Source organism: Pseudomonas putida, from assembly GCF_002906855.1.
Classification (GTDB): Bacteria; Pseudomonadota; Gammaproteobacteria; order Pseudomonadales; family Pseudomonadaceae; genus Aquipseudomonas; species Aquipseudomonas putida_N.
Map to the genome: position 1 here is coordinate 620,503 of NZ_MINI01000028.1, position 56,901 is coordinate 677,403.

Genomic DNA, 56,901 nt, shown 5'->3' on the forward strand with positions numbered 1-56,901 from the left:
ACGTTGCCATACAGCTGGGCGAAATAGGCCCGCAAGGCCGTGAGCCCACTGATGTGATGGAGCGGGTCGCGAAAGGTGACATCCTCGCTGTACAAGTCGCCAAGCATCTGCAGGTTGTCTGAACCCAGCGCGGCAAAGCGTTCGGAGAAATGTTTCAGGTAGTTGGACATGCACAATACCTGTACAGAATGAAATCACTGTACAAGATATAGTGCAGGTGTCTGGAAAAATCTATACAGAAGAATATTTTTGTACAATTTTATCGCGCACATGTGCGCGGCCTTCAGCCATACGGTGGCGCTGGCAGTTCGGCCAGGAGCCGTTTCAGGCCATCGCTCCACTGCCGGCGAATCTGCTGGTAATAGGCGTCGTCGCTGGTGATGCGTTGGCGCGAGTGGGTTTCCAGGCTGTCCTTGCGGTACACCAGCAGGTCCAGCGGCAGGCCCACCGACAGGTTGCTGCGTATGGTCGAGTCGAACGAGATCAGGCCGCAGCGTAACGCTTCGTCAAGGGGGGTGTGAAAGCTCAGGTTGCGGTCGAGAATCGGCCGGCCGTACTTGCTTTCGCCCAGTTGCAGGAACGGCGTGTCTGCGGTGGCCTGGAAGAAGTTGCCCTGCGCGTAGACGTTGTAGATGGCCATCGGCGCGCCGGCAATCTGGCCGCCAACGATGAACGAACTGCTCAGGTCGATGCCGGCGGTCAGCTTGCTGCGGTCGCGGCTGACTACCTCGCGCAGGGTGTCGGCGACCAGCACTGTGGCGTCGTAGAGCGTGGCCACGTTCAGCAGGTGCGGGCCGCTGCCCTGGGTACGTTGCCTGAGCAGGTTCACCACCGACTGCGAGGTGGCCAGGTTGCCGGCGGTCTGCAGCACGATCAGGCGCTCGCCCGGTACGCTGAACACGAACAATTTGCCAAAGGTCGAGATCTGGTCGATGCCGGCATTGGTGCGTGAGTCGCTGATGAAGACGAGGCCGTCCGCCAGGTGCATGGCGACACAGTAGGTCATGCGTTTTCCCTTGTTTTTCTAGAAGCGGGTGCAGCGCCAGTCACTGGCGGTGCACATGGACGCTGGCCTGCATCGATTCGGCGCCGCCACCCCGGCGCACGCCCCTGACCGGGCAGGCGTCGAGGTAGTCCAGGCCCACTGCAAGCTTCAGGTGACGCTCCGGCCGGGTCAGGCGGTTGGTGATGTCGAAGCTGTACCAGGCGTCATCGACCCAGGCTTCGGCCCAGGCGTGGCTGGCCAGGTGCTGCTCGTCCTCGGTACACAGGTAACCGGAGACGTAGCGCGCCGGGATACCCAGGCTGCGTGCGCAGGCGAGGAAGGCGTGCGTGTGGTCCTGGCAGACGCCGGCAGCGCCGCTGAACGCCTCGATGGCGGTGGTGCCGACGGAGGTGGCGCCCGGGCAGTACGGCATGTGCTCGGCCAGGCCGTGCATCAACCCGATCAGCGCCGCCCGCTCGCGGTGTTCGCCGCAGTGCTGGCGGGCGAAGGCCCTGAGGGTGTCGTCGGCCTGGGTCAGGTGGCTGCCACGCAGGAAGGGCAGGGGTGACTGGCTTTCGCGCTCCAGCTCGCGGTCCGGGTCGATCTCCACCTGGCCGCTGGCGGTCAGCACCAGGTGACCATGGGGTTTGTCCAGGGTCAGTACGTGCAGGATGTTGCCATAGGGGTCGATCTGGCCTTTTACCTTGCAGGGCAGGTCCAGCTGCCATTCATCGATGCGCTGGCGCTCGCTGCTGCGGGGCGTCAGGCGCAGGAACTGGATGCTGTTGCAGACGTCGCTGGCGTAGCTGTAGGTGGTGTCGTGGCGAATGGACAGTTTCATACGACCTCCAGGTAGGAGTGATGGACCGCCTGGCCCAATTGGTTGATGCGCCCGATGAAGTCGGTCAGCCACGGGTGCAGGCCCGCTTCGAGGATTTCGTCGATCGCGGTGTAGCGCAGGCGCGCATTGAGTTCGGCGGCCATGCGCTGGGCGGCGCGCCCGGTGCTGCCCGGCAGGCTGGCGAGGATCTGGTCAAGTTCCTCGATGCAGGCATGCAGCGAGCGCGGCACGTCCACCCGCAGCAACAGCAGCTCGGACACCGGCCGGGCGCTGGGCGCGGCGCGATAGAGCTCGTTGAAGGCCTCGTACGAGGTCAGTGCACGCAGCAGGGCGCTCCACTGGTAATAGCCGCGGGCAGAGTCGTCGCTGACCTCTTCAGAGGCCTCGCCAAACATTTCGTAGCGCGCATCGAGCAGGCGCAGGGTGTTGTCCGCCCGCTCCAGGAAGGTCCCCAGGCGAATGAAGCTGTAGGCGTCGTTACGCATGATGGTGCCCGAAGTCGCCCCGCGGAACAGGTGCGAGCGCTCCTTGACCCAGTCGCAGAACTGACTGATGCCATAGCGCCCCAGGCCGTTGCTGGCGATGTTGCGCATCTCCAGCCAGGCCGCGTTGATGTTTTCCCACATATCGGCGGTGATGCGGCCACGCACTGCATGGGCATTGGTCCTGGCCGCCTGCAAGCAGCAATAGATGCTGCTGGGGTTGGTCGCGTCGAGGGCGAAGAAGTGCAGCATGCGCTCGCTGTCGAGCTCGCTGTGCCGGCGGCGGAAGTCGTCCAGCATGCCGGCGGCCAGCAGCGACATGGCCAGCTCGGCATGGCCGTCGCCGCGCCCGGCCTGGGGCATCAGTGACAACGAATAACTGACTTCGAGCATGCGCGCGAGGTTCTCTGCGCGCTCCAGGTAACGGGACATCCAGTACAGGTCGGAAGCGGTTCTCGAAAGCATGGTTCAGTCCTCCACCACCCAGGTGTCCTTGGTACCGCCGCCCTGCGACGAGTTGACCACCAGCGAACCCTCCTGCAGCGCCACGCGGGTCAGGCCACCGGGCACCAGGCGGGTTTCACTGCCCGACAGCACGAACGGGCGCAGGTCGATGTGGCGCGGGGCGATGCCGCTGTCGACGAAGGTCGGGCAGGTGGACAGGCACAGCGTGGGTTGGGCGATGTAGGCGTGCGGGCGGGCCTTGATGCGGGCGCGGAAGTCCTCGATCTGGGCACTGGTCGACGCCGGGCCGACCAACATGCCGTAGCCTCCGGAGCCTTGGGTTTCCTTGACCACCAGCTCGGGCAGGTGGGCCAGGACATGGGACAGGTCCGCAGGCCGGCGGCATTGCCAGGTGGGAACGTTGTTGAGGATCGGCTCTTCGCTCAGGTAGAAGCGGATCATGTCGTCGACGTAGGGGTAGATCGACTTGTCGTCGGCCACGCCGGTGCCCACCGCGTTGGCCAGTACCACGTTGCCGGCGCGGTACACCGAGGTCAGCCCCGGCACGCCCAGCATCGAGTCCGGGTTGAACGTCAGCGGGTCGAGGTAGTCGTCGTCCAGGCGGCGGTAGATCACGTCCACCTGTTGCGGGCCGGCGGTGGTGCGCATGTAGACATGCTCGTCACGGATGAACAGGTCGGCACCCTCGACCAGTTCGATGCCCATTTCCCGCGCCAGGAAGGCATGCTCGAAGTAGGCGCTGTTGAAGCGGCCCGGGGTGAGCAGCACGGCGGTGGGGTTGTCCAGCGGGCTGGCGCTCTTGAGCGTGTCCAGCAGCAGGTTGGGGTAGTGGTCGATGGGGGCGATACGCTGGGCGGCGAACAGTTCGGGGAACAGCCGCATCATCATTTTGCGGTCTTCGAGCATGTAACTGACCCCACTGGGGGTGCGCAGGTTGTCTTCCAGCACGAAGTAGCTGCCATCACCATCGCGCACCAGATCGACGCCGGCGATATGGGCATACAGCCCACGGTGCAGGTTCAGGCCCTGCATGGCAATCTGGTAGCCTTCGTTGGCCAGCACCTGCTCCGGCGGGATGATGCCGGCCTTGAGGATGCGCTGGTCGTGGTAGATGTCCTGAAGGAACAGGTTCAACGCCTGCACCCGCTGGATACAACCGCGCTCGACCATGCGCCATTCGCTGGCGCGGATGCTGCGCGGGATGATGTCGAACGGGATCAGGCGCTCGGTATCCTGCTTGTCGCCGTACAGGGTGAAGGTGATGCCGGCGCGATGAAACAGCAGGTCGGCTTCGCGCCGGCGTTGTTCCAGCAGCTCCAGCGGGGTGTTGGCCAACCAGCGGGCAAACTCCTGGTAATGCGGGCGGCAACTGCCGTTCGCTTCGTACATTTCATTGAAAAAAGCCCGGGACATAGCCACTCCTTGCTACCGTTGCTGGCAGTGCGTTTTGCGCGCAAAAGGCCATTGCAATGAAGGTGCCGAAAGTACGGCGCAGCGTTCGAGTGAGCGTGAGTGAGCGCTAAGGCATTGAAAAGATGGGGTTTTGTTGCGCAATCAAAGGGCGGCGTGGGGCGCAGTGGTGACTGGCTGACACCGGGGCTGCCGCCCGGCGTGCATCAAAAGGGCGCGTCCTGCATCGCGCTGCAGGTTTTGCCCCGAGTTGGTGCTTGCGCTGTGATTGGCTTACTCCTGATAGATCTTGGTCAGCAACCGTAGCAACTGCCCCCGTTCCTCATCATCCAGCGCTGACGTGGCGTCGCGGTCGCTGTCGCTGGCGATCTGCTTCAGTTCCTTGAGCAGCGCTTCCCCCGCCTTGCTCAGGTAGATGCCGTACGAACGCTTGTCCGGCTTGCAGCGCACCCGCACCGCCAGCGCCCGCTCTTCCAGCTTGTTCAGCATGGGCACCACCTGCGGCGGCTCGATTGCCAGCGCCCGCGCCAGGTCGGCCTGCATCAGCCCCGGGTTCTGCTCGATGATCGCCAATGCCGAGAACTGCGCTGGGCGCAGGTCGTAGGCCGAGAGCCGACCAATCAGGTTCTGAAACAGCTTCAGTTGCGCACGGCGCAACGCGTAACCGATCAAGTCCTCAAGTACCACTTCCCCGGCAGCGGGGAGCAGGGGGGCGGTGTCGGCAGTTCGGGCAGACCTGGCCATCAGGGGCATGTTCCTCGGTTATTGATAAGAAAGTTACCCAGTTTGCCTGCCCCCGCACGATCAGGCTAGGGGCGCGCCAGTAAAAAAGCTGCTCGATACCAACGAACAGAAAGATAACTTTCATAATGATTAATTGACATAACTATTTTGCTCGATTAGCGTAAGCCCATCACCTCGAACAACAAGAGTGCAGAACCATGAGCAAATACGAAGGCCGCTGGACCACCGTCAAGGTCGAACTGGAGTCGGGCATCGCCTGGGTCACCCTCAACCGGCCGGAAAAGCGCAACGCCATGAGCCCGACCCTGAACCGGGAGATGGTCGACGTGCTGGAAACCCTCGAACAGGACACCGACGCCGGTGTGCTGGTGCTGACGGGAGCTGGCGAATCCTGGACGGCAGGCATGGACCTGAAGGAATACTTCCGCGAGGTGGACGCCGGCCCGGAAATCCTCCAGGAGAAAATCCGCCGCGAAGCCTCGCAATGGCAATGGAAGCTGCTGCGCCTGTACGCCAAACCGACCATCGCCATGGTCAACGGCTGGTGCTTCGGCGGCGGCTTCAGCCCGCTGGTGGCGTGCGACCTGGCCATTTGCGCCAACGAGGCCACCTTTGGCCTGTCGGAAATCAATTGGGGTATCCCACCAGGCAACCTGGTCAGCAAGGCCATGGCAGATACCGTTGGCCATCGTCAGTCGCTGTACTACATCATGACCGGCAAGACCTTCGACGGCCGCAAGGCTGCCGAAATGGGCCTGGTCAACGACAGCGTGCCACTGGCCGAACTGCGTGAAACCACCCGTGAGCTGGCGCTGAACCTGTTGGAAAAGAACCCGGTGGTACTGCGCGCCGCGAAAAACGGCTTCAAGCGTTGCCGCGAGCTGACCTGGGAGCAGAACGAAGACTACCTCTACGCCAAGCTCGACCAGTCGCGCCTGCTGGACACCACGGGTGGGCGCGAGCAGGGCATGAAGCAGTTCCTCGACGACAAGAGCATCAAGCCCGGTCTGCAAGCCTACAAGCGCTGAATCCAGCGGCGGGCACTGGCCTCATCCGCCACTGCCCGTGGGTATTTCTCTATAACGACAACAAGAGGAATGAGCATGTTGCAGGTGCCTTTGCTGATTGGTGGGCAGTCACGTCCTGCCAGTGATGGACGAACCTTCGAACGCCGCAATCCGGTGACGGGCGAGGTGATGTCGCAAGTCGCCGCCGCCACGCTGGCCGATGCCGATGCGGCGGTAGCTGCGGCGCACGCGGCATTCCCGGCCTGGGCGGCGCTGGCCCCCGGTGAGCGCCGCAGCCGCCTGCTCGCCGGGGCCGACCTGCTGCAGGCGCGGGCTGCCGAGTTCATTGCCGCCGCCGGTGAAACCGGGGCCATGGCCAACTGGTACGGCTTCAACGTGAAGCTGGCCGCCAACATGTTGCGTGAAGCCGCCGCCATGACCACGCAGATCACCGGCGAGGTGATCCCCTCGGATGTACCCGGCAGTTTCGCCATGGCCCTGCGTGCGCCCTGTGGCGTGGTGCTGGGCATCGCGCCGTGGAACGCCCCGGTGATCCTCGCCACCCGCGCCATCGCCATGCCGCTGGCCTGTGGCAATACCGTGGTACTCAAGGCTTCGGAACTGAGCCCGGCGGTGCACCGGTTGATCGGCCAGATACTGCATGACGCCGGCCTTGGCGAAGGGGTGGTCAACGTCATCAGCAATGCCCCGGAGGATGCCCCGGCCATCGTCGAGCGCCTGATCGCCAACCCTGCAGTGCGCCGCGTCAATTTCACCGGCTCTACCCATGTCGGGCGCATCGTCGGCGAGTTGGCCGCTCGCCATCTCAAGCCTGCCCTGCTTGAGCTGGGTGGCAAGGCGCCGCTGCTGGTTCTCGATGATGCCGACCTGGACGCCACGGTCGAAGCTGCGGCCTTTGGCGCCTACTTCAACCAGGGGCAGATCTGCATGTCCACTGAACGCCTGGTTGTGGACAGCCGCATTGCCGACGCCTTCGTCGACAAGCTGGCGGTGAAGGTCGCCGGGCTGCGCGCGGGTGATCCGCAAGCCAGCACCTCGGTGCTCGGTTCGCTGGTCAGTGCCGAGGCCGGCGAGCGCATCAAGGCGCTGATCGACGACGCCGTGGGCAAGGGCGCGCGCCTGGTGTGCGGAGGCCAGCTGGACGGCAGCATCCTGCAACCGACCTTGCTCGATAACGTCGATGCCAGCATGCGCCTGTACCGCGAGGAGTCCTTCGGGCCGGTGGCGGTGGTGCTGCGCGCCGAGGGCGACGAGGCCCTGCTGGCGCTGGCCAATGACTCGGAGTTCGGTTTGGCGTCGGCGATCTTCAGCCGTGACACCAGCCGCGCCCTGGCTCTGGCACAACGGGTTGAGTCGGGTATCTGCCATATCAACGGCCCGACCGTGCACGACGAAGCGCAGATGCCGTTCGGTGGGGTCAAGTCCAGCGGCTACGGCAGCTTCGGCAGCCGCACCGCCATCGACCAGTTCACCCAGCTGCGGTGGGTCACCTTGCAGCAGGGCCCGCGGCATTATCCGATCTAGCTTTTGAAACCCTCTTTGCAACCCCAGCCAACGCGCAACAAGACCGCCGCCTGAAGCGTCAGGCGGCGGCAGGATGTACAACAAGAACAAGGAGCAACCTGCGTGAATACCGAAGCCCGCTCACGGTCGATCGACCCTGGCCAACGTCCGCGCTACCGGCAGGTGGCCATCGGGCATCCCCAGGTGCAGGTCAGCCACGTCGATGGCGTGCTGCGTATGCAGCCTGTCGAGCCTTTGGCACCGCTGCCGGCACGCCTGCTCGACCGGCTGCTGCACTGGGCCAGCGCGCGCCCCGACACCACTTTCATTGCGGCGCGGCAGGCGGACGGTGCCTGGCGTGCGATCAGCTACGCGCAGATGCTTGCCGATGTGCGTACCATCGCCAGCCACCTTCTGGGCTTTGGCCTCAGCGCCGAGCGGCCGTTGGCACTGTTTTCCGGCAATGATATCGAGCACCTGCAGATCGCCCTGGGCGCCATGTATGCCGGCATTCCCTATTGCCCGGTGTCCCCGGCCTACGCGCTGCTTTCGCAGGACTTCGCCAAGCTGCGCCATGTGTGCGAGGTACTGACCCCGGGGCTGGTCTTTACCAGCGACGCCCAGCCGTTCCAGCGCGCCTTCGACGCGGTGCTTGACGACTCGGTCGCTGTGATCAGCGTGCGCGGCAGGGCTGCGGGCCGTCGCCACCTGGGCTTCGACAGCCTGCTGCAACCTGGCGATCTGGCTGCGGCCGACGCGGCGTTCGCCGCCACCGGGCCGGACACTATCGCCAAGTTCCTCTTCACCTCGGGCTCGACCAAGCTGCCCAAGGCGGTGATCACCACCCAGCGCATGCTGTGCGCCAACCAGCAGATGCTGTTGCAGACTTTCCCGGCGTTCGCTGAGGAGCCACCGGTGCTGGTGGACTGGCTGCCGTGGAATCACACCTTTGGTGGCAGCCACAACCTCGGCATCGTGCTGTACAACGGCGGCAGCTTTTATCTGGACACCGGCAAGCCGACCCCGCAAGGCTTCGCCGAGACCCTGCGCAACCTGCGCGAGATTTCCCCCACGGCTTACCTCACCGTGCCCAAGGGCTGGGAAGAGCTGGTCAAGGCACTGGAACAGGACGCCACGCTGCGCGAGGTGTTCTTCGCCCGCATCAAGCTGTTTTTCTTCGCCGCTGCGGGCCTGTCGCAGAGTGTCTGGGACCGCCTCGACCGGATTGCCGAGCAGCATTGTGGCGAGCGCATCCGCATGATGGCCGGCCTGGGCATGACCGAAGCCGCACCGTCGTGCACCTTCACCACCGGGCCATTGTCGATGGCCGGCTACGTCGGGCTACCGGCGCCGGGCTGCGAAGTGAAGCTGGTGCCGCACGCCGGCAAACTAGAGGCGCGCTTCCGTGGCCCGCACATCATGCCTGGCTACTGGCGTTCGCCGCAGCAGACGGCAGAGGCGTTTGACGAAGAGGGCTTCTACTGCTCAGGTGATGCCCTGAAACTGGCCGTTCCCGAGCAGCCCGAACATGGCCTGATGTTCGATGGCCGCATCGCCGAGGACTTCAAGCTGTCTTCGGGGGTGTTCGTCAGTGTCGGCCCGTTGCGCAACCGTGCGGTACTGGAAGGGTCGCCCTATGTGCAGGATATTGTGGTGACCGCGCCTGACCGGGATTGCCTGGGCCTGTTGGTGTTTGCGCGTGTGCCCGAGTGCCGCCAGCTGGCCGGGTTGCCAGCGCACGCCAGTGATGCCGAGGTCTTGGCCAACGATGCCGTGCGCCACTGGTTCGGCGGCTGGCTGGAGCGCTTGAACCGCGATGCCCAGGGCAACGCCAGCCGCGTCGAATGGATCTCGCTGCTCACCGAGCCGCCGTCGATCGATGCTGGCGAGATCACCGACAAGGGCTCGATCAACCAGCGCGCGGTACTGCAACGGCGTGCTGCGCAGGTCGAGGCGCTGTACCGCGGCGAAGACCCGGGCGCGCTGCGCGCCCAGGTGCTGCCATGAGCCACGCCGGGCTGTGCACGGCATTCGAGGATGCTGCCATCGTCGAGATGGTGCGCACGCCCTGGGTCGACCTGGGCGGTGCGTTGGCCGGGGTTTCGCCCATCGACCTGGGTATCCTGGCCGGGCGGGCGGTGCTGGCGCGGGCCGGCATCGCACCGGGGGCGGTGGACAGCGTGCTCGCCGGCAGCATGGCCCAGGCCAGTTTCGATGCCTACATGCTGCCGCGCCACATCGGCCTGTACTGCGGCGTAGCGCAAGGCGTTCCGGCGCTGGCGGTGCAGCGCATCTGCGGCACCGGGCTGGAGTTGCTGCGCCAGGCCGGTGAGCAGTTGCGAAGTGGCGCGCAGTACGTGCTGTGCGTAGGCGCCGAGTCGATGTCGCGCAACCCGATCGCCGCCTACGAACACCGGGGCGGCTTCCGCTTGGGCGCGCCGGTCGGGTTCAAGGACTTTCTGTGGGAGGCGTTGTACGACCCGGCTGCCGGGGTGGACATGATCGGCACTGCCGAGCTCCTGGCCTGCGAGTATGGCCTGGGCCGGGAAGCGGTGGATGCCTGGGCACTGCGCAGCCACCAGCGCGCCTTGCACGCTCAGGCGCAAGGCTGGTTCGACGAAGAGATCGTCTCTGTCACGGCGCAGACGTTCAGCGCAGAAGGCTGCCTGCCACGCGCCATCGCCTTGCCGCGAGGGGTGGCCGAGGTCAGCCGTGACAGCCACCCACGGCCTACCGATGCGGCTTCGCTGGCTCGCTTGCGTGCGGTGCATGACGGTGGCGTACAAACCGCCGGTAACAGCTGTGCCGTGGCCGATGGCGCGGCGGCAGCGGTGGTCACGCGCTTCTCGGACAGCACCCAGCCACCGCTGGCACGGTTGCTGATGGCCACGGCCGTTGGCGTGCCGCCGAGAACCATGGGCATCGGGCCTGTGCCAGCCATCGCGCTGCTGCTCGAACGCAGCGGCCTGCATCTGGAGCAGATCGACCGCTTCGAGATCAACGAGGCACAAGCCGCCCAGCTGCTGGCAGTCGCCCAGGCGCTGGAGCTCGATGTGGACAAGCTCAACGTCCACGGCAGTTCCATTGCCCTAGGCCACCCCCTGGCCGCCACCGGCCTGCGCCTGGTGCACACCCTGGCCCGGCAGCTGCGCCATGGCAACCTGCGCTATGGCATCGCAGCGGCCTGCATCGGCGGTGGCCAGGGCATGGCGCTGCTGATCGAAAACCCTCATTTCTCTGACTGATGCCGAGGTAAACCATGGCCTGGAAAGCGCCGCTGCGTGACATGCAATTCGTCCTGCAACACTGGCTGCAGGTCGATCAGGCCTGGCCGCAGCTATCCGCTTATGCCGACGTTGACCTCGACCTGGCCGTTCAGGTGCTGGAGGAAGCGGCCCGTTTCAGCGAACAGGTGCTGGCGCCACTGAATGCGTCTGGTGACCGCCAGGGCTGTCGGGTAGAGCATGGGGAGGTGTACACGCCGGAGGGTTTCCCGGCGGCCTACCGCGCTTTCGTCGAAGGGGGCTGGCCGGCCCTGGCGTGCGACCCTGGGCTCGGCGGCCAGGGGCTGCCCCTGGTGCTGGAGGCGGCCCTGCAGGAAATGCTCTTCGGCAGCAACCACGGCTGGGCCATGTACACCGGTATCGCCCATGGCGCCTACCTGTGCCTGAAAACCCACGGGTCCCTCACGTTGCAGGCACGCTATCTGCCGGGCATCGTCAGCGGCCAGACCCTGCCCACCATGTGCCTGACCGAACCTCAAGCCGGCAGCGACCTCAGCTTGCTGCGCAGTCGTGCCGAGCCACTGGGCGATGGCAGTTACGCGGTGACCGGGAACAAGCTGTTCATCTCTGGCGGCGAGCACGACCTGACCCGCGACATCCTCCACCTGGTGCTGGCGCGGCTTCCGGATGCGCCGGCCGGCAGCCGTGGGTTGTCACTGCTGCTGGTGCCGAAATGGCACGAGGATGGTCGGCGCAATGGCGTGCACTGCGACGGCCTGGAGCACAAGCTAGGCATTCGTGGCAGCGCCACTTGCGCACTGCGCTTCGAAGGTGCCCGGGGTTGGCTGGTCGGGCAGGCCCACGGTGGCCTGGCGGCGATGTTCGTGATGATGAACTCGGCTCGGCTGCATGTCGGGCTGCAAGGGCTGGGGCATGCCGAGGCTGCCTGGCAGCAGGCCCGCGACTATGCCCTGGAGCGACGTCAGATGAACGCGCCGGGGCGGGCCAAGGGTGCCCAGGGGGCCGACCCGATCCATCTGCATCCGGCCATGCGCCGGGTCCTGCTGGAATTGCGGGTGCGTAGCGAGTGCATGCGTGCCTTGGGCTATTGGGCGGCGCACTGGCTGGATATCGCCGTGGCCGCTGCCGAGCCTGAGCAACGGGCCAAGGCCGCGACACTGGCGGCGCTGTTGACACCCATTATCAAGGCGGCCTTCACCGAGCAAGGTTTCAGCCTGGCCAGCAAGGCGCTGCAGGTGTTCGGCGGCTATGGCTACACCCAGGAATTCGCCATCGAGCAGACTGTGCGCGACAGCCGTGTTGCGATGATCTACGAAGGCACCAACGAGATTCAGGCCAACGACTTGTTGTTGCGCAAGGTGTTGGGTGATGGCGGTGAAGGCATTGCGTTGCTGCTGGCTGAGTTGCGTGCCGAGGCACTGCTGTCGGCTGGCAGACCCGGGATTGCACTGTGCAGAGTCTGCGACACGTTGGAAGCGGTAGTGGCCAGGGTGCGATTGAGGGCGTCGGACGATCCCGAATATCCGTATCGCGCCGCTGGCGACTTCCTGCAACTCTGCGCCACGGCCTTGCAGGCGTTCGCCTGGGCCCGTACCGCTCGCTGCCTCAAGGCGCTGCCGGTGGGGGCGCCACAGCGTCGGGAGAAACAGGAAAGCACCGACTTCTTCTTCGACTACCTGCTACCCGACTTCGATCAGCAGGTGGCAGCCGTCGACGCGGCCGCTGCACCGTTGCCCTTCATTGCCGAATCGTTCTGAAGCCGACGTGTGAAGTTGCCATGAATACCGGCTGCGGCTGACGTGCCGAGGGCCGGTAGCGCATGCAGCGGTCCGCCGAGCACAGGTGCGAGCCACCCTTGATCACTGCCACCGGCACGCCCGGATCGGCGGGATCGTAACTGTCAGCCAGTGCCGGGCCCGGCGGGTCGAGTGCGGCGTCACGGTGGGCGTCGTGGCCCGGCTGGTAGCCGCTGCGGGTCAGCTCCCAGACATTGCCGCCAGCATCGAACAGGCCGAAGCCATTGGCCGGGAAGCAGCCTACCGGCGAGGTCCCGGTAAAGCCGTCGGCCGCCGCGTTGTGGTAGGGGAACGGGCCCTGCCAGGTATTGGCCATAAGCTTGCCTTTGGGCAGCTCGCTGGCGCCCCAACTGAAGTCCGCATCCGCCAAACCGGCGCGCATGGCGTACTCGAGCTGCGCCTCGCTGGGCAGTGCGCGGCCGGCCCAGCGGGCGTAGGCCTGGGCATCTTCCAGGGCGACCTGCACCACCGGATGGTTATCCAGCCCGTCCAGGTTGCTCGCCGGCCCTTGCGGATGCTGCCAGCTGGCACCCGGCATGAACTGCCAGCCGGGGCTGAGCACATCTGGCCCCTGCTGGAACACCATCGCACCGGGCACACGCAGGTCTTCGGGCAGGGAGGGATCGTCGTCAAGACTGATGCCGCGCTCGGCATGGGTGAGGTACCCGGTGGCTGTCACGAAGCGGGCGAACTGGGCGTTGGTGACCGGATGCACGTCGATCCAGAAGCCCGACACCTTGGCGGAGTGGGGCGGACCTTCCTCGTCGTAGAACCGGCTCGAGCCAAAGCTGAACTCGCCGCCAGGCACGTGCACCATGCCATCCCGCCACGGGCCCTGGCGCTGCGCGGGCAGGCCGCTGTAGCCCGCGCACAGCAGCACTGGCGCCGGGGCTTGTGGCCAGGCGCCGTAGAGGGTGACGAGCAGGCCGGCGGCGAGCGCTGCGCCGCCGGCTACTCGGGCGATCATGGCTGCTTGGCCAAGGCTGGCCTTGCCGGACTGGCCGGGCGGCCATCGGCATCGATCGCGATGTTGCTGCGCTGGGCATAGGCTTTCCAGTCGCGCAGCATCTGCGCCACCTGCGCGGAATGTTCGGGGGCGATGTCGCGGTGCTCGCCGGGGTCTTTGCGCAAGTCGTACAGGTGCCAGCCTGGTTTGCCATCAGTGGCATCCCACAGCAGTTTCATCGGCCCCTTGCGCAGCGAGGCGCTGCCGTTGATTTCCCAGCCCAGGGCTTCGTCACTGGCGTGGATCTGGCTGTCCTTGCCTTGCAGGTAATCCAGCGCCGAGGTGCCTTGCGGCGGCACGATATCGCGGTCGCGGTACTTGATGCCGGGCAGTGGCGCACCGGCCAGTTGCAGCAGCGTCGGCATGATGTCGCGCACGCTGGCCAGCTCTTCGCTGCGGCCGGCCTTGATGGTAGCGGGGTAGTAGACGAAGGCCGGTACGCGGATGCCGCCCTGGTAGGTGGTCATCTTGTAGCGACGGCTGGGCAGGGCGCTGACCTGGGCCCAGGCCGAACCGATCATCAGGAACGAGTTGCGGCGGCCGTAGTTGTCCAGGCGGTTGTCGAAGTTCGTCTTGATCCAGTCGGGGTCGACGCGGGTGGCGTTCTCCGGCCCATTGTCGGACATGAACAGGATCAGCGTGTTGTCCAGCTCGCCGGTGCTGCGCAGATGCTCCACCAGGCGCCCGACCTGGGCATCCAGGGCCGTGACCATGGCGGCGTACACCTCCATGGTGCGTGCCGACTGGCGCTGTTGCTCCTCGCTCAGCGACGCCCAGCTCGGCACGCCTTCCAGTTGTGCCTCCAGGGGGAAGTCGGCCGGTACCAGGCCGGCCTTGCGCTGGCGCTCCAGGCGTTCGTGGGCGATGGCCTCGTAACCCTGGTCGTAGCGGCCACGGTATTGCGCCAGGTAACGGTCCGGCGCCTGCAGCGGCCAGTGCGGCGCCGTGTAGGCGGCGAACGCGAAGAACGGTTTGTGGCTGGCCTTGCCCTGGTCGATGACATCGATCAGGCGGTCAGTGAACCAGGTGGTGGAGTAGAAATCGTCGGGCAGTTCGATGGGCTCGCCATTGTGCCGGAAGCTCGCGCTGTAGTTCGATTGCAGGTCCATGTTGGCCTGCTTGAAGTGAGCGGCGCCGCCTTCGAGCAGCACGTAGGCCTGATCGAAGCCGCGGTTCTGTGGCTGCTGCGCCGGCTGCATGCCCAGGTGCCATTTGCCGGAGATGTAGGTGCGGTAACCGGCGTCGTGCAGCAGCTCGGCCAGGGTGGCAACGTTGCCAGCGAGCACGCCTTCGTAGCCGGCACGTACCTCGGCACCGGGCGGCAGGCGCTTACGCGCTTCCGACATCATGCCCAGCCCGGCCAGGTGCGGGTCGTTACCGGACATCAGCATGGCGCGGGTTGGCGAGCAGCTGGGCGCTGCGTGGAAGTCGAGCATCAGGCGCCCGTCAGCCAGCAGTCTGTCGAGGTTCGGCGTCTGAATCTCACTGCCCAGGGCGGACAGGTCGGAGAAGCCGAGGTCGTCGGCGACCAGCAGCAGAATGTTTGGTTGTTTAACGGTTGGTGCAGCCAGGGCCTGGCTGGCACTGAGCATGAGCACGCCGAGGGCGGTGAGGGTACGCAGAGGATTCATGGAAGTGCTCTTGTTGTTTTTATGAATGAGTTTTTTGCACGACCGCACGCTAGAGGCCGCGCCATGGAAATTCTAGCGGCCGAATGTAGCCTTCCGCAGTCGCCGGGTGCAGAAGTGTGCGATCAGCGAACGCTTGATGGTGGTCGCCGCTTGCCGTTGCGGTTATCCCTATTGACGGCTTAATAGTTAACAAAAATAATCGTTAATAGAGTTATCCAGTTTCAAGAACAACTATAAGAACAAGCGAAGGGAAATTCTGATGATCAGGCCGTTGAATGGGGCGTGGGTGCCCCTTGTACTGCTTTCGCTCTGCCAGTCCGTGCATGCGGCCAACCCGCTTGAGGAGAGCCGGCCAGGGCGGCCCGGCGCCCCTCGCTGGATCGAGGACTATCGCTTTCTCGACGACCCTGGCAAAGCCACCGACCCTTTCGATGGCTTGCGCTACCACCGGCTGTCCGAGTCGGCCTGGCTGCAACTCGGTGCCGAGGCCCGCTACCGGGCCGATGCGCTGGACAAGCCTTTCTTCGGCCTGCGCGGGGTGAAAGACGATTCCTACCTGCTGCAACGGCTACAGGCCCACGCCGACCTGCACCTGTTCGACGATGCCATGCGCACCTTTGTCCAGGTGGAAAACACCCGCGCCTTCGGCAAGGACCTGTACTCGCCCAACGATGAAGGCCGCAATGAAGTGCGCCAGGCGTTCGTCGATTTGAATCACGACTTTGCCGGCGGGCGCTTTACCACCCGTGTAGGTCGTCAGGAGATGGCCTTTGGCGACCAGGTGTTCGTCACTTACCGCGATGTACCGAACATCCGCTTGAGTTTCGATGGCGTGCGCGCCGGTCTCAATCTCAAGGACGGGCGCAAGCTCGATGCCTTTGCGGTGCGCCCGCTGAAAACCGGCGAGGACAGCTGGGACGACGGTAGCAACAACAGCGTCAAGTTCTATGGCCTCTACGGCACCTTGCCGCTGTCGTCTGCCTGGAACGCGGACCTGTTCGCCTTCGGCCTGGAAACCGACGACCGCAGCCTGGCTGGCGAAACCGGTGACGAGCAGCGCTACACCTTCGGCACGCGTCTGTTCGGTCGCCAGCAGGCACTGGACTGGAGCTGGAACCTGGCCGGGCAGACCGGCCACCTGGGCAATGCTTCTATCCGCGCCTGGGCGGTTTCGAGCGACAGCGGCTACACCTTCGCCCATCCCTGGCAGCCACGCCTGGGCATGCGCATCGATGCCGCCAGCGGCGACAGCGACCCGGGCGATGGCAAGGTCGGCACCTTCGACCCGCTGTACCCGCGCAACGGCGTCTACGGTGAGGCCAGCTTGACCACCCTGAGCAACATCATCGTGGTCGGGCCTACGTTCGGGTTTTCGCCCTGGCGCACGGTGCGCTTCGAACCCGGTGTTTTCGGAGTCTGGAAGCAGCGCGAGGAAGACGGCGTATACATGCCCGGCATGAGCCTGCTGGCCAACACCCGCGGCACTGGCCGGACCGTGGGCACCATCTACCGCGCCAATACCCGCTGGCTGGCCACGCCCAACCTCACCCTGGATCTCGACCTCAAATACTACGACGTCGGCGCGGCCATCAAGGGGGCGGGCGGCGAGGATTCGTCGTTCATCTCGGTGCGTGCCACGTTCCGCCTTTGACTACCCGACCAATAACAACAAGAGGGGCCACACATGCGTCATTCATCCGCAACTTCCAACAAGGCAGTACTCACGATCGGCTTGTGCTTTCTCGTCGCCTTGCTCGAAGGCCTGGACCTGCAGGCGACCGGCATCGCCGCACCGCACATGGCCAAGGAGTTCGCCCTGTCGCCGGGCATGCTCGGCTGGGTATTCAGCGCTGGGTTGCTGGGGTTGTTGCCCGGGGCGTTCGTTGGTGGCTGGCTGGCCGACCGGCTTGGGCGCAAGTCGATCCTGATCGTGGCGGTGCTGCTGTTCGGCGGCTTTTCGCTGGGAACCGCCCATGCCGAAAGCTACACCTCGCTGCTGATCGCACGCTTGATGACCGGCCTAGGGCTGGGCGCAGCGTTGCCGATCCTGATCGCGCTGGCCAGCGAGGCGGCGCCCGATCACCTGCGCAGCACGGCGGTGAGCCTGACGTACTGCGGCGTTCCGTTGGGTGGGGCGTTGGCTTCGGTGATCGGCATGAGCGGGGTGGGCGAAGGTTGGCGTGCGGTGTTCTACGTCGGCGGCATCGCCCCGATCGCGATTGCCTTGGTGCTGATGCTCTGGTTGAAGGAGTCTCAGGCGTTTCGGACCCAGGGCGGTGCCCACACCGGTGCTGACGGCATGCTCACTCAGCTGTTCGGGCCCGGGCAGGTCAGCCGTACGCTGTTGCTGTGGGTGGCGTGCTTCTTCACCCTGACGGTGCTGTACATGCTGCTCAACTGGCTGCCTTCGCTGCTGATCGGCCAAGGTTTCAGCCGGCCCCAGGCTGGCGCCGTACAGATCCTGTTCAACCTTGGCGGTGCAGCGGGTTCGTTTCTCACCGGGCGCATGATGGACCGCGGTGTTGCCGGACGGGCGGTGTTCATCGCCTACGCCGGCATGCTGGCGTCGTTGGCGGGGCTGGGTTTGTCGAGCAGTTTTGGCCTGATGTTGCTGGCTGGCTTCACGGCGGGTTACTGCGCCATCGGTGGGCAGCTGGTGCTTTACGCACTGGCGCCAACCCTGTATCCGACCCAGGTGCGCGCCACGGGTGTAGGGGCATCGGTGGCAATCGGGCGACTGGGTTCGATGGCCGGTCCGTTGGCGGCAGGGCAGATTCTGGCAGCGGGGGCGGGGGTCAGTGGCCTGCTGCTGGCCGCTTCGCCTGGCCTGGTGGTCGCGGCAGTAGCGGCAAGTGCCTTGCTTGGGCAGCGTAGAGGCCGGAGTGCCGATACCACGTCAGACGGTATTGCCTGACTCACCTGTGAACCAGGCTGCCACACAGCACAGCAATCTCGAACAGCAGCCTCATCGGCACGGCGAGCAGGGTCTGGGAGATGCGTCAATCTGACTCTGCGACCGAATGGCCCATTCCTTGCTTTCGTAGGGCGCATGCAATCGAGGTAACAGTCACGCCATGCACGCCCAACGCCACCGCTTCAACGACGTCAACACCCATGCCAGCGCGATCCTCGGCTGGCAGCAGACCTACGACCAGATCAGCGCCGGCAGTGCACACACCGAGCTCACGCACCTCACTGCTGAGCGCTTCCAGATATTTCGTGAATGCCTGGACAAGCGTGTAGTCCAGCACGGTGCGGCGCCGGCGCGGCGCTTTTGTCTGGCGCTACCCGCCGGGAGCGCGGGTACCGGGGTGTTTCAGGGCAGCAGCGTCGGTAGCGCGGATGTCACGCTTCTTCACAGTGGTCAGGAGTTTTTTGTCCATGCCCCCGAGGGCATGGACCTGCTGGCGGTGAGTGTCGATGCCGATCGTCTGGAACAATTGGCCGAGCGCGAGTTCAGCGCGCAGGAACTGCGGGCATTGAACAGGGCCACTCGGCTGAACGTCAGCCCGGCCTTTCTCGGCGCGATACGCTCGCAGCTGCAGGGGCTGATCGATGCGGCGTTGCGGGGCGAAGCGCTGCTGGAGGCGCAGCTCGAAGACTTGCTGCTGGAGTGCATGCTGGTGCTGCTGGACCAGGTCAGCCAAGGTGGCGCGGGGCGAGGGGGGAATGTTGCGGTTAGCGCCTATCTGGTCCGCCAGGCGCACCAGATGGCCCTGGATTGCCTGGACGAGCCGTTGTCGGTGCTGCAGATCTGCGAGCGCCTGGATGTCAGCCGCAGCACCTTGCAGCGCAGTTTCCTCGGGGTCACCGGCCTGAGCCCGGTCGAGTACCTGCGTGCGGTGCGCCTGAATGCCGTACGGCAACGGCTGCAGTGCACCGCCGCCGAGCAGTTCACCGTTGCCCGCGTGGCCAGCGACCTGGGCTTTACCCACCTTGGGCATTTCTCCGGCGCCTACCGCGCGCTGTTCGGTGAACTGCCTTCACACACCGCTCGCCAGGACAGCGTCGTTCAGGCGAAGCGATCCAGGCGATAGGGGGACGGGTCGACCAGCGGGTGACTGCCATCGATCAGGTCTGCCGCCAGTTGCCCGGCCGCGGGCGAAGTACCGAAGCCGTGGCCGGAGAAACCGGTCGCCAGCACCATCCCCGGCAGTTGCTGAACCGGCCCGATCACCGGCAGTGAGTCAGGTGTCACGTCGATGGTGCCGGCCCACGCCTGCTCGATGCGCGCCTGCTTGAACACCGGCCAGGCGGCCCTGAGGTTGTCCAGCGCCTCCTGGTTCAAGGCTGGGTTGGCGGCAGGGTCCTGGGTGCGGATGCGCTCGAACGGGGACACCGAAGCGGGCGACCAGCGCCGTGCCAGCGCCAGGTCCTTGAAAAAGGGCTTGCCGAACGACACCCGCAACAACCCCCGTTGAGCGCGGAACTGCGGCAGGTAGCGTCGCCCGAGCAAGGCATGATCGAGGGTCAGGTGGGCATCGAGGGCACCTCGTTGCGTGATGATGAAACCACCGTCCATATGCTTGCGGAACGAGAAATCCGGGCCACCTACGGCGATGTCGGTCGGGCCTTCCATAGCGGCCGTGCGCAGCACCGAGCAGTTCAGCGGCAAGGTCGGCAAGGCGACCCCGTGGTTGCCCAGCAGGCGCCGCGACCACAAGCCGCCGGCCAGCAGCACCTGCTCGCAGCGGATCTCGCCGTGCTCGGTCACTACGCCGTCGATGCGCCCGGCGGCGGTGGTCACGCTGCGCACGGCGCAATGCTCGACAATCACCGCGCCACGGGCCATGGCCGCCTGGGCGATGGCACTGCTGGCCAGGGTCGGCTCGGCACGGCCGTCGCTTTCGGTGAAGATGCCACCGGCCCAGATGGCTTGCCCACCTGGCACGCGCTGGGCGATTTCGGCGTTGCTCAGCAGGCGCGAACCGACCGGCAGGCCGTCTACCGACTTCAGCCAGGCCTCGTGCATCGCCATTTGCCCGGGCTCCCGGGCGGCGAACAGGATGCCCGCCTGCCGGTAGCCGACCTCGCGCCCGACCCGGGCGGGCATTTGCGCCCACAACCGGTCCGCAGCCAGGGCCAGGGGCAGGTCCTCGCGGTGGCGGCTGGTCTTGCGCACCCAGCCGAGATTGCGCGATGACTGCTCGCCGGCGATGCGGCCTTTCTCCAGCACCACCACCGGGATGTTGCGCTCGGCGAGGGTCAGGGCAGCGGTCAGGCCGACAATACCGCCGCCGATGATGACCACGGTGGTGGCGCTGGGTGGCGTGTTTGCGCAGTGCACCGGCGCGATGACAGGGGACATGGACGGTTCTCCTCTAAGGCGGGCTAGCGCGACAGGTCGAGCAGCTGGGTGGTGGCGCGCGATGCTCCGCGGTAGGCGGTCACCTCCAGTTCCACCCGGTAGACCGTTGCGCCCAGGGGCGGGCAGGTGACCGTGCTGGCCGGGTCGATGCCGCGAAACACTTCGCCGACGATGGTCATCACGCTGGCGACATCCTCAGGCTTCTGGATGAACACCCGCGAGCAGACCACGTCGGCCAGGGACGCATCCACGGCATGGAGCGCCGCTTCGATGTTGGCGAACACCTGGCGGGTCTGGGCCTCGAGGTCCTCGGGGATTTCGCCGGTCGCCGGGTTGCGCCCGGCGGTGTTGGAAACGAAGATCCAGTCGTCCACGGCCACCAGGCGCGAATAGCTGCCCAGGGTCTCGTACTTCGATCCGGTCTTGAGTTTGGTGATCTGCAGCATGGTATTGTCCTTGGGGTTGGAGGGGTGAATCAGCTCAGGGCCGGGCTTTCCCACAGGTTGAGGCGTACGCCGACTCCGCGCTCCAGCGCCTGGCGGTACACCACCGTGCCCCAGGCCACGTCCTCGACCGGCATGCCGCCCACCGACATGATGATGATCTCCTCGTCGTTGCAACGGCCGGGGGCAACGCCTGCGACGATCTTGCCGATGTCTTCCAGTTGTTCGGCCGGCAGGCTGCCTTCGGCGATCATGTCCATGAAGCGCACGCCCACCAGCGGCACATGGTTGTGCGCAGGCTTGGGCAGCTCCTCGAACCAGGCCTCGTACAGGCCAGTGTTGTCGACCACTTTGCGTACGTCGGCCTGCTCCATGCCGGCGTCGATGCTGCAGCCGGCGGGCATGGCGAGAAACGCGCCGGGCTTGACCCATTCACGCAAGACCCGCGGGTAGGTGGACGGGTCACCGGTTTCGCCAGAGGTGCAGTAGGTCACCAGGTCCGAACCGCGTACCACCTCTTCGATGCTGTCGACCACTTCGATGGTGGTGATCTGCGGGTAGGTGTCGCCTACCCAGCTGATGAAGTCGTCCAGGCTCTTCTGGCCGCGACCCTTGAGCTTGAGCGTGTCGACTTGCGGGCACACGGCCATGAATGCGGCCACGGTGGTCTTGCCCATGACGCCGGGGCCCAGCAGGCCGATCACCCGCGAGTCGCGGCGGGCCAGGTGGCGTGCGCCGACACCCGGGATGGCGCCGGTACGGTAGGCCGACAGCAGGTTGGCCGACATGTGCGCCAACGGGGCGCCGGTGTCCGGGTCATTGAGGGTGAACATCAGGATCGAGCGCGGCAGGCCCTTTTCGCGGTTGGCGATGTTGGAGCCGTACCACTTGACCCCGGCGGTGCAGAAGTCGCCGCCCAGGTAGGCAGGCATCGCCATCATGCGGCGGTCGGCCGTGGGCTTGGGCATGTTGGGGAAGGGCGAGTCCTTGGGAAAGGTGATCATCGCACCGTGGGAGTCGCTGTTCGGCCCGGCCATGCGGTAGTCGCCGTGGTGGAGCAGGACGAACATCTGCTCCATGGTGTTCACGCAGGCCAGCATGTCGGTGACACCGGCGCGGATCATGTCCTGCTCGGACAGGTAGAGAAAGTCGATTTTTGTAGTTGTAGTCATGGCTCATCTCGGGGCGGAGGAAGAGGGCCGGCAGCGAAACTGCTGCCGACGGCGCCGATGTTAGGAACCCGCCCGGGCGCACGGCTATCCCGAATTGGTCAGGAATGGCGGGGCATCTGCAGCCCTGCCTGGCCACGCTGTCTAGCACACGGTTTTGCGCGATTTCAGCGTATTTCTTGCTGTCCTCATGTTGGCAGCCATGACCAAAAGCCCGGCAATGCGGTACATGCCGCCTGTCTTGGTACGTTGCAAACTGTGGCGGTCATAAGGCACCTGGCCAGGCCCTGGAGGACGTCGATAAAGCACGCTGCTGGCGACACGGATGGTCGCGCCATATCGCTGCAACCCAGCACCTTCAATTCAGGATCAATCCATGAGAACAACAACATCCAATCCGATTGACAAAACCTCCGTGTACATCTGCGCCGGCCTGGTTTCCGCCGGCGGGGCGCTGCTGCTCAATGTGCTGCCGGTGCTGTTCGGCGCCCTGGCCGAGCAGTTCGGCTATGGCGAACAGCAACTGGGCAGCCTGGCCATGGCCATGAACCTCGGTTTCGGGGTGCTCGGCCTAGCCTCGCTGCTGTGGATCCAGCGCCTGAGCTGGCGGGTGATTTCCACCTTGTCCTCGCTGCTGGTGGTGGCCGCCCTGGCGGGCATGCTCGGCAACCCCACGTACGAGACACTGATGCTGCTCATGGCCTTGGCCGGGGCCGGCACCGGTGCGCTGTATGCCCTGGCAATGACCATTTTCGGTGACAGCGCGCAACCTGAGCGGGCCTTCGGCTTCAAGCTGGGCATGGAGACCGTGCCTGGCGCGTTGCTGCTGATCGTGCTGCCGGTCGCGGTGGCGCCCCTGTGGGGCTTCCAGGGCATGCTGGTGACGCTGGTCATCAGCATGCTGCTGATGGGCGTGGTCCCGTTGCCATGGGTGCCGAGCCGCAGCGCACGGCAACTGGAGGCGCGTGCTGGCGGGGCACCGGTGGTGTGCCGCCATAGCCGTACCATCGCCTGGCTGAGCCTGCTCGCCAGCCTGGTGTTCCTGACCGGCATCATGTCGGTGTGGGCGTTCCTTGAACTGATGGGCAAGAAGAGCGGCCTGTCTTCGGACACCATCGGCTCGGTGTTGGCGCTGGGCTTCATCATCAATGCGGGCGGCGGCTTCATTGCCTCGTCGGTCGGCCTGAAGGCCGGGCGCTTTCTGCCGGTGGCGGTGATCATCGCGGCCGAGGTGGCGGGCCTGGTGCTGCTGGCACAGTTCGACTCGCTGACCACCTACGTGGCCGGGGTGATGTGCTTCCTGTTCTCGATCAGCTTCGTGCTGGCCTACACCTTCGGCGTGATGGCCGAGTTCGACCTGTCGGGCCGCTTGGTGGCCCTGGGGGCACTGTGCCTGTCGGTCGGCGCGGCGGTGGGGCCGGCGGTCGGTGGCCTGCTGATCGAAGCCTATGGCTACACGGCGGTGCTGCTGTTCTCCGGTGCCTGCTCGATCAGCGTGCTGGCGATCTACGGTGCTGCCGTGTTGCGTTCGCAGCAAGCGGGCAAACGCGAGCCGATGGGCGACGCGGTGACATTGCCGAAGCTCTGATGGCAGCCGCATATCCAGATGAGGCTCGCCGGGGATGACCCGGCGAGCTTTTTTCATGGCGCAGACAACAAGGACGAAACCCAACATGAAGATTGCCGTGATCGGGGCAGGGGCAATGGGCAGCCTGTTTGCCGCCCGGTTGATCGACGCCGGTGCCGAGGTGACCCTGGTGGATGTCGATGAGCGCTTGCTCGACGCCCTGCGTAGCCATGGCCTGCGCCTGGAGGACGAGCAGGGCGTGCGCGTGTACTGGCCTCGGGTGGCACGCGCCGAACAGTTGCAGGGCGAGGTCGATGCCTTGCTGATGTTGACCAAGAGTCATCACACCCGTCAGGCCATCCAGGCGTGCCGGCACCTGCTTGGCCAGAAGACCCTGGTGTTGACGTTGCAGAACGGCTTGGACAGCGTGCCGGCACTGCGCGAGTACGTGACTGACCCTTGCCTGGCAATCGGCATGACCCTCTACCCGGCCGATGTGCTGGCACCCGGCAGCGTACGCAGTTGCGGCGGTGGCGAGGTGCGCTTGCGCGGGCTGTTGCCTGGGCCGGATTACGCCGGGCCGTTGCGGGCACTGATGGATGGCTTGCGCCGGGGGGGCATGTGCTGCATCGAAGACCCGGATATCGAGGTGAGCATCTGGGAAAAGGTCGCCTTCAATACGGCCCTGAACTCGCTGTGTGCCCTCACTGGGGTGAGCGTGGGTGAGCTAGGCTGTTGCGCGCGTGGCCGCGAGGTGGCCTTGGCATTGGTTGCCGAGGCGGCCGAAATTGCTGTGTCGGTGGGCGTGGTGCTGGATCAACAGCGGGTTGTGCAGGCGGTGGAGGAGGCGTTTGTCGTGCACGCCGGGCACAAGCCCTCCATGCTCCAGGACCTGGAGCACGGCAGGCGCATGGAGATCGACGCGCTGTCCGGCGCGTTGCTTGCCCATGCACGGCGCCAGGGCGTACAAGCTCCGGCCATGGCTGCCATCGACCGGTTGTTGCGCCGGGCGGAGCGTCAGCGCAGCGGTGAGAAGGCCGCTGGCAGATAGACCACCGAGTTCATCTTTTGCAGTTGCGGGGCAGAATTCTCCGGTGGCCATACTCCGTCGCCGACGGCGCGGGTGCGCACATCAAGGCGTTGCTCCAGGCTGGCGTAGGGCCAGATGTGCAGGTAGCGTGGCACCCGGCCGTTGGTGGCGTAGAACGCGGCATACACCGGCGAATACTGCTCCCTAGTGCGCGGCCCGACTGCCTTGCGCCAGCCGGCCAGGGTAGGCGCCAGGCCCGAGGTGACCAGGTCGTACTCGCGCAGCTCGTAGAACGGCCCATGCTTGCCCGGTGCCAGCGGCTCGAGGAAGGGGAACAGGCGATAGTCGTCCATGTGCTGCTCAAGCACGAACTCACCAATGCCGAAGGCGTCGCTGGCCAACAGCACGCGCTCGCGTTCGGCCGCCTGGACCTCGACGCTGGCGAAGCGGCGCAGCACGGCAACGGTGTTCTGCGGGCCGATCTCGGACACCCAGCAGCCGATCAGCTCGACCCCTTCGATGGCAGCCTGCAAGGCATCCTGCAGGCGCGGCAGGGCCTGGCCGGGTGTACGCACGCGCAAGGTGAAACGCAGCAGTTCGTAGTGGTTGGACATCAAGCGTACCTCCTGGATAAAAGACGAGGCAAAAACGGTAGGGAACGCTAAAGGGCAGCGGGCCAAGCGCTCAATGACCGGGTGGATCAATGTTGTTGCGTTACACGCAACGAAATCTCGGCCGAAGACCACCAAAGGCAATGTGGCGCGGTATGTGCTTGCGCTTCGTTCACCTGTCCTTTTGTTACCCAAAATCACGTGAATATTGCACTAATATGGCGCGTGCTCCCGATTGAGGTGGTTCATGAACGGTCAAGCGATGTCTGTCTGGAACGAGCGTGTCCACGCGGTATGCGGGCGCTTCGAAACCCGCTACGACCAGTGCCAGAGCCTTTTCATCGGCGATTTGCGTCCCTCGCTGCTGGGCACCACGCAGGTCGCCCACATCCGCAGCAATGCCCATGCGATCGCCCGTTCGGGGCGCGAGGCGGGGCGTGATGGCGACTCACATTGTTTCCTTGTGTTACAGCAGCAAGGGGAAATGTCCATCGAGCTGGGCGACCGAGTGATGGAACTGCGCGAAGGTGACATGGCACTGCTGGATTCGGCGCAGGCCATGAAGATGATCCCCCGCGGGCTGTTCTCCCACGTGTCCATCCACCTGCCCCGTGAGCGCTTGAAGAATCTCGATTCCAGCCGTTTCGGCAAGCTGTCCACCGCTGGCGCCTGCGGGCAGCTGCTGGCGACGATGGTACGGCAGGTGGCCGAAGGCGAACTCGAACAGTGGGCCTGCGCGGAAGACGGTGACGGCCTGCAGGCCGCGCTGGTGGGGCTGCTCGGCTCGGTGCTGGAATACCGGGCGCGTGACAGTTCGCCCGGGCTGCACCTGCACGAAGTGCAGTCGCTGATCCAGCAGCGCCTGGACTCGCCGCGCCTGACGCCGGTCGCCCTGGCCGACGAGCTGGGTATTTCCAGCCGCCAGCTGTATCGCCTGTTCGAAGCCAGTGGCGACAGCGTTTGCCGCTACATCCTGCGCGAGCGGCTGATCAAGGCCGCCCAGGACTTGCGCAACCCTGCCTATGGGCATCGCTCGATCACCGACATCGGCACCCGCTGGGGCTTCGCCGATTCCGCGCATTTCTCCAAGACCTTCAAGAAGCAGCTGGGCATGACGCCGCGTAGCTATCGCAGCCGGCCATGAAAAGCTGCTTCGCAGCGTAATCTGAACAGTCTACGTCGTGTGGGCGAGTGTTTCGATCAGCCAGTCGCTGAACGCCTTGACGATGGGGCGCTGCGCCTTGGCCGGGTGGCAGACCAGAAAATACGAACGGTTTGCCCGCGTGCTGATGTCGAACGGGCTCACCAGCAGGCCACGCCTCAGTGCGTCGCTGCTCAGCAGGTTGTCGCCCATCGCAATGCCTTGGCCTGCCAGGCAGGCGGCCAGTGCACAAGGGGCGTCGGAGAACAGGACGCCGGATGACGCGTCGACTTTGTTGCGGCCCGCTGCCCCCAGCCATATTCGCCAATCCGTGTAGTCGTTCATGTGCAGCAAGGTGAAGTTGGACAGGTCATCGATATGCCGGAGGCCGCCGTTGGCATAGAGCAGCTGAGGGCTCAATACCGGAAAATAATGCAAATCCGTCAGCGGCATTACTTGCAGATTCGGCCAGTCGCCTGTGCCGTAGGCAATGAAGATATCCGCTTCGCTCGCGCTGGTATCGGCCGGTGTGCGTGGCGAGATCAGGTGGAATTGGACCTGAGGATGGAGCGTCATGAAGGCGTTGATGTGCTGGCATAACCAGGCGCTGGCAAAACCGGTGTTGCAACTGACGCACAGGCGCCCCGCGATCTGTTGCCCCTGTTCACCTGCTGCGGCCAGTTGAACGCGCTCAAGGATCTGCTGCACCTCCCGGGCGTATTGCTCGCCTCGAAACGTCAGCCGGATGCCACGGCCAATGCGCTCGGTCAGGGCGAACCCCAGCTGCTCCTCAAGCGTGCCGATGCGGTGACTGACCGCACTCCGTGTGAGGCTGAGTTCGTCAGCTGCACTGGAGATGCTTCCGAGTCGTGCCACGGCATCCAGGGCGCGAAGCGCCGTCATTGATGGGAAGTGCATAGGCCCTGCATCGAGAGTAAGTGAGCAATTGGTGAAACTAACACTACATTATCTGCAAAATTAATTCGATTGTTGCTTGCTTCAATTCACCGATACTGAGTTCCCACCCGTATTGGAGCGAACGACATGACCCCAACCGAGCAAACGCTGCGCGAGGAATTGGCAGCCTGCTACCGGCTAGTCGCGCATTTCCGCATGACCGACTTGATCTTTACCCACATCTCGGTGCGCATACCGGGCCCGGAGCAGCATTTCCTGATCAATCCATACGGGCTGATGTTTGACGAAATCACGGCCTCCAGCCTGGTCAAGATCGACCTGGACGGGGCGCCAGTTGGCGATACGCCTTACGCCGTCAACCCGGCCGGTTTTGTCATCCACAGTGCCATTCACCGTGCACGCCACGATCTTCAATGCGTCCTGCATACTCACACGCGCGCTGGCTGTGCGGTTGCTGCTCTGGAGTGCGGCCTACTCCCCGTGAACCAGATTTCCATGGAGTTCTACGGCAAGGTGGCCTATCACGATTATGAAGGGATTGCCTTGGACCTCGATGAGCAACAACGCCTGGTCGCAGACCTGCAAGACAAGAACGTGATGATCTTGCGCAACCACGGCCTGCTGACTGGCGGGCGCAGTGTGGCCGAAGCGTTCCTCAGGATGTACTACCTGGAAAAAGCCTGTGAGATACAGCTCGCGGCCCAGCAGGCGGGTCCGTTGCTGCTGCCGAACCATGAAATTTGCGCCCATACGGAGCGGCAGTTCAATGAGCCGCTGCGCGAGCTGAAAGAGGGTGAGTTGACAGATCCTGATGCGACTAACCTGGCCTGGAAGGCCCTGCTGCGCATGCTGGACCGTGTTGCGCCCGACTACCGCAACTGAACCGCGATCCTTATGGTTGTGCGTCATTCGGCTCAAGCATCATGCTCACGCATTCAGCGACATTGGGGATGAGATCAACGTTGATCCCCGTGCCGTCGGCCAGTCCATTAGCCAATGAAGTCTGACCCGCAATCAACTCGGTAAGAGACGCTGCGCGCAGCAGGCATCGACGACCCCGATTCCGCTGTCGGCACCTGTGATGAGCGCAATCTTGCCGGCCAGTCGATTATGGCCGGTATACGACTGCTCCCCGCAGTCTGGATAAGGCTCCATCCTGCGTTGTGAGCCTGAAACGTCTTGAGACTGCGAAGGGGGGAGCAGTGAACGCTCAGCCAGCCAGCGCTTTGATCAGTTGTTCATTGAAGGCCGGGATATCGTCCGGCGTGCGGCTGGTAATCAGGTTGCCGTCCACCACCACTTCTTCATCCACCCAATTGCCACCCGCGTTGCGAATGTCGTCCTGCAATGTCTTGTAGCTGGTCATCCGCTTGCCCTTGGCCAGGCCAGTCGACACCAGCAACCAAGCACCGTGGCAGATCACCGCCAGCGACTTGCTTGCAGAGTCATGGCTTTTCACCAGCTTCTGGGCGCCGGGTATCAGCCGAATGGTGTCGGCGTTCTGTACGCCGCCGGGCAGCACGAGGGCGTCGTAGAGATCGAGGTGGGCGCTGTCGAACGTTGCATCCACAGCAAATTCGTCAGCGGGCTTGTCGTGATTCCAGCCACGCACAGTGCCTTCCTTGTCAGCCAGGATGTCGACTACGGCGCCGTACTTTTCCAATGCTTCACGCGGGCCGGTCAATTCGACCTGTTCAAAGCCATCGGTGACCAGGATGGCCACGCGCTTGCCGTTCAGTTTCGCATTCATCGTTGAGTCCCCGTTTTCGATAGACCAAATAGGGAAGGCTGTTGCCCAAGCGCGAAGTTCAAAAGCAATGCTTCAGCGGCGCCTTCGTTGCGCGTGGGTGATGACGAAACCGGCCAGAAAACCGATGACTGCCGCACTTAGCAATAACGGGATCTTGTCCTTGCGGGTCAAACCGCTGTATTCGATCCCTCGCCGCGCAGTCGGCGGCAGGAGATTTTCGTCAGGTTTCAGCTCACTCTGGTCACGGCTTAGCGCCGTGTCGGCACGCACCCGATCAGCCGTCTGCGCGTCGTTACGCACAGCGCTGACTTCCACCCTGGAAAGCTTCAGCGCTGTGCCATCCACCAAAGTCAGCGTCAGGTTCTCTATGTCTCCCGCTGCGCGATCAGGAAAAACCGGTTCGCCTGAAGCGTCCAAGTTGTCGTAAATGAAGCGCTTGCCCTCCAGCCAGCCTACGGCGGTCAGTAATTCGGGACCGAGGTAGTACTTGCCATCGAGAAAGAAGCCTGGAAACTGATGAGCGCGTTCGACGTTCTCCACGCAGTAACGTTCTCCCGCCTTCATGCCTGTTGTTGGATCAATCATGACCACGACCTCCCTATGCCGGTATAGTCATGGAGACTCTTGGGAGCGGCCCTGTTCCAAGGGGCTGACCAGCGGATGGTCCTGGGGTAGAAGCACAGCGGGCGCTCTCTGACGGTCCAGTGTGTAGCCCCGCGCATGATGGAGTTCGACAACTGATAGGGTTGCTTCAATGGCTCAAGTAACCTTTGACGTATTGCACTGTCTTTTCCAAGGTTCGCGCCATGTCGGGATGTGCCAGCTGATACTTCAGTTCCAATTGCCTGCTAAGACTCATATCGAAGCGTTGCGTCTGGATAAAGTTCAATGACTCGGTGCTGATCGCGAATCGGGCCGCCAGTCCGGGAATCGTCAACAGCCATTTCAGTAATCTTATCGCTACATGGCGGCGGGGTGCCTTGATATTCAGCGTTTTCGCTATCTGTTCAAGCATCCCCTGCAAGTTCGGTGTGTGCTCGTAGAGCGCCAGGATCTGCTGGTTGGCCATCGAGGGGTCGAACGCCGCACAAGTCATCATTGTCACCAGGTAATCGACACTGACTAATGGCAACCAGTGCCTGGTGGAACCGGGGATAGCCTTGAACCGGCCTTGTGCCAGATTTCGAATGAGCTCGGTCAGGGGTTGTCCTTCCAGGATGTGCCCACTCTCGCTGTGGCCACACACCGTAGCAGGATGAACGATCGTGTAATCCGCGCCCGCGTCCTGCATGTAACGGATGACCGCAAAATGGGACTCGAGCTTGCTGCCTTCGTAGCCACCTGCATGGCCGTAGACCGTGGGCCAATTGGTGTTTTCAGGGCACTCATGATCAACCCCGATGCTGGCGAGGTGGCCAAGGTTTTGCAGCATGAAGCCGCCCACCATCAGCAACCGGATGCGCTGGCTCGCGGCAAGCCTGGCGACTCTCAACGCCCCTTGCACATTGACCTCGCGGGCGCGCTCCATTGTCAGCCCCCAGGAAAACTCCGCCGCGAGATGGAAGGCCACAGAGGCCGAAGAAACGCGCTGCTGGTCTGCCTCGCTGAGGCCAAGCCCCTCTCTGCTGATATCCCCCTCAACGGCATGGATACATGCAGGGTTGCCGCCCAATCGGCCTACCTGCTCTCTGAGTCGCTGAATGTTTGCAGGGGTGCGCATCAGCACCCAGGTCTTGTGCCCAGTCGCGCTAAGACGGGCCAGTAAATGTTGACCTACAAACCCACTGCCGCCTGTGACGAAGCATTCCACGCTCATGCCTGATTCCTTGTTTGGATGATGGGCACAGGCTAAGGTGTAGAGCCTGCTCTACAGTCAAGGAATTTTTAGTGTGAACATTGGAGAGTTGGAGCGCCGCAGTGGAATTGGCCGCCATGCATTGCGCTATTACGAACAACTCGGGCTTATCGTGGCCCATCGACAGGCCAACAACTATCGCAGCTACAGTGATCAGACCGTTGTTGATCTGGCCTTCATTCAGAGCGCCCAGGGTGTGGGTTTTTCACTCGCCGAGATTGGCGACATCCTTGCAGCCAAGCGGGGTAACACGATCAATTGCGCGCAAGGCGCGGCCTTGGTCGCCAGCAAGATGGCCGAAATCCAGACGAAGATCTCCACCTTGCAAGCCACCTATGTCTTTCTGGAAGCAGAGCGTGCGAAGCTTGAAGCCAGTGCTATAGCCCTTGGACAGACTCTTCCTTACCTTCCTGTACCCTGATCGCTTCCAGCAGTCCTGCGATGCCGAAGATGCTGATCATTGGTTTGAGGTTGCAGGCGAGCAGATGAAGGCTCATCGCGGTACTTACCCGCGGCAGAGTTTCTGGCAGATGGCGATGGCCAGCATCACGCACCTGGCCCTGTACGGTTTGATGATCGTTACATCGCTGATGGCCCGGCTTTGACCTCCGTGCTGATGTCAAAGGGCCGCCTTACTGGAACGCCTTTGGTTGTCAGCGGTCTGATAGAATTGGTGGCCATTTACCAGCAGTTGTTAAAGCAGGTATCAGTCCAGAACGAAACACAACGCAAGAAGGTGTGTAATGGACACGAAAGGCACTCACGCAACTGAGCGAGAGAGTGGCGATGAACCTCAAATACTACCGGTGGATGCTTGCGAACGTCTTCAGCTGGCGCTGGAAGCAGGGGCTATCGTGGGCACATGGGTGTGGGACATTTCAAAGAACTGTGTGACGGCTGACGAGCGCTTTGCCCGTACGTTCGACTTGTCACCGGCACGATGCGCGCGCGGTATCCCCATTGAAGAGGCATTCACTTCGATCCATCCAGAGGATCGTGTCCACTTGGCTGAGGCCATTGACGATGCCATGGTTCGCGGGGGCGCGTTCCGGTGCGAATACCGAGTCAAGCGGCCTGATGAAGGCTACTGCTGGATCGAGGCCAATGGCCGTGCCCAGCACGATGATAATGGGATCGCAGTCAGATTCCCGGGAGTGCTGATTGATATTGAATCGCGCAAGGCGGCGGAAGCTGAGCGCGATCGCGCATCGGCGTTGCTCCGCGCATTCACCACCGCTGTTCCTGGAGTGGTGTATGCCAAAGACCGTGATGGCAGGCTGCTGATCGCCAATGATGGTGCCACACGGTTGATCGGTAAGTCACCGGAGTTCTATCTGGGCAAGACCGACTTGGAAATACTCGAGGACAAGGCGCAGGCGCTCAAGGTGATGGAGACAGACCGACGCATAATGCACAGCGCCATGGCGGAGCAGATCGAGGAGCGAGTGGACATGCCGGATGGCTCGGAAGCGATCTGGCTATCCGTAAAGGCCCCGATGTTCAATGCTGCAGGCGAGGTGATTGGGCTGATTGGCTCATCTATTGATGTGACGGCAAGGAAGAATGCCGAGGCCGCATTGTTGGAACTGAACCAGAACCTGGAGGCGAAGGTCGCAGAGGCCATTGCCGAACGGGAGGCTGCACAGGCGGCCCTTTACCAGTTGCAGAAGATGGAAGTGGTGGGGCAATTGACCGGAGGAATTGCTCATGACTTCAACAACTTGCTTGCAGGGATCGTCGGGAGTCTGGACCTGATCAAGGTCCGCTTGAGTAAAGGCCGCACGACCGATCTTGAACGATATCTCTCGGTGGCCTATGGCGCAGCCCAACGGGCCGCGGCACTCACTCATCGTTTGCTTGCCTTCTCACGTCGCCAGACGCTGTTGCCTCAAGTCACCCATGTGAACAGGCTGATTGGGGGCATGGAAGAACTGATCTGCCGCACTGTCGGGCCTTTGATACGTCTGCAAGTGGATCTCTCTGCAACGAGTGATTTGTGCTTGGTCGACCCAGGCCAGATGGAAAATGCTTTGTTGAATTTGTGCGTCAATGCAAGGGATGCCTTACCCGCGGGCGGAACCATCGCTATTGAGACGTCGAATGTGACGCTGGTGGAAGGGAGCGGGCTGGATCCGGACTTAAAGCCCGGAACTTTCCTGAGCATCCGTGTGGTCGACGATGGCATCGGGATGAGCGAGGAAACTCTGGCCAAGGCATGTGAGCCGTTTTTTACCACCAAGCCAACAGGTGCATGCACGGGCCTCGGGCTTTCGATGATCTATGGGTTTGCCAAGCAATCCAATGGACAGATGAAAATTGAATCGGCGTTGGGCAAAGGAACAAGGGTGTACCTACAGCTGCCAAACTGTGCCGAGCCGATGAAGGCGCCACCGGCCAACGCAATCACGAGTGCGGTGCCGCACGTTTGTGAGGGAGAAACGGTTCTGGTCGTCGATGATGAACCGTCCGTTCGAATGTTCGTCAGTGAAGTCCTTGGCAGCCTTGGCTATGTTGTTGTCGAAGCTGCCGACTCCCAGGTAGGTCTCCAGTTGCTGTGCTCGGACACGCGTGTGGATCTGCTCGTCACCGATATCGGCCTGCCGGGAGGGCTCGATGGCCGGGAGATGGCCGAAAAGGCCCGTCTGAGGAGGCCCGGATTACCTGTCCTGTTCATGACGGGGTACGTGGAACCGCAGATTCTGAAAGAATATCCACCTGGGCCAGCGATGGCTGTGATTACCAAACCTTTCAGTCTGGATACGTTCAGGGTGAGTCTATACGCGATCTTGCAGGAGGCTCTGACGATGGCGAAAGCGCCATGATTACCCAAGGAGCTCCTGAGCAAGGTCAGGGTTGGTCACCGACATCGCGGTATCTCAACCTTGAGTACAGAATGCTGAAGCGAGCTGATTCACACCCTCAGCGCCAGTAGCGCAGCCGCCAGGGCGGGAGGCATTACCAGCAGGCCCAGGCGCAAGAATTGCCAGGCACTGACATGCTCGCCTTCGCGACGGATTGCCACCAGCCAGAGCAGGGTCGCCAGTGATCCGGTGATCGACAGGTTCGGCCCCAGGTCTACGCCGATCAGCAGCGCAGCGGTCGCTTGTTGCGGCAGTTGCACCAGCGAGCCCATGGACCCGGCTATCAGCCCGGTCGGCAAGTTGTTCATCAGGTTACTGGCTACTGCGACACCCACACCCGCAGCCCAGCTGGAGCTGCTCGGCGAGTCCTCGGCCAGTGTTGCCAGCGCTTGGGCAAGACGCACGATCACGCCGGTTTGAGCGACCGCTTCGACCAGAACGAACAAACCCGCCACCAGTGGCAGGACGGCCCAGGCGACATGGCGCAACACTGGCACCGGGCTGCGCCGCTGGCGCAGGTGAACCAGTGCCGTGGTCGCCACGCCAGCGCAGAAGGTGGGCGGGCCCAGCGCCTGGTCCAGTGCCGATGCGCCCAACAACAAGGCTGCGGTAAAACCGATGCCCACTGCGCTCAGGCGTGCGCCAGCGGTCAGTGGCTGGGTATCTACGGTCAAGGCCAGCGGCTGGCTGATCTGCCGGCGCTGGGCCAGGCGCAGTGCCAGGTAGGTGAGGGCGATTGCCGCCAACGCCGGCACGCTGAACTGCCTCAGCCAGTCCAGCAGCGGTGGCATCTGGCTGCCGAACACCACCAGGTTGGCCGGGTTGGAGATCGGCAACACGAAACTGGCGGCGTTGGCGATGAAGGCACAGATGAACAGGTACGGTAACGGTTCGGCCCGGGCGGCCTTGCACGCGGCATACACCGCCGGGGTCAACACCACTGCCGTGGCGTCGTTGGACAGGAACACGGTAACCAGCGTGCCCACCAGGAACACCAGGTCGAACAGTCGTTGCCCGGAGCCCCGCGCATGGTGCACCGCATAACGGGCCAGCCAGTCGAACAGGCCTTCCTGGCGAGCCAGCTCGGCCAGCACCATCATGCCGATCAGAAACAGGTAGACGTCACTGCCTTTGGCTACGGCGGCCAGCGCGTTGCCAGGGGTGATCAGCCCCATACCGGCCAACAGCAACGCGCCGCCCATGGCCCAGACGTATTCGGGGATGCGCCAGGGGCGCAGGATGACGCCGCAGGTGGCCAAGGCGGCCACCGTCCAGATGATCGATGCGTTGTCGCTCAAAGGCATGCTGGGTCAGTTTCCGGAAGGTGCAGAGGAGGGCGAAGGCGAGGTGCCCGGATTGGTTTCGGGCAGCGCCTGGGCCGAAAACTGCCGTCAACGCGCCAAGGCTGACATTGAAGCGGCCGCTGCCTTCGGTCAAGTCCTTGCCCAAAATCGGGAACAGCTCGCCGAAGAGGCCTGCGCCGATGCCGTCGAGCAGTTGCACCGCGACCAACCAGAACGGGTTGTCGGAGACCACGTAAAGCCGCGTTACGATCTGGCGGTTCACTTTCAGCCAGCCAAACATGCGCTACCACCTCCGGGCATCACGCCAGCCAATAAAGTTATGGCCCACATCTGAATCTTGTATTTCATCTGCACGCGCACAGCTGATTAGCATCGTCGATGTCTTCCTGTCGACGAGAACAATAACGTGAACCTTGGAACGATCATTACCCGAAGTGCCCGCTACTGGCCGGACCACATCGCCGTGGCGGACAGCCAGACACGCCTCACATACACCCAGCTGGAACGCCGCAGCAACCGCCTGGCCTCTGCGCTGGGGACCCTGGGCGTGGGCGTCGGCGAGCATGTGGCGATTCTCGCCGCCAACCGCGTGGAGCTGGTCGAAGCGGAAGTGGCGCTGTACAAGGCGGCGATGGTCAAGGTGCCGATCAATGCGCGGCTGTCAGTGGATGAAGTGGTGCAGGTGCTGGAAGACTCCTGCAGCGTTGCACTGATCACCGACGCCAGTTTTGCCCAGGCGCTGGCAACGCGACGTACGGAGTTGCCGCTGCTGCGTCAGCTGATCGTGCTGGAAGACGAGGGCGGTGACCTGAGTTATGCCGCGCTGCTCCAGCGCGGCAGTGAGGCACCGCTGGCCCTGGACCCGGCCGACGATGCGCTGGCCGTGCTGCATTACACCTCCGGCAGCTCCGGCGTGCTCAAGGCTGCGATGCTGTCGTTCGGCAACCGCAAGGCGCTGGTGCGCAAGAGCATTGCCAGCCCCACACGGCGCTCCGGGCCGGGCGACGTCATGGCCCACGTAGGGCCCATCACCCATGCCAGCGGCATGCAGATCATGCCGCTGCTGGCGGTGGGCGCATGCAACCTGCTGCTCAACCGTTATGACGACCGTCTGTTGCTGGAGACCATCCAGCGCGAACGGGTGACGCGGCTGTTTCTGGTGCCGGCGATGATCAACCGTCTGGTCAATTACCCCGGCGTCGAACGCTTCGACCTGTCCAGCCTGAAGCTGGTCATGTACGGCGCCGCGCCCATGGCGCCGGCCTTGGTGAAAAAGGCCATCGAACTGTTTGGGCCGATTCTCGCGCAAGGCTATGGCGCCGGTGAAACCTGTTCGCTGGTTACCGTGCTGACTGAGCAGGACCACTTGGTGGAAGACGGCGATTATCAGCGCCTGGCCTCCTGCGGGCGCTGCTACTTCGAGACCGACCTGCGGGTGGTCAACGAGGCGTTCGAGGATGTGGCCCCGGGTGAAGTCGGCGAGATCGTGGTCAAGGGCCCGGACGTGATGCAGGGCTACTGGCGCGCCCCGGCGCTCACCGCCGAAGTGATGCGTGACGGCTACTACCTCACCGGCGACCTGGCGACGGTCGATGCCCAGGGTTACGTGTTCATCGTCGATCGCAAGAAAGAAATGATCATCTCCGGCGGGTTCAACGTGTACCCCAGCGAAGTGGAACAGGTGATCTACGGCTTCCCCGAAGTATTCGAGGCGGCGGTGGTCGGCGTGCCCGACGCGCAGTGGGGCGAAGCGGTGCACGCGGTGGTAGTGCTCAAGCCGGGGGCGCAACTGGAGGCCGCCGAGCTGATCGAGCGCTGCGGCCTTGCGCTGGCCGGTTTCAAGAAGCCGCGCGGCGTCGACTTTGTCAGCGAACTGCCGAAAAACCCCAATGGCAAGGTGGTGCGCCGCCTGGTCCGGGACACCTACTGGCAACACAGCGAACGTCGTATCTGACCAGGGAGCATCACCATGTATCAACCCAGTGCAAAGGCTGCGCAGATTATCGAAGCGATCGAGGGTTTCGTCCGCGATCAGGTACGCCCGCTGGAGGAGCAGGCACAGCTGGACTGGGCGCGCCCGCATCCCCAGTCGGTGTTGCGGCAGGTATGGAAACTTTCCAGTGAGCAGGGCCTGTACACCGTCATGCTGCCCGAAAGCATGGGCGGGGCCGGCCTGAACGTGGCCGACCTGTGCGCGGTCAAGGAGGCCACGGTGCTGACAGGCTCCATGCTCGCGTCGCACGTGTTGGGCGAGCTGTCGGGGCCGCCGCGGGTCGGCCACCTGTTCAAGGTGGCCAGCCCCTACCAGGTCGAGACCTTTCTCAAGCCAGTGTGCCGTGCTGAAAAGGCCGTGTGCTTTGCCCTGACCGAAGCCGAGGCCGGCTCCGATGCCACCGCCATTACCACCCAGGCGCGCCGCGACGGCGACCATTATGTGCTCAGTGGCAGCAAGCGTTACATCTCCGGTGCCACCTACGCCGACCTCGCGGTGCTGCTGGCGGTGACCGGGCCGGGGAAGGGCGCCCAGGGTATTTCGGCGTTCTTCGTCGACCTCAACGCCCCGGGTGTGCGAGTCGACAGCGATTACTCGGTGATGTCCGGTGGCGGTGCCCATGGCGACATCGTGCTAGACCAGGTGCGCGTGCCGGCGGCCAACCTGATCGGTGAAGAGGGGCAGGGGTTCAAACTGGCCATGGGGCGCATCACCCTGAACCGCTTGCTGCATTGCCCGACGCTGCTGGGGATGGCCGGCCTGGCGCTGAACCTGTCGATCGAGCATGCGCGCAGCCGCAAGCAGTTCGGCCAGCCGATCGCCATGTTCCAGGCGGTCAACCACATGATCGCCGACATGGCCACCGAGCTGCACGCTGCGCGCAGCATGGTCTACGCCACAGCCCAGGTGAACGACGCCGGGGGCGATATCCGCACCCAGGCGCCGATGTGCAAGCTGTTCGTCTCCGAGGCTGCCTTCCGCATCGCCGACAAGGCGGTGCAGGTGCACGGCGGCGCCGGGCTGATGCAGGGCAATCCGGTGGAGTGGATTTTCCGCGCCACGCGGATGATGCGTATCCTCACCGGCACCAGCGAGATCCAGCGCAACACCATCGCCAAAGGCGTGCTGATGCCTGCCTGAGTGACGGGCCGCCCTTGCGGCGGCCTTTTTGCTACACCCCACAACAATAACAAGAGTACTCGCCATGACTGCGGATTCTTCTCTGCCTGACTCCCGTACCGCCTGGCTGGTGGCGGCGCTGCTGGCCCTGCTGATGCTGGTCAACTTTCTCGACAAGGTGGTGATCGGGCTGGTAGCGGTACCGATGAGCGCCGAACTGGGCCTGACGGCCACCGAGTTCGGCCTGATCGGCGGCGCCCTGCACTGGTTCTTCGCCATCTCCGCCGTGGTCGGTGGCTTCATGGCCAACCGGCGCCCCACCCGCACCTTGCTGCTGGGCATGGGCTTGTTCTGGGCGCTGATCCAGCTGCCAATGCTGTTTGCCACCTCACTGTGGGCCATCGTCGCCTGCCGGGTGCTGCTGGGCATCGGTGAGGGGCCGGCATCGCCGGTGGCCACCCATGCACTTTACAAGTGGTTCCCTAACGACCGGCGCAACCTGCCAGTGGCCCTGCTGCATGCCGGCAGTGCCATGGGCCTGCTGGTGGCGGGGGCGATGATTCCCTGGGTCAGCCTGCATTACGGCTGGCGCACCAATTTCATCATCCTTGCCCTGATCGGCCTGGTCTGGTGCCTGTTGTGGTGGCGGCTGGGCCAGGAGGGCAGCCTCGAGCGCCTGCGCGCCAGCCAGCTCAAGGCCGATGAATCGGCTATCCCCTATCGCAGGCTGCTGGGCGACCCCAGCGTGCTTGGCAACTACCTGTGCCACTTTGCCGCCAACTGGTCGCTGGCCCTGACCCTGACCTGGGTACCCAGTTACCTGCAGGTGGGCCTGGGTATCGACCCGCTGCTGACCGGGCGCATCTTCATCATGTTCGTGGTCGTGACCACGCCGCTGAGCTTGCTGCTGGCCTGGTTCTCCCAGCGCCTGATGCGTCGCGGCGTGCCGTCACGGGCGGCACGCGGCGTGTTCGTTTCGGTGTGCTTGATACTGGGCGGGCTGTTGTCGGCGTCGCTGATGCTGCCTGGCCTGAGCACGGCCGCAAGGGTCGCCGCACTGACTCTCAGTGGTGGCCTGGCGTTGGTCATGTATTCCGTGGGCCCGGCAATGCTTGCCGAGTTCACCCCAGCGGCCCAGCGCGGGGGCATCCTCGCCATGGGCAACGGCATCGCCTCGTTGGCCGGGCTGGCAGCGCCGGTGGTGACCGGCTTGCTGGTACAAGGTGCGGGTAGCGAACACCCGGCGGGGTATGCCCAGGGCTTCCTGGTATGCGGCGCGGTGCTGGTGGTGGCGGGGCTGGTGGGCCTGGCCACCATGAACCCGCAGCGCACCCAGCAGCGCCTTCGCGAGTCGGCTGCCGCTGGCGGGCAGGCGCGCGCTCAGACCGCCAGTTGAACGCCGAGCACGGACTCCAGCGGCTCGGCCTCTTTGCCGATCAGTTCGCCCCGCCAGCGGCCGCTGTTGACCAGGTCGATCAGCACGCTGCGCACCAGGTCGCGCAGACAACCGGCGGCGAACGACAGGGGTTTGTGCTGGGAGTGCGCCAAGGCGATGGTGCGGCTGATGCGCGGTTCGACGATGCGCCGCGCCGCCGTGGGCTCGAGCAATACGCTCAGCGGCGGCCAATTGCTGATGGTCGCCGCCAGGCCGGCGCGCACCAGGCTGGCGATGCCGGGCGCAGATTGTTGCTCGTAGGCGGCGGCCAGCGGTACGGCTGCTTCCATGGCGGCTTGCTCGATGCGTCGGCGCAGGTGCAGCGTTCTGGGCGGCAGCACCAGCCGGGTGGCGGCGGCTTCGGCGAGGGTGATGGTATCGGGGGTGCCAGGGGCTGATGCGCCGACCCAGTACAGCGCCTCGGTGAAGATCGGCTCGGCCTCGACATGCTCGAGTTCCTCGGCATTGGGCACCACACCGAAGTCCACCTTGCCCAGCTCGATGGCCTGGCCGCCTTCACGGCTGAGGCCATCCCAGACGGTCAAAGTCACGCCGGGGAAGCGCTGTTCGGCGCGCCTGACGATTTCTGGCAGCAGCAGGTCGGCGGCGGTGGCCGGGATTGAAATGGCCACGTGGCCCTTGGGGTCGCCGCGGCTGGATTTCAGCTCATCCTTCACCGAGTCGAGTTTCTGCACCACCTGCCGGGCGACTTCATAGAGCTGGCGCCCGGCATCGGTCAGGGCAATGCCATCGTGCTGGCGGTCGAGCAGCTGCATCTCCAGCTCACTTTCCAGCAGGCTGATCTGCCGGCTCAACGCCGGCTGGGCAATGTAGGCGCGACGTGAAGCCGAAGAGAAGCTGCCGGCTTCGACGATGGCGATCAGGTAGCGGAGCTGTTTCAGGGTCATCGGAGCGGTTCCAAGGGTATGCCGAACTGATATGGCATGTATCCGAACACGTTATTTGTGGGGTTCGAAGCGCGGCTCCTAGTATCACCCCGAAAGGGCGTGCCAAGGCAAGCCCGGACGGGACAACACAACAACAAGAGGCCAAGCCCGATGAAACCATTCGCCCTGCTGCGCAGCTTCCTGTTCGTCAACGCCAGCCTGCTGAGCCTTTACGTGGGGGCCACGCCACTGCCTGCAGACCTGACACCGGTGGGGGCCGAACGCGGGCCCAGCAGCGACGGTCGCATTCCGGCCTGGACCGGCGGCCTGCAAGCAGGGCAAGTGTCGCTGGCGGTCAACGGCACGCCCCTGGACCCGTACGCCGATGAGCAGCCGCTGTATGTGATCACCGCCAACAATTACACCCAGTACCGGGAGCAACTCACGGCGGGGCAGGTGGCCTTGATGCAGCGTTACCCCAAGTCGTTCCGCCTTCCGGTGTATCCCTCGCACCGCAGTGTCGCGGTGCCGCCAGCCGTGAGCGAGTGGGCCCTGCACAATGCGGCCAATGCCCGGCTGGTCAATGACGGCAACGGCGTGGAGGGCTTTGCCGGCGTAGTGGCGTTCCCCAGGCCCGAGAATGGCCTGCAGGTGCTGTGGAACCACCTCACCCGGCCGCGCAACGGCAGTTACAGCCTGGCCTCGGACAGCGTCACCCCGCGTGGCGATGGCCGCTTCGCGACGATGAGCCTGCAACAGAACTTCGCCCGCCCCGATGTATTGGAAGGTGGCCAGGCGGGCAACGTGCTGTATTACCTGAGTTACCGCATGACCGCGCCGTCGCGCCTGGCGGGCGATGCAGTGGTGCTGCACGAAACCCTCGATCAGGTGGCCCAGCCGCGCCTCTCGTGGTTGTACAGCAGCAGCCAGCGGCGGGTGCGGCGCGCCCCGGCGCTGGCCTACGACAGCATCACCCCCGGTACGGCCGGCCTGCGCACCGCCGACAGCCGCGACATGTTCAACGGCGCACCGGACCTCTACCAGTGGACCCTGGTGGGCAAGAAGGTCCTGCACGTGCCGTATAACAGCTATCGCCTGGCTTCGCCCCTGCTCGGTTATGCCGCGCTGGTCGGGCCGGGCCATGTCAACCCTCAACCCACCCGCTACGAGCTGCACCGGGTGTGGGAAGTGGTGGGGACCCTCAAGCCTGGGGCGAAGCATCTGTATGCCAGCCGGCGCTATTACCTGGACGAGGACAGCTGGGCCATCCTCGAGGCGGACTTCTTCGACCATGAGGGTCAGGTGTGGCGCACCGCCCAAGCCCACAGCTACTACCACGTCACCGGGCAGGCGCTGGTCAACGCCATGGAGACGATCTACGACTTGCGCAGTGGCCGCTACCAGCTGTCTGGTCTGACCAACGAGCAGCCAAGGCCTTACGCCTTCGACGTGCGCACCAGCGCTTCCTTCTTCTCCCCCGGCGCACTGCGCAGCCAAGGGCTGCGTTGACACAGGGCTACCATGAATTCCGATCACCGCCATACCCCTTGGGAACGCTGGTTGATTGGGGCAGGGCAAGGCGCCCGACCCGCGTTTTACCCCGGCCAATGAGCGCACCTTTCTTGTCTGGATCCGCCGCTCTGTGCCTTCGGGGTGGCGGGCCTGGTGCTCAGCGTGTGGTTGCGCCGCTCGCTTCAGGGCGGCGCTGTTGGTGATTCAGGGTGTGACGATATTGAAGCGCCCGTCCGGCTCGTCCAGCCCTGCCATGAAACGCATGAACTTCATGCGCTCGCCACTGATGTCGATATCACCCACGGTCGCTTCCTTGAGAAAGCCGGTCTGCTTCAGGGCGATGCGGTCCAGGGTAGCCTTGCTCATTTTCACCTCGACATCCGCCTGCCCGTGGCGGGTGTGGTCGCGGTGGGTGAGCACACCGTTGCGCAGGGTCAGGGCGTAGTCTTCGTTCAGGTCGGTGAAGCGCCAGTTGATGGTCAGGTCCTGCTCGGCGGCCTTGGCGGCATCCACGCGTACGCCCAGGTAATCGAGGAACAGCGTCGGGGTCAGGGCGCGTACCAGGTCGTCCGCGCTGCCGCCTTTGCTGGCGGCAGGCGCCACACCACTGCGCAGCTCTTGCGCACCCGTCAGGTAGGCGTTGCGCCAGGTGGCGTTCTCGCTCTGATAGCCCAGTTGCTCCAGGGCGTCGGCCTGCAGCTCGCGCGCTGCCCTGTTGTCGGGCTGGGCGAACACCAGGTGCCGGGTGAGCTCGGCAACCCAGCGGTAATCACCGCTGGCGTAGGCCTCACGGGCCAGGGTCAGCACCCGCTCGGCGCCGCCCAGGGCCTTGACGTAATGCGCACCGGCCTCGCTCGGTGGCAAAGGGTTTAGGGTTGCGGGGTTGCCGTCGTAAAAGCCCATGTAGCGCTGATACACCGCCCGCACGTTGTGGCTGAGCGAGCCGTAGTAGTCGCGGCTGTACCATTTGCTGGCCAGCCGTGGCGGCAAGGTGGTCAGCTCGGCGGCGATCTCGGTGGGGCCAAGGCCGCGGTTGATCAGGCGCAGGGTCTGGCTGTCGATGAAGGCGTACATGTCGCGCTGATCGGCCAGGTAGTCGCGGATCGCCGCGCCTCCCCAGGTCGGCCAGTGGTGCTGGGCAAACACCACTTCGGCCTGCTCGCCATAGCGCAACAGCGACTGGTCGAGGTAGTGCGCCCACACTTTGGCATCGCGCACCTGGGCACCGCGCAGGGTCAGCACGTTGTGCTGCACGTGGGAGGCGTTCTCGGCCATGCACAGGGCCTTGAACTGGGGGAACCACAGGTTCATTTCAGCGGGCGCTTCGGTGCCAGGTGTGAGCTGGAACTCGATGTCGACACCGTCGATGCGCAGGGTCTCGAAGGGCTGTTCGATCAGCCGGGTCGGGGCGATCAGGCTGACCGTGGCATTGGCCGGCACACCCTTGCCCAGGCCGGCATCCACCTGGCCGCGTGGCCCGCGTGGCAGTGGCGCGCCGTACATGTACTGAGCCCGGCGCTTCATTGCCGGCCCGGCCAGCACGTTTTCGCTGACGGCATGTTCGAAGAAACCCTGCGGGGCGATGACCTGCACCTTGCCGGCCTTGACGTCGGCCTCGTCGATCACCCCACGCACTCCCCCGAAATGATCGACGTGCGGGTGGGTATAGATCACCGCCACCACCGGCCGCTGCGGGCGATGGCGCAAGTACATGGCCAACCCGGCCCTGGCGGTTTCTACCGACAGCAGCGGGTCCATCACGATCAGGCCGTGCTCGCCTTCGATCAGGGTCATGTTGGCCAGGTCCAGGCCGCGCACCTGGTAGATGCCTTCGCTGACCTTGAACAACCCGGCAAGGGTGTTGAGCTGGGCGACGCGCCACAGGCTCGGGTTGACCGTGGCCGGCGCCTCGCCTTTCAGGAAGGCATAGCGCTGCAGGTCCCAGACGGTTTTGCCGTCGGCATTGACCACGGGCTGGTCGACGGCTTCGAGCAGCCCGCGGCGGGCATTGTCGAAGTCGCTGCGGTCGTCGAAGGGCAGGCGCTGCAACCATTGCTGATTGCTCTGGCGGGTGAGGTCGCTAGCGTCCTTGGCCGGCCCGTCGGCCAGCGCCGCGTAGGGCAGGGCCAAGGCCAGCAGGCAGGGCAGTGTGCGTAGGCGCATGGGGTGGTCCTTGTTGTTCTGAGGGCGAACACTCTAAGGACAGATCTCGCTGGCGAACCAATACCACTCTTGCATGGCTACCCATGCCCAAATGCGATGGCTCAGCTGGCGCCAATCTCCATGATGCGCGCTACCAGCCAGGACAGTGCCGGGTCGTGCTGGCGATGGGCAAGGTACACCAGCTCCAGCTGAAAGGGCTCCAGGGCGAACGGCAGGTCGAGCACCTGCAGCGGCAGCAGTCGGGCGAAATGGCGGGCCAGGGCGGTGGGCAGCACCACGCACAGGTCGGAGCTTGCGGCCAGGTGCGCGGCCTGCAGGTAATTGGGCGTGGTGTAGACGATGCGCCGCGCCAGGCCCTGTTCCCCTAGCCATTGGTCGACCATGCCACGGGTCTGGCCGCCGTGCACCCACAAGTGGCGCAGGGCGAGGAACGCTTGAAGGTCGAGCGTTCCATTCACTTCGGGGTGGCCCTGGCGCACCGCCACGTGCAGGGTTTCGCTGCGCCAGTGGCGCCGCTCGTAGCGCGCGGGCACATCATCGAAGCGCCCCAGCACCAGGTCGATTTCGCCGCGATCGAGCGCTTCGGCGGGCAAATTGGGCGTCAGGTGCAGCACGTCCACGCGCAAGTGCGGCGCCTGGGTTTGCAAGGTAGGCAGCAACTTTGACATGCACAGCTGTTCGGCGAAGTCGGTGAGCGCGAGACGCAGCTGGCGGTGGCTGAGCTGCGGGTCGAAGCTGTCGCCGGCGCCAAGGGTCTGTTCGATCTGTAGCAATGCCGCACGAATCGGGCCTTCCAGGGCCAAGGCGCGTGGGGTGGGGCGCATGCGCCGGCCCACGCGCACCAGCAGCGGGTCGCCCAGCAGGTCGCGCAGGCGCGCCAGCGCATTGCTCACCGTCGGCTGGGTCAGCGCCAGGCGCTCGGCGGCGCGGGACACGTTCTGTTCTCGCAGCAGCATGTCCAGGACGCGCAGCAGGTTGAGGTCGAAGTTGGCTATATTCATGCGAAAAATACATGGGATGGAAAATGAGAATTTCAAAAATAGTAGGCGCCTGACTAGGGTGAGGGCAATGCCTTCACACCTCGAATCAGGAGCGTCACCCGTGAGTACTCCCTACAACGTTCAGCAGGCGGCGGTGATCGGCGCCGGCACCATGGGCCGCGGCATCGTCATCAGCCTGGCCCGTGCTGGCCTTGCGGTGCTGTGGCTGGACAACGACCCCAACGCCACCGAAGCCGGCCTGGCGATGATTGCGCAAACCTGGGCACAGCAGGTGGCCAAGGGCCGTATCGATCAGGCCGAGGCCGATGCTTGCCTGGCGCGGGTGCGCCAGGTGACGGCCTATGACGACCTCGCCGAAGCCGACCTGGTGATCGAAGCGGTGTATGAGAACCTGGTGCTCAAGCAGGCCATCTTCCGTACGCTGGACCGCACGCTGAAGGCCGACGCCATCCTGGCCAGCAACACCTCGGCACTGGACATCGATGCCATCGCTGCCGTGACCCGTCGGCCCGAACAGGTACTCGGGCTGCATTTCTTCAGCCCGGCCCATGTGATGAAGTTGTTGGAAGTGGTGCGCGGGGAGCGCAACTCGCCTGCGGTGCTCGATGTGGCCCAGGCCCTTGGGCAGCGCATGGGCAAGGAAGTGGTGGTGGCCGGCAACTGCCCGGGCTTCATCGGCAACCGCATGCTCGCAAGCTATGTGGCCGAGGCGCGCAAGCTGCTGCTCGAAGGCGCCACGCCGCGGCAGGTGGATGGGGCGCTGCAGTCGTTCGGCATGGCCATGGGCCCGTTTCGCATGTACGACGTGATCGGCATCGACCTGGAGTGGCGTGCGCGTCAGCTGGCCGGTAAAGACATGGATGCGCCCTTGGTACAAGTTGACAATGCCCTGTGCGCGCTGGGGCGTTTCGGTCAGAAAAGCGGCCAGGGTTACTACCGTTATGCGCCCGGCAGCCGTGAAGCCGTGCACGACCCCGAGGTCGATGCGCTGGTGCTCAAGGTCGCCCAGGACCTTGGCGTGCACCGGCGCGCGATCGACGACGAGGAAATCCGCGAGCGCTGCCTGCTGGCGCTGGTCAATGAAGGCGCAAAAATTCTCGAGGAAACGGTGGCCAGCTGCAGCGCTGACATTGACCGGGTGTACCTGCATGGCTATGGCTTCCCGCACGAGGTCGGCGGGCCGATGCGCTGGGCCGACCAGCAGGGGCTTGGCTTGCTGTTGGCGCGGCTGGAACGCTTGCAGGGCCTGTTCGGCGAGCACTGGCGCCCGAGCGCGTTGTTGATGCGCCTGGTGGCTGAGGGCAAACAGCTGGCCGCCGTCCGCGAGGGTTGCGCATGAACTACCGAGCCCCCCAGCGTGACATGCACTTCGTGCTGCACGAACTGTTCGATGTGACGGCGCACTGTGCTCGTCTGGGCAATGAACTGGACCGCGAAACCATCGATGGCATTCTTGAGCAGGGTGCACGCTTTGCCGGCGAGGTGGTTGCGCCGCTCAACCGCCAGGGCGATGAGCAGGGCTGCCGCCTGGAGCAAGGCAGCGTGCGCACACCGGATGGCTTTCGCCAGGCCTACCGGCAGTATGTGGAGCAGGGCTGGGGTGGCATGACGGGCCCGCTGGAACACGACGGCCAGGGCCTGCCGCAAATGGTTTCTGCCTGCTTTCACGAAATGCTGATGGGCGCGTCGCTGTCGTTTCGGATCTATTCCGGCCTGACCGAGGGCGCCGTGCTGGCCTTGCACAGGCATGGCAGCGCAGCGCTAAAGCGCGATTATCTGGGCAAGCTGGTCAGCGGCGAATGGGCCGGCACCATGTGCCTGACCGAGCCGCAGGCCGGTACCGACCTGGCGTTACTACGTAGCCGTGCCGAGCCGCAGGGCGATGGCAGCTACCGCATCAGCGGCAGCAAGATTTTCATCAGCGGCGGCGACCAGGACCTCACCGACAACATCGTCCACCTGGTGCTGGCGCGCCTGCCGGATGCGCCGGCCGGTGTGCGTGGCATCAGCCTGTTCCTGGTGCCCAAGTTCGAATGCACCGAGGGCGGTGGGCTGGGCCCGCGCAATGCGGTCGAATGCGGCGCGCTCGAGCACAAGATGGGCATCAAGGGCGCGGCGACCTGCGTGATGAATTTCGATGGCGCCCGTGGCTGGCTGGTGGGCGAGGCCAACCAGGGCCTGGCCTGCATGTTCACCATGATGAACGATGCGCGCTTCCAGGTTGGCCTGCAGGGGCTGGGCATCGCCGAGGCGGCCTTCCAGGGTGGCCTGGCCTATGCCCGCGAGCGCTTGCAGTCGCGCAGCCTGGCAGGGCCGGTGGCGCCCGAGCGCAGTGCCGACCCGATCATCTGCCACCCTGACGTGCGGCGTATGCTGCTGACTCAGAAAACCCTCAGCGAAGGCTGCCGCATGCTGGCGGCCTTTGCCGCTCAAGCGCTGGACCTGGAGCACGGCGCCCTGCAGCCTGAAGTGCAGGCGGCCGCCGGGCGCCGGGCGGCGTTGCTGATCCCTATTGTCAAGGCCTTCCTTACCGATGTCGGCCAGGAGACTGCCAGCCTGGGCGTGCAACTGTACGGCGGGCACGGCTACATCCGCGAATGGGGCATGGAGCAACTGATGCGCGACAGCCGCATCACCCAGCTGTACGAGGGCACCAACGGCATTCAGGCGTTGGACCTGATTCGCCGCAAGCTGCTTGGCGACGGCGGCGAGCAGCTGCGCCTGCTGATCGATGAATTGCTTGACGCGACACGCAACTGCCGCGCTGACGCGCTGGCCGGGATGGCCCAGGCGGTCGCTCAGCGCCTGCAGGAATGGCGCAACCTGAGCGCCGAGGTGCTCGATGCCTGCCGCTGCGACCCGCAGGAAATCGGCGCGGTGTCGGTGGATTTTCTCGCCTATTCGGGCTACGTGCTGCTGGCCGCACTGTGGCTTCGAGCTGCCGAAACCGCCAGCGCGGCATTGGCTGCAGGCCCTCAGGACAGCGCCTTCTATCAGGCCAAGTTGCAGGCTGCTGCCTTTTACTGGCGGCGGGTGTTGCCCCGCGCGAGTGCCCACTGCGAGGCCTTGCGCGGCGGCGCACAGTGCCTGATGAGCCTGGATGAAGCGCACTTCGCCTTTTGACCTGGCCCCGCTGTTCACCCACAAGAACAAGAGGAACATGAGCATGCAGCCTTTCAGTTTTGCCACCACCCCCCATCTGCTGTGCGGACCCGGCGCCGCCGGGCGCCTGGCGCAGTTGTGCCAGCAGCGCGGCGTGCGCCGCGTGCTGATCGTGACCGACCCGGGCATCGTCAACCTGGGTATGCTCGATGACTTGCTGCCAGGGTTCACCCAGGCCCACTTGAGCGTGGCGATCTTCAGCGAGGTCAGCGCCGACCCCAGCCATGCCTGCGTGCTGTCGGCCGTCGGCCGGGCGCGGCATATCGGTGCCGAGCTGATCGTTGGCTTCGGTGGCGGCAGCTCCATGGATGTCGCCAAGCTGGTGGCGCTGCTGGCTCACCCGGCCTGTGACCAGACCCTGGAAGCGGTCTACGGCATCGACCAGGCCAAAGGCCAGCGCCTGTCGCTGATCCAGGTGCCGACCACCGCCGGGACAGGGTCTGAGGTCACCCCCGTCGCTGTGATCACCACCGGCGAGGCGGCCAAGATGGCGGTGATTTCACCCCTGTTGCTGCCCGATCTGGCGTTGCTCGACGCCGAGCGCACCCTGGGCCTGCCCGCGGCGATCACTGCGGCCACGGGGATCGACGCCATGGTCCATGCCATCGAGGCCACCACCAGCCAGTTCAAGCGCAACCCGCTGTCCAGCCTGTTGGCCCGTGAGGCGCTGGCGCTGTTGGCCGGCAACCTCGACCAGGCGGTGCACAACGGTGGCAACCTGGCGGCGCGCCAGGCCATGCTGCTGGGCGCCTGCCTGGCCGGCCAGGCGTTTGCCAACGCGCCGGTGGCGGCGGTGCATGCGCTGGCCTACCCGTTGGGTGCGCGTTACCACGTGCCGCATGGGCTGGCCAATGCGCTGGTGCTGCCCCACGTGATGCGCTTCAACCGTCGCGAAGCGTTCGCCGACTATGCCGCGCTGGCCCCGGCACTGCTGGGCGATCGGCTGGTGCCGGGCGACCCCCATGAGCTGTGCAACCAGTTCATCGATGAGCTGGAGCAGCTGGCGCCACGCTGCGGCCTGCCCAGCCGGCTGCGAGATGTCGGGGTACCGCGGCACAGCCTGCAATTGCTGGCCGAGGATGCCCTGCAACAGCAACGCTTGCTGGTCAACAACCCGCGCAAGGTCACCCTCGACGACGCATTGGCCCTCTATCAGGCGGCGTTTTGAACATGGCCAGGGAACGCCCGCTGCGCGGCGCCTACCGCCACTTCCAGCCAATCACCACGCGCTGGCATGACAACGACCTGTATGGGCATGTGAACAACGTCGTCTATTACGGCTTTTTCGACAGTGCCGTGAATACCTGGCTGATCGAACACGCCGGCCTCGATATTCACCACGACCCGGTGGTGGCCTACGTGGCCGGGTCCGCCTGCGACTATTTCGCCGCCGTCGCCTTTCCGCAACGCATCGAGGTGGGCATCGCCGTCGAACGGTTGGGCAACAGTTCGGTGCACTACGCCCTGGCCGTGTTCGTCGAGGGCGAGCCCGAGGCCTGCGCGGCAGGCCGTTTCACCCATGTGTTCGTCGATCGCCGCAACAACCGCCCGGTCACTATTCCCACCCAATTGCGCAGTGCCTACCAAAGCCTGCTGCCGGTGTAATTGCCCAAGGAGAGCCGTTTCATGCAAGACGCCATCATCGTATCCACCGCGCGCACGCCCATCGCCAAGGCTTGGCGCGGTGCGTTCAACGACCTCACCACCCCTAGCATGAGCGCTATTGCCATCCGCGCTCAGCAGATTCGCGGCGAGGGCATGCAGGTGGTGGTCGGGGCCGGGCAGGGGCAGATCAGCCTGGTGCAGCAGGCGCACATGCAGGCCGCCAATGCTACCCAGGACGCCACCGTGCGGCGCCTGTGCGAGCAGAGGCCAGGCTGTTCGCTGATGAAAGCGCGGCAGGCTTGTGCGAAGTGCTCTGAAGCACCGCCATCGAGCCATAACGAACTGGCATGGCATTGATCCGAAGACGCTATTTGTGAGCGTAATCAAACCTACCTGATACTGCCCGTCACCGACACCGCCGGCCTGGGCGGCCGGCGCGTCCGCGCTGAACCCATCATTTCCCTCTCTAATAAAAAAACAAGAGGTTAAGAGTGAGCGCAACCCTTCTATTCTGCCGGCGCCAGGCGCCGCTGGCGGCCCTGTGCTGCCTGCTCGCAACCCCGGTTGCGGGCGTTCAATTCGACGTTGGCTCGCTGCAAGGGCGTTTCGACTCGGCACTGTCATTGAGTACCGCCGTCAGCACTGCCAACCCCGACAAACAGCAGTTGCAGGCTGCCAATGGCAACGACGCGAGGCGCAACTACCGCTCGCGCGATGTGTTTTCGGCGATCTTCAAAGGCACCCACGATCTGGAGCTGCGGCGCGATAACGTGGGAGTGTTCCTGCGTGGCACCTACTGGTACGACACCGCGCAGCGCGACCACAGCCAGCGGGCCGTCGAGATCGACGACCGCAACCGCCAGGTTTCGGCGAAAACCGCTGGGGCGGAGCTGCTCGATGCGTTCGCCTACGGCCTTTACGACATTGGCGGTGAGCCCGGTTCGCTGCGGGTGGGCAAACAGGTGGTCAACTGGGGGGAAAGCCTGTTCATCCAGGGCGGGCTCAACGTGATCAACCCCTTTAACCAGGCTGCGCTGCGCCGGCCAGGCTCGGAAGTGAAAGACGCCCTGGCGCCGGTCAACCTGCTGTATGTCACGCAGAACCTCACCCAAGCGCTGTCTTTCGATGCCTTCTACCAGCTGGACTGGGAGCAGACCCGGCTGGAGAACTGTGCAACGTTCTTTTCCGGCAACGACTTCATGCCTGAAGGCTGCCAGGGGCTGGATGTTGGCGGGCAGATGGTGACCAACCCGGCCGTGTCCCAGGCTCTGGCGCCGTTCGGTGTGACGCTGACGGAGGAGGGCGTGCGTGTGCCTCGGGGCGCCGACCAAGATGCACGCAACGGTGGCCAATGGGGTTTTTCGTTGCACTGGTACGTTGAGCCATTGGATACCGAGTTCGGCCTGTTCGCCGCCAATTACCACAGCCGTTCGCCTTACCTGGGCACGGTCAGCAGCCGCTATTACGCCAATACGGGCTTTGCCCGTGAGCTGTGCGGCAATGTCGGTGTGGCGCTGGCCAACTGCGGCGCTTTTCTGGCGTCGAGCAATGGGCAGACCCTGGCCGGTGCGCTGCGCATGGGCACCTCGCAGTACCGGGCGCAATACCCCGAGGACATCCGCCTGTACGGCCTGACCTTCGCCACCACCCTGCGCAACGGTGCCGCCGTGCAGGGCGAACTGAGCTACCGGCCTAACATGCCGGTGCAGCTCAACGGCAACGATGTGCTGCAGTCATTGCTCAATGCCCCCGGCCGCAGCCCGCTCAACGCCGACGGCCTGCGCCCTGCGACAGACAATACACCCTTCGACGGTTACCGGCGCAAGGAGGTGAGCCAGGCCCAGGTATCGGCCGTACAGACGTTCAGCCAAGTCATGGGCGCCAACCAGCTACTGCTGATGGGCGAGGTGGGCGCCACCTATGTAGGCGGGCTGGAGGGGCGTTTCGGGCCGCGTTACGGCCGCTCCGGTGCCTATGGCAACGGTGAGCTGGCCGACAACAGCCTGTGCCTGGCCATCTCGAAAAGCCCGGGCGACTGTAACGGCGAGGGCTTTGTCACGCCTTTTTCCTGGGGGTACCGCCTGCGTGCGACCTGGAGCTACCCAAACCTGATCCAAGGCCTGGACATCCGCCCAGGCCTGGCCTGGGCCCATGACGTCAAGGGTTACTCTCCGGCGGACAGTTCGGCCTTCAACGAAGGCTCGCGCTCGATCAGCCTGGGCGTGGACGTCAGCCTGGCCAGCCAGTACTGGGCCAGCCTGGCCTATACCGATTACCTCGACGGCGATTACGGCACCCGCGGCGACCGCGATTATGTCGCCTTCAGCGTGGGTGCCAACTTCTAGTGCAACCAAGGAGCAGGACCATGTCCAAACGCAGCATGCAGCCTTCATCCGCCAACCTGACTGGTATCGCCTTGGTGCTGGCCGGTGCCCTGGCCCCAACCCTGGCGGTCGCTGAGCCGACCGGGCAGGGTGTGATGCAGGGGTTCCCTCCGGCGCCGGAGTTGCGGGTCAACCAGGCCAATGCCTTTCAGCCACCGTTCTTGCGCTGGTCGATGCGCCACGCCCGCGAGGTGTCGCCCACCCGGAGCATCGGCCGCGCAGCCACACCGCTGAGCTTGACCGAAGGCCGCGCGGTGGCCCTCGACCAACTGGCCTTCAGCGCCGGCGAGCAGCCTTTGACCTTGGCCGGCTACCTGCAGCAAACCAGCACCGATGGGCTGATCGTGATGCACCGAGGCAAGGTGGTGTACGAGCGTTATCTGGACGGCTTCCAACCCGGTCAGCCCCATATCTGGGCGTCGATGACCAAGTCGGTCACCGGCCTGATCGCCGCCCAGCTGATCGCCGAAGGTGCGCTGGACCCGCAGCGTACGCTGGCGCATTACGTGCCGGAACTGCGCGGCACGCCGTTTGGTGAGGCGACAGTGCAGGCCAACCTGGACATGCAGGTGGCGGTGCAGTACCCAGCACAGATGCCGCCGGACCTCGGCCTGTTTGCCGCCACTGGCCTGATACCGCGGGGTGAAGGCATGCCGGGGGATATCTACAGCTTCCTGCGGCAGGTGCAACAGGCGCCGAACCCCGTTGGCCAGGCGCCGTTCTTCTACCAGAACGGCTCGCCGGAAGCGCTGGCCTGGGCGTTGCGGCGCATCACCGGGCTTAACTGGGCGCAGTTGGTCGAACAGCGGTTATGGTCGCGCTTCGCCGAGGAGGATGCCTATGTGCAAGTCGACCCGCTCGGCACCGAAATGGCCAGTGGCGGCATCAGTTGCAACTTGCGCGACACCGCCCGCTTCGCGGAGCTGGTGCGCCGCGAACTGGCCCGCGATGCCAAGGGCGACAGCTTCAATCAAGCGGTGCACAGCACGTTCCAGCCTGCGGACCCAGCAGTGTTCGCCCAAGGCGGTCTCGGCCCTGGCCGCCCTGGCTACGGCTACCGCAATTACTGGTACCAGAAAAACGACGGTGACGGTTCGTTCGAGGCCAGCGGGCGCTTCGGGCAGAAAATCTACATCAATCCCCGCCGTGAACTGGTAATCGTGAAGCTCTCAGTCACCGCCGATCAGGCCCTTCGCGCCACGCGTGCTAACGGCGAGGTGAACGCCCCCGCGCGCGTCGTGGACTCGCCGTCTACGTTCAGCAGCATGGTCGATGCGGTGTTGGCGGCCCTGCCCGGTTGAGGTGTAAAGGGTTGTGTTCAGTAGGCCATGTATGGCCTTGGCGGAAGTGCGACGGCAGTGCTGATAATTACGGGCGAGCGATTTAGGTCACAATCAAGCATCCAGCACCAACCGCAAGCTGCCGCATCCCGAAACGCAGGGGGCGACCCATGCCCCGCTGCTACGCTGGGCATCGCTCAGGCACTCGTCTCTGTGTTCTGGCTCGCCCTCGATCACCCGACTGATGCAGGCGCCGCAGATGCCCATGCCGCAGGACACGGGCAGCGCAACGCCCCCCCGTGCCGCCGCCTGCACCAGGCTTTCCCCAGGCTGTACCTGCACTTCTACACCGCTGCGCTGCAACACCAGCGAGCAGTTGCTGTTGCTTTGCGTCGTGGGCGCCGTGGCCTGGAAGTGCTCGCGGTGCAGGGCGCTGTGGGGCCAGCCGCAGGCCAGCGCGGTGCGCTCCACACAGTCCATGAAGCCCGCCGGGCCACAGCAGTACAGGCTGGCCTCGGCGGCCCAAGCCGGCAATTGCCTGGCCAGGTGAGCAGCGATCTGTCGCGCGCGCAGGCCTGCATGTAGCTCGATGTGTTCGTCGAGCCGCTGCAGGAAGGGCGCCTGTCGGGCATCGCGAGTGAAATACAGTAGCCGCACCGGTCGGCCCTGGGCCTGGCACTGGCGATACATCGGCAGCAACGGGGTGATGCCGATCCCGGCTGCCACCAGGATCACAGGCCCTGTGCCCGGTTGCAGGGCGAATAGGTTGCGGGGTTCTCCCACCTGCAGCTGGGCACCTAGGCGCAGGTGCTCGTGCAGCCAGCGCGAGCCGCCGCGCGAGGCGTTTTCACGCTTGATGCCCAGATACAGATGGCCTTCCTCGGGCCGGCTGATCACCGAGTACTGGCGTACCACGCCGTTGCCCAGGCGCAGGTCCACATGGGCGCCGGGGGCCCAATCGAAGGGCAGGGGCGCTGCGCTCGGAGGGGCCAGTTCGACGCCCAGCACGTCTTCGCTTTCAAGGCGTAAGGCGCGCACTTGCAGTGTTATCCAGGTCATGCGCGTACCCCCGCGGCGCGTTGCAGGCTCAGCACCGCTTCGCGGGCCTGGCTGCGCAGTTGGGCCAGGTCAACCCCGGGCAGTTGGTCGTTCTCTACGCTCAGTCGGCCGCCCACCAGCAGCGCGTGCAGGGTTGGCCGGCCGCCGCCCACTACCGGCGCGATGCCTAGGTCGTGCAGGCCGAAGTAGCGCGGTTGGTCCAGGCGGTAGATCGCCAGGTCTGCCGACATGCCCACCTGCAGTGTGCCGACGTCGCCCAGCCCCAGCACCTGCGCGCCGCCAGCGCTGCCCCAGCGCACCACGTCTTCCACGCAGGCCACATGGGCGCCGCCCTCGAAGTGGCCGCCGGCATGCCGGGGCAGGGCGCGCTCGCCAGCCTTGGCTCGCTGCATCAACCAGGCTGCGTGGGTTTCGCTGATCATGTCGCAGGCTTCGTTGGACGCTGCACCATCCACACCGATCGACACCGTCATTCCCGCAGCCTCCATGGCGACGATATCGGCAATGCCGCTGCCCAGTCGGCCATTGCTCTGAGGGCAATGGGCGACGCCGGTGCCGGTGGCGCCGAGCAGGCGGATCTCCTCGGCGCTGAGTTTCACCAAGTGGGCGAACCACACGTCTGGGCCCAGCCATTCGTGCTCGGCGCAGAACGCCACCGGCGACAGGCCATGGTGCGTGCGCACCTCGTCCTGGTACTCGACCGTTTCGCTCAGGTGGCTGTGCAGGCGGATCCCCAGGCTGCGCGCCACTCGCGCGGTCTCGCGCAGGTGTTCGGGTGGCATCGAATAAGGCGGGCTGGTGGGCGCCATGACCACTCGGCGCCAGGCATCGGCGGCCGGTTCGTGGTACTGGCGCACTAGGCGCTGTACATCGTCCAAGTACTGTTCGAGGGTTTCCGGCCCGGCGCCGCGCGTGCCTTCGGCCTGGCGGACCTGGGTGGCGCCGCCGCGGCACAGGACGAAACGCAGGCCCAGGCGTTCGGCCTCCTCGAACAGTATTTGCGCGCTGTCGAAGGCCATGCCCGGCAGATACAGGTAGTGGTGGTCGGCAACCGTGCTGCAGCCAGAGCGGGCCAGTTCCACGAGGCCAACGCGTGCCGCGATGCGAAAGCTGTGCTCATCGAACAGCCCGCGGTAGCGGTAGGGCACTGCGCCCAGCCAGGCACCGAGGCTCTGGTCGATACCGGCGGGGATGCCCTTGAGCAGAGACTGGAACAGATGATGGTGGGTGTTCACCCAGCTTGGGTATATCACGCAATCGGTGGCATCGAGCACTCGTTCGCCCGGCAGTGCCTGCAAGGCACCCAGCGCGGCGATGCGTCCGTCGGTGATGCGGATGTCCGGCCCGGCGTGGCGCGCGGCGCCTGCGCGAAGGCCGGTGAGAATAGCGCTGGCATTGCGGATCAGCCAATTGTCGGCATGCTTCATGTCTGGCTCCTTCAAAGGTCAGCCCAATTCGCTTTCGTGCCAGTGGCGCAGGCTCAGGTGAGCCAGCAAGGCCATCAGGCTGAACAGCGCGATGCCGGTCAGGGCAATCAGCACCAGGGCGGCGAATAGGCGCGGAATGTTGAGTTGAAAGCCGGCTTGCAGAATCTGGTAGGCAAGGCCTGCACCAGTGCCGCCGGTACCAGCGACGAACTCGGCCACCACCGCGCCGATCAGCGCCAGGCCGCTGGCGATGCGCAGCCCAGCGAAGAAGCACGGTAACGCGCTGGGGATGCGCAGGCGCAACAGCACCTGCCAGCGGCTGGCGCGGTTCAGGCGGAACAGGTTGAGCAGGCCCGGGTTGACGCTGCGCAGGCCCAGCACGGTGTTGGCGATGATCGGGAAGATCGCCACCAGGGTTGCGCAGATCACCAGCGCCAGGGTGGTGTCGCTGCACCAGATGATGATCAGCGGCGCGATGGCCACCACCGGGGTGACCTGCAGCAGGATCGCATAGGGAAACAGGCTGGCCTCGAGCACGCGGCTCTGCACGAACACAAAGGCCGCCAGGGTCCCGATGAACACCGCCAGGGAGAACGAGAGGAAGGTGATCTTCAGCGTCATCCACAGGGCGCCCAGTAACGTCGGGCCATCGGCGATCAGCGTGCGGCCGATGTCGGCCGGCGACGGCACCAGGTAGGCCGGGACTTTCCAGGCGACGCAGGCCAGTTGCCAGAGGCCCAGCAGCACCAGGCCGACCAGCAGCGGTGAGGCGATGCGCAGC

At 64.6% G+C, this 56,901-nt stretch carries 47 protein-coding genes and 3 pseudogenes (1 of these 50 only partly in view); 26 read left to right on the forward strand and 24 right to left on the reverse strand.

Translation table 11 applies throughout. From position 1 onward, the window contains the following. From BGP85_RS03205 to BGP85_RS03230, 6 genes are all read right to left on the reverse strand, one after another. Positions 1–170: the 5' portion of a nuclear transport factor 2 family protein gene (locus BGP85_RS03205; RefSeq protein ID WP_103447714.1), read on the reverse strand. Its footprint begins 253 nt before the window's first position; the window shows 170 of its 423 coding nt (coding positions 1–170); its start codon is at positions 168–170; its stop codon lies off the left edge, out of view. Positions 171–283: 113 nt separating this feature from the next. Then, positions 284–1,006 carry a proteasome-type protease gene (locus BGP85_RS03210; protein WP_103447713.1) on the reverse strand — a complete coding sequence of 241 codons (723 nt, stop codon included), beginning with the start codon at positions 1,004–1,006 and terminating at the stop codon, positions 284–286. Positions 1,007–1,046: 40 nt separating this feature from the next. Continuing rightward, positions 1,047–1,826 carry a transglutaminase family protein gene (locus tag BGP85_RS03215; protein ID WP_103447712.1) on the reverse strand — a complete coding sequence of 260 codons (780 nt, stop codon included), beginning with the start codon at positions 1,824–1,826 and terminating at the stop codon, positions 1,047–1,049. Next, positions 1,823–2,773 (reverse strand): alpha-E domain-containing protein, encoded by a 951-nt coding sequence (locus BGP85_RS03220; protein WP_103447711.1) that lies wholly within the window; start codon positions 2,771–2,773, stop codon positions 1,823–1,825. The genes BGP85_RS03215 and BGP85_RS03220 overlap by 4 nt, the downstream gene beginning before the upstream one ends. Before the next feature lie 3 nt (positions 2,774–2,776). After that, entirely contained in the window at positions 2,777–4,186 is a 1,410-nt protein-coding gene (locus BGP85_RS03225) for a circularly permuted type 2 ATP-grasp protein (RefSeq protein ID WP_103447710.1), read from the reverse strand. A gap of 270 nt (positions 4,187–4,456) precedes the next feature. Continuing rightward, the gene (locus BGP85_RS03230) at positions 4,457–4,927 is read right to left on the reverse strand and encodes a MarR family winged helix-turn-helix transcriptional regulator (protein WP_103447709.1); all 471 of its coding nucleotides are present in this window, start codon (positions 4,925–4,927) and stop codon (positions 4,457–4,459) included. Positions 4,928–5,124: 197 nt separating this feature from the next. Between BGP85_RS03230 and BGP85_RS03235 the strand changes: the two genes are divergently transcribed. The 5 genes from BGP85_RS03235 to BGP85_RS03255 all read left to right on the forward strand — a co-directional run bounded on the left by BGP85_RS03235 (position 5,125) and on the right by BGP85_RS03255 (position 12,460). Continuing rightward, the gene (locus BGP85_RS03235; protein ID WP_103447708.1) at positions 5,125–5,955 is read left to right on the forward strand and encodes a p-hydroxycinnamoyl CoA hydratase/lyase; all 831 of its coding nucleotides are present in this window, start codon (positions 5,125–5,127) and stop codon (positions 5,953–5,955) included. 75 nt (positions 5,956–6,030) lie between these two features. Continuing rightward, the gene (locus BGP85_RS03240) at positions 6,031–7,479 is read left to right on the forward strand and encodes an aldehyde dehydrogenase (protein ID WP_103447707.1); all 1,449 of its coding nucleotides are present in this window, start codon (positions 6,031–6,033) and stop codon (positions 7,477–7,479) included. Between the two features lie 102 nt (positions 7,480–7,581). Then, positions 7,582–9,465, forward strand: coding sequence for a feruloyl-CoA synthase (locus tag BGP85_RS03245; protein WP_103447706.1), 1,884 nt, complete (start codon positions 7,582–7,584; stop codon positions 9,463–9,465). After that, on the forward strand, positions 9,462–10,703 hold the full coding sequence (locus BGP85_RS03250) for a thiolase family protein (protein ID WP_103447705.1): 1,242 nt from the start codon (positions 9,462–9,464) through the stop codon (positions 10,701–10,703). The genes BGP85_RS03245 and BGP85_RS03250 overlap by 4 nt, the downstream gene beginning before the upstream one ends. Before the next feature lie 14 nt (positions 10,704–10,717). After that, positions 10,718–12,460, forward strand: a complete 1,743-nt coding sequence (locus BGP85_RS03255) for an acyl-CoA dehydrogenase family protein (RefSeq protein WP_103447704.1) — start codon at positions 10,718–10,720, stop codon at positions 12,458–12,460. On the opposite strand, the gene BGP85_RS03260 is transcribed toward BGP85_RS03255, so the two are convergent. After that, positions 12,441–13,466, reverse strand: a complete 1,026-nt coding sequence (locus tag BGP85_RS03260; protein ID WP_103447703.1) for a formylglycine-generating enzyme family protein — start codon at positions 13,464–13,466, stop codon at positions 12,441–12,443. The genes BGP85_RS03255 and BGP85_RS03260 overlap by 20 nt on opposite strands. Further along, the gene (locus BGP85_RS03265) at positions 13,463–15,136 is read right to left on the reverse strand and encodes an arylsulfatase (RefSeq protein WP_103447702.1); all 1,674 of its coding nucleotides are present in this window, start codon (positions 15,134–15,136) and stop codon (positions 13,463–13,465) included. Before BGP85_RS03265 ends, BGP85_RS03260 begins: the two co-directional genes overlap by 4 nt. 259 nt (positions 15,137–15,395) lie before the next feature. On the opposite strand from BGP85_RS03265, the gene BGP85_RS03270 reads away from it, so the two are divergent. The 3 genes from BGP85_RS03270 to BGP85_RS03280 all read left to right on the forward strand — a co-directional run bounded on the left by BGP85_RS03270 (position 15,396) and on the right by BGP85_RS03280 (position 19,173). Beyond that, a complete protein-coding gene (locus BGP85_RS03270) occupies positions 15,396–16,787 on the forward strand; it encodes an alginate export family protein (protein ID WP_103447701.1) in 1,392 nt (463 codons plus the stop codon). Positions 16,788–16,820: 33 nt separating this feature from the next. Continuing rightward, positions 16,821–18,050 (forward strand): 3-(3-hydroxy-phenyl)propionate transporter MhpT, encoded by a 1,230-nt coding sequence (mhpT, locus tag BGP85_RS03275; protein WP_103447700.1) that lies wholly within the window; start codon positions 16,821–16,823, stop codon positions 18,048–18,050. 160 nt (positions 18,051–18,210) lie between these two features. Then, positions 18,211–19,173 carry a helix-turn-helix domain-containing protein gene (locus tag BGP85_RS03280; RefSeq protein WP_103447699.1) on the forward strand — a complete coding sequence of 321 codons (963 nt, stop codon included), beginning with the start codon at positions 18,211–18,213 and terminating at the stop codon, positions 19,171–19,173. On the opposite strand, the gene BGP85_RS03285 is transcribed toward BGP85_RS03280, so the two are convergent. Genes BGP85_RS03285 through BGP85_RS03295 form a run of 3 tightly spaced genes read right to left on the reverse strand, consistent with a single transcriptional unit; the run spans position 19,149 to position 22,059 of the window. After that, positions 19,149–20,444, reverse strand: a complete 1,296-nt coding sequence (locus tag BGP85_RS03285; protein ID WP_103447698.1) for an NAD(P)/FAD-dependent oxidoreductase — start codon at positions 20,442–20,444, stop codon at positions 19,149–19,151. The genes BGP85_RS03280 and BGP85_RS03285 overlap by 25 nt on opposite strands. Positions 20,445–20,467: 23 nt before the next feature. Beyond that, entirely contained in the window at positions 20,468–20,890 is a 423-nt protein-coding gene (locus BGP85_RS03290) for a Rid family hydrolase (protein WP_103447697.1), read from the reverse strand. 29 nt (positions 20,891–20,919) lie between these two features. After that, entirely contained in the window at positions 20,920–22,059 is a 1,140-nt protein-coding gene (locus BGP85_RS03295) for a tyramine oxidase subunit B (protein ID WP_103447696.1), read from the reverse strand. A 373-nt stretch (positions 22,060–22,432) separates the two neighbouring features. Here BGP85_RS03295 and BGP85_RS03300 point away from each other — a divergent pair, with 373 nt between their 5' ends. Both BGP85_RS03300 and BGP85_RS03305 read left to right on the forward strand, forming a co-directional pair. Next, positions 22,433–23,644, forward strand: coding sequence for an MFS transporter (locus tag BGP85_RS03300; protein WP_103447695.1), 1,212 nt, complete (start codon positions 22,433–22,435; stop codon positions 23,642–23,644). Between the two features lie 85 nt (positions 23,645–23,729). Continuing rightward, entirely contained in the window at positions 23,730–24,674 is a 945-nt protein-coding gene (locus BGP85_RS03305) for a ketopantoate reductase family protein (RefSeq protein WP_181004501.1), read from the forward strand. Here BGP85_RS03305 and BGP85_RS03310 read toward each other — a convergent pair. Further along, the gene (locus BGP85_RS03310; RefSeq protein WP_103447693.1) at positions 24,641–25,267 is read right to left on the reverse strand and encodes an NIPSNAP family protein; all 627 of its coding nucleotides are present in this window, start codon (positions 25,265–25,267) and stop codon (positions 24,641–24,643) included. The two genes, BGP85_RS03305 and BGP85_RS03310, sit on opposite strands and share 34 nt — an antisense overlap. Positions 25,268–25,511: 244 nt before the next feature. Between BGP85_RS03310 and feaR the strand changes: the two genes are divergently transcribed. Further along, complete coding sequence (gene feaR, locus BGP85_RS03315) at positions 25,512–26,408, forward strand: transcriptional regulator FeaR (RefSeq protein WP_103447692.1); 897 nt, start codon at positions 25,512–25,514, stop codon at positions 26,406–26,408. Positions 26,409–26,438: 30 nt separating this feature from the next. Here the strand turns inward: feaR and BGP85_RS03320 are convergent, their stop codons facing one another. Next, on the reverse strand, positions 26,439–27,323 hold the full coding sequence (locus tag BGP85_RS03320) for a LysR substrate-binding domain-containing protein (RefSeq protein WP_103447691.1): 885 nt from the start codon (positions 27,321–27,323) through the stop codon (positions 26,439–26,441). A 126-nt stretch (positions 27,324–27,449) separates the two neighbouring features. On the opposite strand from BGP85_RS03320, the gene BGP85_RS03325 reads away from it, so the two are divergent. Further along, positions 27,450–28,205 (forward strand): class II aldolase/adducin family protein, encoded by a 756-nt coding sequence (locus BGP85_RS03325; RefSeq protein WP_103447690.1) that lies wholly within the window; start codon positions 27,450–27,452, stop codon positions 28,203–28,205. Positions 28,206–28,533: 328 nt separating this feature from the next. Here the strand turns inward: BGP85_RS03325 and BGP85_RS03330 are convergent, their stop codons facing one another. From BGP85_RS03330 to BGP85_RS03340, 3 genes and pseudogenes are all read right to left on the reverse strand, one after another. Then, positions 28,534–29,073, reverse strand: coding sequence for a type 1 glutamine amidotransferase domain-containing protein (locus BGP85_RS03330; RefSeq protein ID WP_103447689.1), 540 nt, complete (start codon positions 29,071–29,073; stop codon positions 28,534–28,536). A gap of 297 nt (positions 29,074–29,370) precedes the next feature. Further along, positions 29,371–29,658 (reverse strand): annotated as a pseudogene (locus BGP85_RS28820) (SDR family oxidoreductase); the annotation flags it as partial. Between the two features lie 166 nt (positions 29,659–29,824). After that, entirely contained in the window at positions 29,825–30,889 is a 1,065-nt protein-coding gene (locus BGP85_RS03340) for an SDR family oxidoreductase (protein ID WP_103447687.1), read from the reverse strand. A 73-nt stretch (positions 30,890–30,962) separates the two neighbouring features. Between BGP85_RS03340 and BGP85_RS03345 the strand changes: the two genes are divergently transcribed. Further along, positions 30,963–31,349 (forward strand): MerR family transcriptional regulator, encoded by a 387-nt coding sequence (locus BGP85_RS03345; protein WP_103447686.1) that lies wholly within the window; start codon positions 30,963–30,965, stop codon positions 31,347–31,349. A 322-nt stretch (positions 31,350–31,671) separates the two neighbouring features. Beyond that, a complete protein-coding gene (locus BGP85_RS03350) occupies positions 31,672–33,750 on the forward strand; it encodes a hybrid sensor histidine kinase/response regulator (protein WP_103447685.1) in 2,079 nt (692 codons plus the stop codon). An 89-nt stretch (positions 33,751–33,839) separates the two neighbouring features. On the opposite strand, the gene BGP85_RS03355 is transcribed toward BGP85_RS03350, so the two are convergent. Both BGP85_RS03355 and BGP85_RS03360 read right to left on the reverse strand, forming a co-directional pair. Then, positions 33,840–35,093 (reverse strand): arsenic transporter, encoded by a 1,254-nt coding sequence (locus tag BGP85_RS03355; protein ID WP_103447684.1) that lies wholly within the window; start codon positions 35,091–35,093, stop codon positions 33,840–33,842. 49 nt (positions 35,094–35,142) lie between these two features. Next, positions 35,143–35,331 (reverse strand): annotated as a pseudogene (locus BGP85_RS03360) (MFS transporter); the annotation flags it as partial. Positions 35,332–35,499: 168 nt separating this feature from the next. Between BGP85_RS03360 and BGP85_RS03365 the strand changes: the two are divergent. From BGP85_RS03365 to BGP85_RS03375, 3 genes are all read left to right on the forward strand, one after another. Next, positions 35,500–37,047 (forward strand): AMP-binding protein, encoded by a 1,548-nt coding sequence (locus tag BGP85_RS03365; protein WP_103447683.1) that lies wholly within the window; start codon positions 35,500–35,502, stop codon positions 37,045–37,047. A gap of 15 nt (positions 37,048–37,062) precedes the next feature. Continuing rightward, positions 37,063–38,226 (forward strand): acyl-CoA dehydrogenase family protein, encoded by a 1,164-nt coding sequence (locus tag BGP85_RS03370; protein ID WP_103447682.1) that lies wholly within the window; start codon positions 37,063–37,065, stop codon positions 38,224–38,226. A 64-nt stretch (positions 38,227–38,290) separates the two neighbouring features. Next, positions 38,291–39,601, forward strand: coding sequence for an MFS transporter (locus BGP85_RS03375; RefSeq protein WP_103447681.1), 1,311 nt, complete (start codon positions 38,291–38,293; stop codon positions 39,599–39,601). On the opposite strand, the gene BGP85_RS03380 is transcribed toward BGP85_RS03375, so the two are convergent. Beyond that, positions 39,586–40,548 carry a LysR family transcriptional regulator gene (locus BGP85_RS03380; protein ID WP_103447680.1) on the reverse strand — a complete coding sequence of 321 codons (963 nt, stop codon included), beginning with the start codon at positions 40,546–40,548 and terminating at the stop codon, positions 39,586–39,588. The two genes, BGP85_RS03375 and BGP85_RS03380, sit on opposite strands and share 16 nt — an antisense overlap. Positions 40,549–40,698: 150 nt before the next feature. Here BGP85_RS03380 and BGP85_RS03385 point away from each other — a divergent pair, with 150 nt between their 5' ends. Both BGP85_RS03385 and BGP85_RS29785 read left to right on the forward strand, forming a co-directional pair. Further along, positions 40,699–42,036, forward strand: coding sequence for a DUF1329 domain-containing protein (locus BGP85_RS03385; protein WP_103447679.1), 1,338 nt, complete (start codon positions 40,699–40,701; stop codon positions 42,034–42,036). A 12-nt stretch (positions 42,037–42,048) separates the two neighbouring features. After that, a pseudogene (locus BGP85_RS29785) lies at positions 42,049–42,172 on the forward strand (YidH family protein); the annotation flags it as partial. A gap of 71 nt (positions 42,173–42,243) precedes the next feature. On the opposite strand, the gene BGP85_RS03390 reads toward BGP85_RS29785, so the two are convergent. Together BGP85_RS03390 and BGP85_RS03395 are read right to left on the reverse strand one after the other, a co-directional pair. Continuing rightward, positions 42,244–44,202 (reverse strand): alkyl/aryl-sulfatase, encoded by a 1,959-nt coding sequence (locus BGP85_RS03390; RefSeq protein ID WP_103447678.1) that lies wholly within the window; start codon positions 44,200–44,202, stop codon positions 42,244–42,246. A 101-nt stretch (positions 44,203–44,303) separates the two neighbouring features. Further along, entirely contained in the window at positions 44,304–45,203 is a 900-nt protein-coding gene (locus BGP85_RS03395) for a LysR family transcriptional regulator (RefSeq protein ID WP_103447677.1), read from the reverse strand. A gap of 67 nt (positions 45,204–45,270) precedes the next feature. Here BGP85_RS03395 and BGP85_RS03400 point away from each other — a divergent pair, with 67 nt between their 5' ends. The 7 genes from BGP85_RS03400 to BGP85_RS03430 all read left to right on the forward strand — a co-directional run bounded on the left by BGP85_RS03400 (position 45,271) and on the right by BGP85_RS03430 (position 53,655). Continuing rightward, positions 45,271–46,542: a 3-hydroxyacyl-CoA dehydrogenase gene (locus tag BGP85_RS03400; RefSeq protein WP_374755295.1), complete on the forward strand. Its 1,272-nt coding sequence runs from the start codon at positions 45,271–45,273 to the stop codon at positions 46,540–46,542. After that, positions 46,539–48,326 carry an acyl-CoA dehydrogenase C-terminal domain-containing protein gene (locus BGP85_RS03405; protein ID WP_103447675.1) on the forward strand — a complete coding sequence of 596 codons (1,788 nt, stop codon included), beginning with the start codon at positions 46,539–46,541 and terminating at the stop codon, positions 48,324–48,326. Before BGP85_RS03400 ends, BGP85_RS03405 begins: the two co-directional genes overlap by 4 nt. Positions 48,327–48,369: 43 nt before the next feature. Beyond that, positions 48,370–49,533, forward strand: a complete 1,164-nt coding sequence (locus BGP85_RS03410) for an iron-containing alcohol dehydrogenase (RefSeq protein ID WP_103448267.1) — start codon at positions 48,370–48,372, stop codon at positions 49,531–49,533. A 2-nt stretch (positions 49,534–49,535) separates the two neighbouring features. Beyond that, positions 49,536–49,970: an acyl-CoA thioesterase gene (locus BGP85_RS03415; protein ID WP_103447674.1), complete on the forward strand. Its 435-nt coding sequence runs from the start codon at positions 49,536–49,538 to the stop codon at positions 49,968–49,970. A 21-nt stretch (positions 49,971–49,991) separates the two neighbouring features. Then, a complete protein-coding gene (locus tag BGP85_RS29510) occupies positions 49,992–50,327 on the forward strand; it encodes a hypothetical protein (RefSeq protein WP_258035865.1) in 336 nt (111 codons plus the stop codon). 134 nt (positions 50,328–50,461) lie between these two features. Then, positions 50,462–52,315, forward strand: a complete 1,854-nt coding sequence (locus BGP85_RS03425; protein WP_103447673.1) for a DUF1302 domain-containing protein — start codon at positions 50,462–50,464, stop codon at positions 52,313–52,315. A 20-nt stretch (positions 52,316–52,335) separates the two neighbouring features. Further along, positions 52,336–53,655, forward strand: coding sequence for a serine hydrolase domain-containing protein (locus tag BGP85_RS03430; RefSeq protein ID WP_103447672.1), 1,320 nt, complete (start codon positions 52,336–52,338; stop codon positions 53,653–53,655). A 93-nt stretch (positions 53,656–53,748) separates the two neighbouring features. Here BGP85_RS03430 and BGP85_RS03435 read toward each other — a convergent pair whose 3' ends face one another. Genes BGP85_RS03435 through BGP85_RS03445 form a run of 3 tightly spaced genes read right to left on the reverse strand, consistent with a single transcriptional unit; the run spans position 53,749 to position 56,867 of the window. Then, complete coding sequence (locus tag BGP85_RS03435) at positions 53,749–54,693, reverse strand: PDR/VanB family oxidoreductase (protein WP_103447671.1); 945 nt, start codon at positions 54,691–54,693, stop codon at positions 53,749–53,751. Further along, positions 54,690–56,120 carry an amidohydrolase family protein gene (locus tag BGP85_RS03440; protein WP_103447670.1) on the reverse strand — a complete coding sequence of 477 codons (1,431 nt, stop codon included), beginning with the start codon at positions 56,118–56,120 and terminating at the stop codon, positions 54,690–54,692. The genes BGP85_RS03435 and BGP85_RS03440 overlap by 4 nt, the downstream gene beginning before the upstream one ends. Before the next feature lie 18 nt (positions 56,121–56,138). Next, positions 56,139–56,867, reverse strand: coding sequence for an ABC transporter permease (locus tag BGP85_RS03445; protein WP_181004518.1), 729 nt, complete (start codon positions 56,865–56,867; stop codon positions 56,139–56,141). Positions 56,868–56,901: the final 34 nt, after the last annotated feature.

Bases quoted from the DNA above. Each gene is read 5' to 3' on its own strand.
- BGP85_RS03210 (WP_103447713.1), bottom strand. From the start codon at position 1,006: ATGACCTACTGTGTCGCCATGCACCTGGCGGACGGCCTCGTCTTCATC.
- BGP85_RS03215 (WP_103447712.1), bottom strand. From the start codon at position 1,826: ATGAAACTGTCCATTCGCCACGACACCACCTACAGCTACGCCAGCGAC.
- BGP85_RS03220 (WP_103447711.1), bottom strand. From the start codon at position 2,773: ATGCTTTCGAGAACCGCTTCCGACCTGTACTGGATGTCCCGTTACCTG.
- BGP85_RS03225 (WP_103447710.1), bottom strand. From the start codon at position 4,186: ATGTCCCGGGCTTTTTTCAATGAAATGTACGAAGCGAACGGCAGTTGC.
- BGP85_RS03230 (WP_103447709.1), bottom strand. From the start codon at position 4,927: ATGGCCAGGTCTGCCCGAACTGCCGACACCGCCCCCCTGCTCCCCGCT.
- BGP85_RS03235 (WP_103447708.1), top strand. From the start codon at position 5,125: ATGAGCAAATACGAAGGCCGCTGGACCACCGTCAAGGTCGAACTGGAG.
- BGP85_RS03240 (WP_103447707.1), top strand. From the start codon at position 6,031: ATGTTGCAGGTGCCTTTGCTGATTGGTGGGCAGTCACGTCCTGCCAGT.
- BGP85_RS03250 (WP_103447705.1), top strand. From the start codon at position 9,462: ATGAGCCACGCCGGGCTGTGCACGGCATTCGAGGATGCTGCCATCGTC.
- BGP85_RS03255 (WP_103447704.1), top strand. From the start codon at position 10,718: ATGGCCTGGAAAGCGCCGCTGCGTGACATGCAATTCGTCCTGCAACAC.
- BGP85_RS03260 (WP_103447703.1), bottom strand. From the start codon at position 13,466: ATGATCGCCCGAGTAGCCGGCGGCGCAGCGCTCGCCGCCGGCCTGCTC.
- BGP85_RS03265 (WP_103447702.1), bottom strand. From the start codon at position 15,136: ATGAATCCTCTGCGTACCCTCACCGCCCTCGGCGTGCTCATGCTCAGT.
- BGP85_RS03270 (WP_103447701.1), top strand. From the start codon at position 15,396: ATGATCAGGCCGTTGAATGGGGCGTGGGTGCCCCTTGTACTGCTTTCG.
- mhpT (WP_103447700.1), top strand. From the start codon at position 16,821: ATGCGTCATTCATCCGCAACTTCCAACAAGGCAGTACTCACGATCGGC.
- BGP85_RS03280 (WP_103447699.1), top strand. From the start codon at position 18,211: ATGCACGCCCAACGCCACCGCTTCAACGACGTCAACACCCATGCCAGC.
- BGP85_RS03285 (WP_103447698.1), bottom strand. From the start codon at position 20,444: ATGTCCCCTGTCATCGCGCCGGTGCACTGCGCAAACACGCCACCCAGC.
- BGP85_RS03290 (WP_103447697.1), bottom strand. From the start codon at position 20,890: ATGCTGCAGATCACCAAACTCAAGACCGGATCGAAGTACGAGACCCTG.
- BGP85_RS03295 (WP_103447696.1), bottom strand. From the start codon at position 22,059: ATGACTACAACTACAAAAATCGACTTTCTCTACCTGTCCGAGCAGGAC.
- BGP85_RS03300 (WP_103447695.1), top strand. From the start codon at position 22,433: ATGAGAACAACAACATCCAATCCGATTGACAAAACCTCCGTGTACATC.
- BGP85_RS03305 (WP_181004501.1), top strand. From the start codon at position 23,730: ATGAAGATTGCCGTGATCGGGGCAGGGGCAATGGGCAGCCTGTTTGCC.
- BGP85_RS03310 (WP_103447693.1), bottom strand. From the start codon at position 25,267: ATGTCCAACCACTACGAACTGCTGCGTTTCACCTTGCGCGTGCGTACA.
- feaR (WP_103447692.1), top strand. From the start codon at position 25,512: ATGAACGGTCAAGCGATGTCTGTCTGGAACGAGCGTGTCCACGCGGTA.
- BGP85_RS03320 (WP_103447691.1), bottom strand. From the start codon at position 27,323: ATGCACTTCCCATCAATGACGGCGCTTCGCGCCCTGGATGCCGTGGCA.
- BGP85_RS03325 (WP_103447690.1), top strand. From the start codon at position 27,450: ATGACCCCAACCGAGCAAACGCTGCGCGAGGAATTGGCAGCCTGCTAC.
- BGP85_RS03330 (WP_103447689.1), bottom strand. From the start codon at position 29,073: ATGAATGCGAAACTGAACGGCAAGCGCGTGGCCATCCTGGTCACCGAT.
- BGP85_RS03340 (WP_103447687.1), bottom strand. From the start codon at position 30,889: ATGAGCGTGGAATGCTTCGTCACAGGCGGCAGTGGGTTTGTAGGTCAA.
- BGP85_RS03350 (WP_103447685.1), top strand. From the start codon at position 31,672: ATGGACACGAAAGGCACTCACGCAACTGAGCGAGAGAGTGGCGATGAA.
- BGP85_RS03355 (WP_103447684.1), bottom strand. From the start codon at position 35,093: ATGCCTTTGAGCGACAACGCATCGATCATCTGGACGGTGGCCGCCTTG.
- BGP85_RS03370 (WP_103447682.1), top strand. From the start codon at position 37,063: ATGTATCAACCCAGTGCAAAGGCTGCGCAGATTATCGAAGCGATCGAG.
- BGP85_RS03375 (WP_103447681.1), top strand. From the start codon at position 38,291: ATGACTGCGGATTCTTCTCTGCCTGACTCCCGTACCGCCTGGCTGGTG.
- BGP85_RS03380 (WP_103447680.1), bottom strand. From the start codon at position 40,548: ATGACCCTGAAACAGCTCCGCTACCTGATCGCCATCGTCGAAGCCGGC.
- BGP85_RS03385 (WP_103447679.1), top strand. From the start codon at position 40,699: ATGAAACCATTCGCCCTGCTGCGCAGCTTCCTGTTCGTCAACGCCAGC.
- BGP85_RS03390 (WP_103447678.1), bottom strand. From the start codon at position 44,202: ATGCGCCTACGCACACTGCCCTGCCTGCTGGCCTTGGCCCTGCCCTAC.
- BGP85_RS03395 (WP_103447677.1), bottom strand. From the start codon at position 45,203: ATGAATATAGCCAACTTCGACCTCAACCTGCTGCGCGTCCTGGACATG.
- BGP85_RS03400 (WP_374755295.1), top strand. From the start codon at position 45,271: ATGCCTTCACACCTCGAATCAGGAGCGTCACCCGTGAGTACTCCCTAC.
- BGP85_RS03405 (WP_103447675.1), top strand. From the start codon at position 46,539: ATGAACTACCGAGCCCCCCAGCGTGACATGCACTTCGTGCTGCACGAA.
- BGP85_RS03410 (WP_103448267.1), top strand. From the start codon at position 48,370: ATGCAGCCTTTCAGTTTTGCCACCACCCCCCATCTGCTGTGCGGACCC.
- BGP85_RS03415 (WP_103447674.1), top strand. From the start codon at position 49,536: ATGGCCAGGGAACGCCCGCTGCGCGGCGCCTACCGCCACTTCCAGCCA.
- BGP85_RS29510 (WP_258035865.1), top strand. From the start codon at position 49,992: ATGCAAGACGCCATCATCGTATCCACCGCGCGCACGCCCATCGCCAAG.
- BGP85_RS03430 (WP_103447672.1), top strand. From the start codon at position 52,336: ATGTCCAAACGCAGCATGCAGCCTTCATCCGCCAACCTGACTGGTATC.
- BGP85_RS03435 (WP_103447671.1), bottom strand. From the start codon at position 54,693: ATGACCTGGATAACACTGCAAGTGCGCGCCTTACGCCTTGAAAGCGAA.
- BGP85_RS03440 (WP_103447670.1), bottom strand. From the start codon at position 56,120: ATGAAGCATGCCGACAATTGGCTGATCCGCAATGCCAGCGCTATTCTC.